54 protein-coding genes, 2 tRNA genes and 2 pseudogenes (1 of these 58 running past the window's edge) are annotated in these 57346 nt (G+C 52.9%); 31 read left to right on the forward strand and 27 right to left on the reverse strand.

What is annotated here, in order from left to right; all coding sequences use genetic code 11:
- Positions 1-199: 199 nt before the first annotated feature.
- Positions 200-487, forward strand: coding sequence for a BrnT family toxin (locus ACFK9X_RS04060; RefSeq protein WP_001131963.1), 288 nt, complete (start codon positions 200-202; stop codon positions 485-487).
- Complete coding sequence (locus ACFK9X_RS04065; RefSeq protein ID WP_000063143.1) at positions 474-776, forward strand: BrnA antitoxin family protein; 303 nt, start codon at positions 474-476, stop codon at positions 774-776. The genes ACFK9X_RS04060 and ACFK9X_RS04065 overlap by 14 nt, the downstream gene beginning before the upstream one ends.
- Positions 777-850: 74 nt before the next feature.
- Here the strand turns inward: ACFK9X_RS04065 and yjiA are convergent, their stop codons facing one another.
- The 3 genes from yjiA to btsT all read right to left on the reverse strand — a co-directional run bounded on the left by yjiA (position 851) and on the right by btsT (position 4266).
- On the reverse strand, positions 851-1807 hold the full coding sequence (gene yjiA, locus ACFK9X_RS04070) for a GTPase (RefSeq protein WP_000187838.1): 957 nt from the start codon (positions 1805-1807) through the stop codon (positions 851-853).
- A gap of 10 nt (positions 1808-1817) precedes the next feature.
- Entirely contained in the window at positions 1818-2021 is a 204-nt protein-coding gene (locus ACFK9X_RS04075; protein WP_000460616.1) for a YbdD/YjiX family protein, read from the reverse strand.
- Positions 2022-2115: 94 nt separating this feature from the next.
- Positions 2116-4266: a pyruvate/proton symporter BtsT gene (gene btsT / locus ACFK9X_RS04080; protein WP_000379929.1), complete on the reverse strand. Its 2151-nt coding sequence runs from the start codon at positions 4264-4266 to the stop codon at positions 2116-2118.
- A gap of 366 nt (positions 4267-4632) precedes the next feature.
- Between btsT and tsr the strand changes: the two genes are divergently transcribed.
- From tsr to ACFK9X_RS04120, 8 genes and pseudogenes are all read left to right on the forward strand, one after another.
- On the forward strand, positions 4633-6294 hold the full coding sequence (gene tsr / locus ACFK9X_RS04085; RefSeq protein WP_000919511.1) for a methyl-accepting chemotaxis protein: 1662 nt from the start codon (positions 4633-4635) through the stop codon (positions 6292-6294).
- Between the two features lie 323 nt (positions 6295-6617).
- Positions 6618-9383 (forward strand): annotated as a pseudogene (locus ACFK9X_RS04090) (sigma 54-interacting transcriptional regulator).
- Between the two features lie 101 nt (positions 9384-9484).
- Positions 9485-9907: a PTS sugar transporter subunit IIA gene (locus ACFK9X_RS04095; RefSeq protein WP_000820693.1), complete on the forward strand. Its 423-nt coding sequence runs from the start codon at positions 9485-9487 to the stop codon at positions 9905-9907.
- 14 nt (positions 9908-9921) lie between these two features.
- On the forward strand, positions 9922-10383 hold the full coding sequence (locus tag ACFK9X_RS04100; RefSeq protein ID WP_000634729.1) for a PTS system mannose/fructose/N-acetylgalactosamine-transporter subunit IIB: 462 nt from the start codon (positions 9922-9924) through the stop codon (positions 10381-10383).
- Positions 10384-10408: 25 nt separating this feature from the next.
- On the forward strand, positions 10409-11188 hold the full coding sequence (locus ACFK9X_RS04105) for a PTS mannose/fructose/sorbose/N-acetylgalactosamine transporter subunit IIC (RefSeq protein ID WP_151115643.1): 780 nt from the start codon (positions 10409-10411) through the stop codon (positions 11186-11188).
- Complete coding sequence (locus tag ACFK9X_RS04110) at positions 11166-12014, forward strand: PTS system mannose/fructose/sorbose family transporter subunit IID (protein WP_000178067.1); 849 nt, start codon at positions 11166-11168, stop codon at positions 12012-12014. Before ACFK9X_RS04105 ends, ACFK9X_RS04110 begins: the two co-directional genes overlap by 23 nt.
- Before the next feature lie 12 nt (positions 12015-12026).
- Positions 12027-13088, forward strand: coding sequence for an SIS domain-containing protein (locus tag ACFK9X_RS04115; RefSeq protein WP_023258543.1), 1062 nt, complete (start codon positions 12027-12029; stop codon positions 13086-13088).
- Positions 13089-13105: 17 nt separating this feature from the next.
- On the forward strand, positions 13106-14116 hold the full coding sequence (locus ACFK9X_RS04120) for an SIS domain-containing protein (RefSeq protein WP_000900307.1): 1011 nt from the start codon (positions 13106-13108) through the stop codon (positions 14114-14116).
- Positions 14117-14249: 133 nt separating this feature from the next.
- On the opposite strand, the gene opgB is transcribed toward ACFK9X_RS04120, so the two are convergent.
- From opgB to ACFK9X_RS04150, 6 genes are all read right to left on the reverse strand, one after another.
- Positions 14250-16541 (reverse strand): phosphatidylglycerol--membrane-oligosaccharide glycerophosphotransferase, encoded by a 2292-nt coding sequence (opgB, locus tag ACFK9X_RS04125; RefSeq protein WP_151115645.1) that lies wholly within the window; start codon positions 16539-16541, stop codon positions 14250-14252.
- 282 nt (positions 16542-16823) lie between these two features.
- Positions 16824-17285 (reverse strand): DUF2501 domain-containing protein, encoded by a 462-nt coding sequence (locus tag ACFK9X_RS04130; RefSeq protein ID WP_001090314.1) that lies wholly within the window; start codon positions 17283-17285, stop codon positions 16824-16826.
- A 57-nt stretch (positions 17286-17342) separates the two neighbouring features.
- Positions 17343-18080 carry a DNA replication protein DnaC gene (gene dnaC, locus ACFK9X_RS04135; RefSeq protein ID WP_000799924.1) on the reverse strand — a complete coding sequence of 246 codons (738 nt, stop codon included), beginning with the start codon at positions 18078-18080 and terminating at the stop codon, positions 17343-17345.
- Between the two features lie 2 nt (positions 18081-18082).
- Positions 18083-18622: a primosomal protein DnaT gene (gene dnaT / locus ACFK9X_RS04140; protein WP_000098578.1), complete on the reverse strand. Its 540-nt coding sequence runs from the start codon at positions 18620-18622 to the stop codon at positions 18083-18085.
- A 92-nt stretch (positions 18623-18714) separates the two neighbouring features.
- Positions 18715-19188 (reverse strand): threonine/serine exporter, encoded by a 474-nt coding sequence (locus ACFK9X_RS04145; protein WP_000511329.1) that lies wholly within the window; start codon positions 19186-19188, stop codon positions 18715-18717.
- Complete coding sequence (locus ACFK9X_RS04150) at positions 19179-19955, reverse strand: threonine/serine exporter ThrE family protein (RefSeq protein WP_001747536.1); 777 nt, start codon at positions 19953-19955, stop codon at positions 19179-19181. The genes ACFK9X_RS04145 and ACFK9X_RS04150 overlap by 10 nt, the downstream gene beginning before the upstream one ends.
- Before the next feature lie 712 nt (positions 19956-20667).
- Between ACFK9X_RS04150 and ACFK9X_RS04155 the strand changes: the two genes are divergently transcribed.
- Both ACFK9X_RS04155 and bglJ read left to right on the forward strand, forming a co-directional pair.
- Positions 20668-21393 (forward strand): response regulator transcription factor, encoded by a 726-nt coding sequence (locus ACFK9X_RS04155; protein ID WP_058671685.1) that lies wholly within the window; start codon positions 20668-20670, stop codon positions 21391-21393.
- Complete coding sequence (gene bglJ, locus ACFK9X_RS04160; protein WP_000431547.1) at positions 21354-22028, forward strand: DNA-binding transcriptional activator BglJ; 675 nt, start codon at positions 21354-21356, stop codon at positions 22026-22028. The genes ACFK9X_RS04155 and bglJ overlap by 40 nt, the downstream gene beginning before the upstream one ends.
- A 50-nt stretch (positions 22029-22078) precedes the next feature.
- Here bglJ and ACFK9X_RS04165 read toward each other — a convergent pair whose 3' ends face one another.
- The 3 genes from ACFK9X_RS04165 to ACFK9X_RS04175 all read right to left on the reverse strand — a co-directional run bounded on the left by ACFK9X_RS04165 (position 22079) and on the right by ACFK9X_RS04175 (position 24661).
- Complete coding sequence (locus tag ACFK9X_RS04165; RefSeq protein WP_000058276.1) at positions 22079-22537, reverse strand: YbaK/EbsC family protein; 459 nt, start codon at positions 22535-22537, stop codon at positions 22079-22081.
- Between the two features lie 150 nt (positions 22538-22687).
- On the reverse strand, positions 22688-23476 hold the full coding sequence (gene fhuF / locus ACFK9X_RS04170) for a siderophore-iron reductase FhuF (protein WP_151115647.1): 789 nt from the start codon (positions 23474-23476) through the stop codon (positions 22688-22690).
- 120 nt (positions 23477-23596) lie between these two features.
- Positions 23597-24661 carry a GGDEF domain-containing protein gene (locus ACFK9X_RS04175; protein ID WP_151115649.1) on the reverse strand — a complete coding sequence of 355 codons (1065 nt, stop codon included), beginning with the start codon at positions 24659-24661 and terminating at the stop codon, positions 23597-23599.
- Between the two features lie 250 nt (positions 24662-24911).
- On the opposite strand from ACFK9X_RS04175, the gene ACFK9X_RS04180 reads away from it, so the two are divergent.
- The gene (locus ACFK9X_RS04180) at positions 24912-25148 is read left to right on the forward strand and encodes a DUF1435 domain-containing protein (protein ID WP_000941877.1); all 237 of its coding nucleotides are present in this window, start codon (positions 24912-24914) and stop codon (positions 25146-25148) included.
- 31 nt (positions 25149-25179) lie between these two features.
- Here ACFK9X_RS04180 and ACFK9X_RS04185 read toward each other — a convergent pair.
- The 3 genes from ACFK9X_RS04185 to rsmC form a co-directional block, all read right to left on the reverse strand.
- Positions 25180-25266: transfer RNA gene (locus tag ACFK9X_RS04185), tRNA-Leu, on the reverse strand.
- 27 nt (positions 25267-25293) lie between these two features.
- A tRNA-Leu gene (locus ACFK9X_RS04190) sits at positions 25294-25380 on the reverse strand.
- A 190-nt stretch (positions 25381-25570) separates the two neighbouring features.
- Entirely contained in the window at positions 25571-26599 is a 1029-nt protein-coding gene (rsmC, locus tag ACFK9X_RS04195) for a 16S rRNA (guanine(1207)-N(2))-methyltransferase RsmC (protein WP_001272273.1), read from the reverse strand.
- Positions 26600-26701: 102 nt separating this feature from the next.
- Here rsmC and ACFK9X_RS04200 point away from each other — a divergent pair, with 102 nt between their 5' ends.
- The 8 genes from ACFK9X_RS04200 (at position 26702) to ACFK9X_RS04235 (ending at position 33186) form a co-directional block, all read left to right on the forward strand.
- Positions 26702-27139 carry a DNA polymerase III subunit psi gene (locus tag ACFK9X_RS04200; RefSeq protein WP_000203998.1) on the forward strand — a complete coding sequence of 146 codons (438 nt, stop codon included), beginning with the start codon at positions 26702-26704 and terminating at the stop codon, positions 27137-27139.
- The gene (gene rimI / locus ACFK9X_RS04205) at positions 27084-27530 is read left to right on the forward strand and encodes a ribosomal protein S18-alanine N-acetyltransferase (protein WP_001092435.1); all 447 of its coding nucleotides are present in this window, start codon (positions 27084-27086) and stop codon (positions 27528-27530) included. Before ACFK9X_RS04200 ends, rimI begins: the two co-directional genes overlap by 56 nt.
- A gap of 21 nt (positions 27531-27551) precedes the next feature.
- Entirely contained in the window at positions 27552-28229 is a 678-nt protein-coding gene (gene yjjG / locus ACFK9X_RS04210; RefSeq protein ID WP_000870686.1) for a pyrimidine 5'-nucleotidase, read from the forward strand.
- A gap of 91 nt (positions 28230-28320) precedes the next feature.
- On the forward strand, positions 28321-29910 hold the full coding sequence (prfC, locus tag ACFK9X_RS04215) for a peptide chain release factor 3 (protein WP_000175965.1): 1590 nt from the start codon (positions 28321-28323) through the stop codon (positions 29908-29910).
- A 401-nt stretch (positions 29911-30311) separates the two neighbouring features.
- A complete protein-coding gene (gene osmY / locus ACFK9X_RS04220) occupies positions 30312-30929 on the forward strand; it encodes a molecular chaperone OsmY (protein ID WP_000178963.1) in 618 nt (205 codons plus the stop codon).
- 128 nt (positions 30930-31057) lie between these two features.
- Positions 31058-31219 (forward strand): DUF1328 domain-containing protein, encoded by a 162-nt coding sequence (locus ACFK9X_RS04225; protein WP_000490276.1) that lies wholly within the window; start codon positions 31058-31060, stop codon positions 31217-31219.
- Between the two features lie 123 nt (positions 31220-31342).
- Positions 31343-32416 carry a patatin family protein gene (locus ACFK9X_RS04230; RefSeq protein ID WP_000531538.1) on the forward strand — a complete coding sequence of 358 codons (1074 nt, stop codon included), beginning with the start codon at positions 31343-31345 and terminating at the stop codon, positions 32414-32416.
- Complete coding sequence (locus ACFK9X_RS04235; RefSeq protein ID WP_151115651.1) at positions 32413-33186, forward strand: metal-dependent hydrolase; 774 nt, start codon at positions 32413-32415, stop codon at positions 33184-33186. Before ACFK9X_RS04230 ends, ACFK9X_RS04235 begins: the two co-directional genes overlap by 4 nt.
- Positions 33187-33218: 32 nt before the next feature.
- On the opposite strand, the gene ACFK9X_RS04240 is transcribed toward ACFK9X_RS04235, so the two are convergent.
- Both ACFK9X_RS04240 and ACFK9X_RS04245 read right to left on the reverse strand, forming a co-directional pair.
- A complete protein-coding gene (locus ACFK9X_RS04240) occupies positions 33219-34082 on the reverse strand; it encodes a YjjW family glycine radical enzyme activase (RefSeq protein ID WP_001064947.1) in 864 nt (287 codons plus the stop codon).
- A pseudogene (locus tag ACFK9X_RS04245) lies at positions 34054-35604 on the reverse strand (YjjI family glycine radical enzyme). The gene ACFK9X_RS04240 and the pseudogene ACFK9X_RS04245 overlap by 29 nt, the downstream one beginning before the upstream one ends.
- Before the next feature lie 259 nt (positions 35605-35863).
- On the opposite strand from ACFK9X_RS04245, the gene deoC reads away from it, so the two are divergent.
- The 4 genes from deoC (at position 35864) to deoD (ending at position 40292) form a co-directional block, all read left to right on the forward strand.
- A complete protein-coding gene (gene deoC / locus ACFK9X_RS04250; RefSeq protein WP_001519713.1) occupies positions 35864-36643 on the forward strand; it encodes a deoxyribose-phosphate aldolase in 780 nt (259 codons plus the stop codon).
- Positions 36644-36765: 122 nt separating this feature from the next.
- Entirely contained in the window at positions 36766-38088 is a 1323-nt protein-coding gene (gene deoA / locus ACFK9X_RS04255) for a thymidine phosphorylase (protein ID WP_000477838.1), read from the forward strand.
- A gap of 51 nt (positions 38089-38139) precedes the next feature.
- A complete protein-coding gene (deoB, locus tag ACFK9X_RS04260) occupies positions 38140-39363 on the forward strand; it encodes a phosphopentomutase (RefSeq protein ID WP_000816454.1) in 1224 nt (407 codons plus the stop codon).
- A gap of 209 nt (positions 39364-39572) precedes the next feature.
- A complete protein-coding gene (gene deoD / locus ACFK9X_RS04265; RefSeq protein WP_151115653.1) occupies positions 39573-40292 on the forward strand; it encodes a purine-nucleoside phosphorylase in 720 nt (239 codons plus the stop codon).
- A 37-nt stretch (positions 40293-40329) separates the two neighbouring features.
- Here deoD and ACFK9X_RS04270 read toward each other — a convergent pair whose 3' ends face one another.
- The 7 genes from ACFK9X_RS04270 to ACFK9X_RS04300 all read right to left on the reverse strand — a co-directional run bounded on the left by ACFK9X_RS04270 (position 40330) and on the right by ACFK9X_RS04300 (position 47539).
- Positions 40330-40902 (reverse strand): hypothetical protein, encoded by a 573-nt coding sequence (locus ACFK9X_RS04270; protein ID WP_151115655.1) that lies wholly within the window; start codon positions 40900-40902, stop codon positions 40330-40332.
- Positions 40899-43307 (reverse strand): fimbrial biogenesis outer membrane usher protein, encoded by a 2409-nt coding sequence (locus ACFK9X_RS04275; protein ID WP_151115657.1) that lies wholly within the window; start codon positions 43305-43307, stop codon positions 40899-40901. The genes ACFK9X_RS04270 and ACFK9X_RS04275 overlap by 4 nt, the downstream gene beginning before the upstream one ends.
- 13 nt (positions 43308-43320) lie before the next feature.
- On the reverse strand, positions 43321-44028 hold the full coding sequence (gene stjC, locus ACFK9X_RS04280) for a fimbrial biogenesis chaperone StjC (RefSeq protein WP_001112032.1): 708 nt from the start codon (positions 44026-44028) through the stop codon (positions 43321-43323).
- A gap of 77 nt (positions 44029-44105) precedes the next feature.
- On the reverse strand, positions 44106-44795 hold the full coding sequence (locus tag ACFK9X_RS04285; protein WP_000722276.1) for a DUF1120 domain-containing protein: 690 nt from the start codon (positions 44793-44795) through the stop codon (positions 44106-44108).
- Between the two features lie 47 nt (positions 44796-44842).
- Positions 44843-45532, reverse strand: coding sequence for a DUF1120 domain-containing protein (locus ACFK9X_RS04290; protein WP_151115659.1), 690 nt, complete (start codon positions 45530-45532; stop codon positions 44843-44845).
- Positions 45533-45844: 312 nt separating this feature from the next.
- Positions 45845-46861 (reverse strand): lipoate--protein ligase LplA, encoded by a 1017-nt coding sequence (gene lplA, locus ACFK9X_RS04295; protein ID WP_151115661.1) that lies wholly within the window; start codon positions 46859-46861, stop codon positions 45845-45847.
- Between the two features lie 33 nt (positions 46862-46894).
- The gene (locus tag ACFK9X_RS04300) at positions 46895-47539 is read right to left on the reverse strand and encodes a YtjB family periplasmic protein (RefSeq protein ID WP_000090067.1); all 645 of its coding nucleotides are present in this window, start codon (positions 47537-47539) and stop codon (positions 46895-46897) included.
- 116 nt (positions 47540-47655) lie between these two features.
- Between ACFK9X_RS04300 and serB the strand changes: the two genes are divergently transcribed.
- From serB to nadR, 3 genes are all read left to right on the forward strand, one after another.
- The gene (gene serB, locus ACFK9X_RS04305) at positions 47656-48624 is read left to right on the forward strand and encodes a phosphoserine phosphatase (protein WP_001132984.1); all 969 of its coding nucleotides are present in this window, start codon (positions 47656-47658) and stop codon (positions 48622-48624) included.
- An 83-nt stretch (positions 48625-48707) separates the two neighbouring features.
- Positions 48708-50090 (forward strand): DNA repair protein RadA, encoded by a 1383-nt coding sequence (gene radA / locus ACFK9X_RS04310; RefSeq protein WP_001029720.1) that lies wholly within the window; start codon positions 48708-48710, stop codon positions 50088-50090.
- A gap of 150 nt (positions 50091-50240) precedes the next feature.
- The gene (gene nadR, locus ACFK9X_RS04315; RefSeq protein ID WP_001519486.1) at positions 50241-51473 is read left to right on the forward strand and encodes a multifunctional transcriptional regulator/nicotinamide-nucleotide adenylyltransferase/ribosylnicotinamide kinase NadR; all 1233 of its coding nucleotides are present in this window, start codon (positions 50241-50243) and stop codon (positions 51471-51473) included.
- Between the two features lie 117 nt (positions 51474-51590).
- Here the strand turns inward: nadR and ettA are convergent, their stop codons facing one another.
- Positions 51591-53258 (reverse strand): energy-dependent translational throttle protein EttA, encoded by a 1668-nt coding sequence (gene ettA / locus ACFK9X_RS04320; protein ID WP_000046770.1) that lies wholly within the window; start codon positions 53256-53258, stop codon positions 51591-51593.
- A 175-nt stretch (positions 53259-53433) separates the two neighbouring features.
- Between ettA and sltY the strand changes: the two genes are divergently transcribed.
- Together sltY and trpR are read left to right on the forward strand one after the other, a co-directional pair.
- Positions 53434-55404 carry a murein transglycosylase gene (sltY, locus tag ACFK9X_RS04325; RefSeq protein WP_202441434.1) on the forward strand — a complete coding sequence of 657 codons (1971 nt, stop codon included), beginning with the start codon at positions 53434-53436 and terminating at the stop codon, positions 55402-55404.
- 57 nt (positions 55405-55461) lie between these two features.
- On the forward strand, positions 55462-55788 hold the full coding sequence (gene trpR, locus ACFK9X_RS04330) for a trp operon repressor (RefSeq protein WP_000192005.1): 327 nt from the start codon (positions 55462-55464) through the stop codon (positions 55786-55788).
- A 101-nt stretch (positions 55789-55889) separates the two neighbouring features.
- Here trpR and yjjX read toward each other — a convergent pair whose 3' ends face one another.
- Positions 55890-56405 (reverse strand): inosine/xanthosine triphosphatase, encoded by a 516-nt coding sequence (gene yjjX / locus ACFK9X_RS04335; RefSeq protein ID WP_000554315.1) that lies wholly within the window; start codon positions 56403-56405, stop codon positions 55890-55892.
- Positions 56406-56452: 47 nt separating this feature from the next.
- On the opposite strand from yjjX, the gene gpmB reads away from it, so the two are divergent.
- Positions 56453-57100 carry a 2,3-diphosphoglycerate-dependent phosphoglycerate mutase GpmB gene (gene gpmB, locus ACFK9X_RS04340; RefSeq protein WP_000942363.1) on the forward strand — a complete coding sequence of 216 codons (648 nt, stop codon included), beginning with the start codon at positions 56453-56455 and terminating at the stop codon, positions 57098-57100.
- Here gpmB and robA read toward each other — a convergent pair.
- Positions 57097-57346: the 3' end of an MDR efflux pump AcrAB transcriptional activator RobA gene (gene robA / locus ACFK9X_RS04345; RefSeq protein ID WP_000371685.1), read on the reverse strand. 620 nt of this gene lie beyond the right edge of the window; the window shows 250 of its 870 coding nt (coding positions 621-870); the start codon falls outside the window, past its right edge — the gene reads right to left on this strand; its stop codon occupies positions 57097-57099. The two genes, gpmB and robA, sit on opposite strands and share 4 nt — an antisense overlap.

A 57346-nucleotide genomic window follows, 5' to 3' on the forward strand; every position in this document is an offset into this window, starting at 1 on the left:
ATAAGAAATAGCCAGAAGATGCCGGATGCCGGATGCCGGATGCCGGATGCCGGATAGCGGCTGCGCCTTCTGCGGCCTACTCTTCTGGTCAATTTTCTTTTATCTCGAATACGCAAATTGTGAAGCTATTTCCAACAATCCAGGTATAATCGTAAGATAATTGTATATACATTTTTGTATATACAATTAGGGAAAACACATGCCGATGGAGTTTGAATGGGATGCGAACAAGGCTAAAAGCAACCTGAGGAAGCACGGTGTCCGCTTTGAGGATGCGGTACTGGTGTTTGACGATCCCCGACACCTGTCACGTCAGGAGCGTTATGAGAATGGAGAATATCGTTGGCAGACCCTCGGCCTTGTTCATGGCATTGTGGTCATTCTGGTTGCTCATAGCGTTCGGTTCGAAAGTGGTTTTGAAGTTATCCGTATCATCAGCGCTCGCAAGGCAGACAGAAAAGAGAGGAATCGTTATGAGCATGGTTAAACATAAACGCGGCAACGCATCCGCGCTGAGTGCTCAGCATGAGGCTGAACTGAAGGCGCTGGTGAAAAAATCAGATGATGAGATTGATTACAGCGACATTCCCGCTTCGGAGGATGGGCAGTGGTCTGAAGCAGTGCGTGGTAAGTTTTTTCGCCCGTTAAAAACTCAGGCCTCGGTGCGTATTGACGCCGATGTGATGGAGTGGCTGAAACGGCCAGGAAAAGGCTACCAGACGCGGCTCAATGCCATTCTGCGCGAGGCGATGCTGCGCGAGCAAAATAAGAAATAGCCCGAAGATGCCGGATGGCGGCTGCGCCTTATCCGGCCTACAAATTCCCGCCAGGCCGGATAAGCGCTTAATGGTTACTTCCTTAACCCCGCAAACGCCGCTCTGATCTCGTCTTCCGGCAACTGGATCCCGATAAATACCAGCGTGCTGTGCGGCGTTTCGTCGCCCCACGGTCTGTCCCAGTCGGCGCTGTAGAGGCGCTGCACGCCCTGGAACAGCAGGCGGTTGGGTTCGCCGTCGATCCACAGCATCCCTTTGTAACGCAGCAGTTTATCCGCTGATTCCAGCAGCAGGTTTTCCATCACCCGCGACACCTCGCTGATATCCACCGGGTAATCCAGTTCCACCACAATTGACGACACATCGTTCTGTTTATCGGCAATAAAGTGGAAACGCGGTTGGCTTGCCAGCACGTTCTCTTCCAGCATAAAGCCGCTGGTATTAAACAACTGACTCAGGTCAATATCGCCGTGTACCACGGTGTAAACCGGGGCGCGGGCATTGATACGCGCCAGCCGCTCGCGCAGTTTCTCGCTGTCGCCTGCCACGTCGGTTTTGGTCAACAGAATGCGGTCGGCGTAGCCTATCTGCGACTGGGCGATGGTGAACTGGTTCATCTGCTCGTTAGCGTGCACCGCGTCGACCAGCGCAATCACGCCGTCTAACAGGTAGCGTTCGCATAATACGTCATGGGAGAAAAAGGTCTGAATAATCGGGCCGGGGTCAGCCATGCCGGTGCATTCAATCACCAGGCGGTCGAAAGCAATATCGCCGCGGTCGCGGCTGTCGAGCAGGTCTAATAGCGCATCTTCCAGCTCGTTGGAGCGGGTACAGCAGATGCAGCCGTTGGTCAGGGTTTTGATCTGTGTGGCGCGATCGCCAATCAGTTGATCGTCAACGGAGACTTCGCCAAATTCGTTTTCGATAACGGCGATTTTAAAACCATGTTGTTCGTTGAGGATATGGCGTAGTAGGGTGGTTTTGCCGGCACCAAGAAAACCGGTAAGTAGGGTAACTGCAATCGGGGTCATAGTCTCTCCATTAACAACAGCGCATACCGCCTTTGCCATCGCCGCCGTAACGTGCTTGTTGACGTTCGCGGAAGAACTCTTCATAGGTCATGTACGGCTTGTCGGGATGATTAGTTTTCATGTGCTCGACATAGTTGTCGTAGTCCGGAATACCAATCAACATTTTTGCCGCCTGGCCGAGATATTTTTTTGCCTGACCTAAAGTATCAAACATTCTGCCGTCCTGTTAATGAATAAAGCCGGATGGCGGCTTGCGCCTTATCCGGCTTACACTAGCCGGGATCGCTGTGCGCTACCCGGCATCAGTTTTAGTGGTGTGAAGAGATCTTCACGCCGCCTTCCGGCACGGGCACATACGGGGTTTCTTTGTCGGTACGTTTATCGCTGTTGCGTACCTTCATCCAGGTGGTGAAACCGTAGAAGATAATACTGTACACCACCACCAGGAACAGAATACTCAAACCAGCGTTAGTGTAGTTGTTCACCACGATATGGTTCATGTTGGCAATCTGCTGCTCGGTCAGGTTGGTGCCGTTGGCAATCTTCTCTTTATACAGGTTTGCCATGTAGAAGAAACCTTCCATCTGTGGGTTGGCGCTGAACAGTTTCAGGCCCAGTGCCCAGGTGGTGCAGATCAGCAGCCATACCGCCGGGATCACCGTCACCCAGATGTACTTGGTGCGCTGCATTTTGATCAGTACCACGGTGCTCAACACCAGCGCCACGGCGGCCAGCATCTGGTTAGAGATACCGAACAACGGCCACAGGCTCTTCACGCCGCCCAGCGGGTCGACCACGCCCTGATACAGCAGATAGCCCCACAAACCGACGCAGCCTGCGGTACCGATGATACCCGCGACCAGAGAATCGGTTTTTTTCAGGAACGGGACGAAGTTACCCAGCAAATCCTGCAACATAAAGCGGCCGGAACGGGTACCCGCATCCAGTGCGGTCAGGATAAACAGTGCTTCGAACAGAATACCGAAGTGATACCAGAAGCCCATATCCGCCATCGGCAGGACTTTGTGGAACACGTGCGCGATACCTACTGCCAGCGTTGGCGCGCCGCCTGCGCGGTTCAATACTGACGGTTCACCGATATCTTTCGCAGTTTGCAGGATTTGTTCCGGGGAAATCACAAAGCCCCAGGAGCTGACGGTCGCCGCTGCATGTGCGGTAACGTCTTTCAACTGCGCCATAATCAGCGGCGCGTTCTCGCCGCCCATCTCGTGCAGGTTTGGCATGGTAATGCCCAGACCTGCCGGCGGGGTGTTCATCGCGAAGTAGAGACCCGGTTCAATGATCGAGGCCGCCACCAGCGCCATCACCGCAACAAAGGACTCCATCAGCATCGCGCCGTAGCCGATAAAACGCGCATCGGTCTCACAGGCCAGCAGTTTCGGCGTGGTACCGGAAGAGATGAGCGCGTGGAAGCCAGAGACGGCGCCACAGGCGATGGTGATGAACAGGAACGGGAACAGAGCGCCTTTCCACAGCGGGCCGGTACCGTCGACGTACTGCGTCAACGCCGGCATTTTCAGTTCCGGGTTGAGGATCACAATCCCCAGCGCCAGACCGACGATCACGCCGATTTTCAGGAAGGTAGCGAGATAGTCGCGCGGGGCGAGGATCAGCCATACCGGCAGCAGCGCGGAAACAAAGGCGTAGCCGATCAGCGCGAAGGTAATGGTGGTGTCTTTAAAGGTCAGCGCCGGGCCCCAGTACGGGTCGTGGGCAATTACGCCGCCGAAGTAAATAGACGCCACCAGCAGCACGATACCAATAACTGAGACTTCGCCTACGCGTCCCGGACGCAGGAAGCGCATGTAGATGCCCATAAACAGCGCAATCGGCACCGTTGAGCAGACGGTGAAGACGCCCCACGGGCTTTCGGCCAGCGCTTTCACCACGATTAATGCCAGCACCGCGAGGATGATGATCATGATTAAGAAGCAGCCGAACAGCGCGATGGTGCCTGGAACGGTACCCATCTCTTCTTTGATCATCTCGCCAAGAGAGGCGCCGTTACGGCGGGAAGAGATGAACAGCACCATAAAGTCCTGCACTGCGCCCGCGAGCACCACGCCCGCCAGCAACCACAGTGTCCCCGGCAGATAGCCCATCTGCGCGGCCAATACCGGCCCGACCAGCGGACCTGCGCCGGCGATGGCGGCGAAGTGGTGACCAAACAGCACGTAGCGGTTAGTCGGCACGTAGTTCAGGCCGTCGTTATTGATAACCGCCGGCGTCGCGCGCGTCGGGTCGAGTTTCATGACCTTCTGGGCGATGTACAGGCTGTAGTAGCGGTAAGCCACCAGATAGACGGAAACGGAAGCGACCACGATCCACAGGGCGCTCACGTGTTCACCCCGACGTAGGGCAACGACCGAGAGGCAGAAAGCACCGATGATTCCGAGAATCACCCAGGGTATGTGCTTGAATATCTTTTTCGTATCCATAGTAAAACCTGGTTGTAAGTTTAATTATCAGCCGAAGCTGGGTGGACATTGAGTTCGTGTTTGAGGAGGTAGATTGACTGCTATGCTGAGAGGATCTTGCCAGATCATCGCGCGCGTAAAGTTAGGTAAATCAGTGAGTGGTTGTATGGCGGTTTAAGCGGTCGGACGTACCGGTAAGCGGTTTCGCGGAGGAGGGCGTGGGCTATTTTATGTGATTGAGATCACGATATAAAATGGGACGATCCTTGTTGCGCGGGGCGTCATAACGACTTCACTGAGCTAATCGTGATATTAATGGCGCGCATCCCATAAAGTTTTCCCTTTCCAGGCCGAAAATTCTGTATCTGTCTAGCGGAAAGAGAAAACATGTTAAAGCGAATTAAAATTGTTACCAGCTTACTGCTGGTATTGGCGCTATTTGGCCTTTTACAACTGACATCCGGCGGGCTGTTCTTCAACTCGCTGAAGAATGACAAAGAAAACTTCACCGTATTGCAAACCATTCGTCAGCAGCAGTCTGCCCTGAATGCAACCTGGGTGGAGCTGTTGCAAACGCGTAATACCCTGAATCGCGCGGGTATCCGCTGGATGATGGACCAGAGCAATATTGGCAGCGGCGCAACTGTCGCTGAACTGATGCAGGGGGCGACCAATACGCTGAAGCTGACCGAAAAAAACTGGGCGCAGTATGAGGCGTTACCGCGCGATCCACGTCAGAGTGAAGCGGCTTTCCTTGAGATCAAACGAACCTATGATATCTACCACGGTGCGTTGGCGGAGCTTATTCAGCTTCTTGGCGCGGGTAAGATTAACGAGTTTTTTGATCAACCGACTCAAAGCTATCAGGACGCTTTTGAGAAGCAGTACATGGCCTATATGCAGCAAAACGATCGTCTGTACGATATTGCTGTTGAGGATAACAACAGTTCCTACAACCAGGCGATGTGGGTACTGGTCAGTGTGCTGATTGCCGTTCTGGTGGTCATTATCGCCGTCTGGTTCGGCATCAAACTGTCGCTTATCGCCCCGATGAATCGTCTGATTGAAAGCATTCGTCATATCGCCAGCGGCGATCTGGTGAAGCGTATCGACGTGGAAGGCTCCAACGAAATGGGGCAGTTGGCTGAAAACCTGCGTCATATGCAAAGTGAACTGATGCGTACCGTTGGCGATGTACGTAACGGCGCGAATGCGATCTATAGCGGCGCCAGCGAGATTGCGATGGGCAACAATGATCTCTCTTCCCGTACTGAGCAGCAGGCAGCGTCTCTGGAAGAGACCGCCGCCAGTATGGAACAACTGACCGCCACCGTGAAACAGAACGCCGAAAACGCCCGTCAGGCCAGTCACCTGGCATTGAGCGCCTCTGAAACAGCGCAAAAAGGCGGCAAAGTGGTGGATAACGTCGTACAAACAATGCGCGATATCGCCTCCAGTTCGCAGAAAATCGCCGATATTATCAGCGTAATCGACGGTATTGCTTTCCAGACCAATATCCTGGCGCTGAATGCGGCGGTAGAAGCGGCGCGCGCAGGCGAGCAGGGACGCGGGTTCGCGGTGGTAGCCGGTGAAGTCCGTAATCTGGCCCAGCGTAGCGCGCAGGCGGCACGAGAGATCAAGAGTCTGATTGAGGATTCCGTGAGCCGTGTTGATGTGGGGTCGACGCTGGTCGAAAGCGCCGGTGAAACCATGGATGAGATCGTCAATGCAGTGACCCGCGTGACCGATATCATGGGCGAGATTGCCTCGGCGTCCGACGAGCAAAGCCGTGGTATCGACCAGGTGGGCCTGGCGGTAGCGGAGATGGATCGCGTAACGCAGCAGAACGCCTCGCTGGTGGAAGAGTCCGCCGCCGCGGCTGCGGCGCTGGAAGAGCAAGCCAGCCGTCTGACCCAGGCCGTCGCGGTGTTCCGTATTCACCAGCAACAGCAGCGTGCGCGTGAAGTGGCTGCGGTAAAAACCCCGGCAGCCGTGTCGTCACCAAAGGCCGCTGTGGCCGACGGCAGCGATAATTGGGAAACGTTTTAAGGGCGTAGTGGTGAACAGTCGGCCTACAGACGACCGTAGGCCGGATGAGATGTTCACACTTTTGCCTGATGGCGTAGCGCTTACCAGGCCTGGCAGTCCGCGCAGGCCGATTTTAAACCAGCATCAGGCGCATGGTGCAGCGTGATTCATACGCCAGGCCGTGCGCCGCTTCCTTCTCTCTTTTCTGATATCGCGCGCTAATCCAACGTTGAGTGAAGGTGTGCGGTGATCCACAAAAAATGAATAAAGCGAGAGAACGCACGGCAGGAGAGCCTTGTTTCGCGGCATCATAATTGCTGATGTGGTAATCGTGAGAGGATACGATGCGCAAAGATGCCCTGCTTGCTTTCCTGATGAACCAAACGGATTTTTTTGATCCGGAAAATGTCAGTGAGGTGTTTACCGCGCGCTATCTGGCGCAGCGTTTTAATATGCAGCGTAATACCGCCAGCCATTATCTGAACCAACTGGTGGCGCAGGGCGTGCTCTGCAAAATCAATACCCGTCCCGTCTATTTCCTGCATAAGCAGGCATTTAGCCAACAGTTTTTTACCCTTTCGCGTAATGAATACGCCAGCGTCGCGGAGCTGTTAGCGCACGGGGAACAGGAGTGCGCGCCGGACGATCACTTTTCTCTGTTGATTGGTCATAACGAAAGCCTGAAGCGGCCGATTGAGCAACTGAAAACCGCGCTGTTTTATCCCGACGGCGGACTGCCGCTACTGATGACCGGCGAAAGCGGCACCGGGAAAAGTTATCTGGCGCAGCTCATGCACGAATATGCCATCGCCCAGGCGCTTCTGTCGCCGGATGCGCCATTTATCAGTTTTAATTGCGCCCAGTATGCGAGCAATCCCGAACTGCTGGCGGCGAATCTTTTTGGCTATGTGAAGGGCGCGTTTACCGGCGCGCAGAGCGACAGACCGGGCGCGTTCGAGGCGGCTGACGGCGGCATGTTATTTCTGGATGAAGTCCACCGGCTGAGCGCCGAAGGGCAGGAGAAGCTCTTTACCTGGCTCGATCGTGGTGAAATTTATCGGGTAGGCGACACCGCGCAGGGGCATCCGGTTTCGGTACGTCTGGTATTTGCGACGACCGAAGAGATACACAGTACCTTTCTGACGACATTTTTGCGACGCATCCCGATTCAGGTCAACCTGCCGGATCTCCAGCACCGTAGCCGCCAGGAAAAAGAGGCGCTGATCTTACTGTTTTTCTGGACGGAGGCGAAAAAACTTTCGGCCACGCTTATCCTCAAACCGCGTTTGTTGCAGATCCTCAATCAATATGTTTATCGCGGCAACGTCGGCGAGCTGAAAAATGTGGTGAAGTATGCGGTGGCGACGGCATGGGCGAAAAAGCCTGGGCAGGAAACCGTTACCGTGTCGCTGCACGATCTGCCGGATGCCATGCTGTCGGCATTGCCGTCACTGAATGAACCGCTGGCGGACGACACGCCGGTGAGCATCTCGCCCGACACGAACCTTACCTGGCTGCTGCGCGCCCGCGACGAGATGCAGGGCATGATCCATGATACGCAGTGTCATGTGCTGGCGCTGTACGAGCTGGTACGTAGCGGGAAAGAGGGGTGGGAGACGGTACAAAAAAGAATGGGCGATGAAATTGAGACCCTCTTCGATCGCCTGATTTTTACCGGCGACGATAATGTGCACTCACAGCGGTTGCTGTTAATTACAAGCTAGGTGCGGGAAGAGTTTTATCGTCTGGAGAAGCGCTTCAATATGCAGCTTAACGGCAACTGTATTTACGCGCTTAGCCACTATTTAATCCATCGTACCGCACTGGCGCCTTCTCGTCTCAACAGCGAGCAGATCCGCCAACTGGACGCCTTCCTCGCCCAGAAATATCCACTGCTGTACAGCTTCTGTTTACAAATTCTGGAGACGCTGGGCCAGAAGCTGGATCTGGAGCCGAGACGCATTGATATGCTGCTGCTGGCGCTTTGGCTGCATAAACAGGGGGCTAACAACCAAAAACAGGTGACGCATGCGGTGATTCTGGCGCATGGCTATGCCACCGCCAGCAGTATCGCCAACGTCGCCAACCGGTTACTGAAAAATACGATTTTTGAATCGTTCGATATGCCGCTGGACGTCACGCCGGAGGCGATAGCGCAGCAGGTGATGCGCTATCTGGAAGAGCATCCGCTCGCCTCCGGCCTGATGATTCTGGTGGATATGGGATCGCTCAAGGCCATTCATCGTCATTTTGATCGCGCGCTTTCCACGCCGGTGACGATTATCAACAACGTCTCGACCAGCATGGCCCTGTATGTAGGGGAGCGTATTTTACAGGGGCATTTTATTGAAGAGATCGCCCGCGATATCGCCCGGGATGTGCCGGTCGAGTATCAGCTCTACTGGCCGAAAAGCAACAAACCGCGCGCCATACTGACCACCTGCGCGACCGGTATCGGTGTGGCGACGAATCTTTGCGCATTACTGAGCGCCAGTATTCCGCAGGCGCTGGAGATTGACGTCGTCGCCTGCGATTATGCGATGCTGGCGAGCAATAAAACCCAAGAGCCGGTATTTATGCGCTACGACGTACTGGCGATAGTCGGCACGCTGGACCCGCACATCGCCAGCGTGCCGTGGATTTCGCTCGACTCGCTGATCTCCGGCGAGGGGAATCACTATCTGATGCGGCTGTTTGGTTCGCTGACCACGCCGGAGCAGGTGGCGGAGATCAACAACCTGCTGCTGAAAAACTTCTCGCTCCGACGAGTGATTGAATCCGTCACCATCCTCGACACCAGCAAAGTCATCAACCACGTTGAGCAGTTTCTGCTGCGCTATGAGCATCTGGCGGGCGTTACCGTCTCGAATGAAAGAAAGGTGGCGCTCTATGTGCATATTAGTTGCCTGATTGAGCGTCTGATCCGTCATGCGGGCATTACTGCTTATAGTGGACAACAGTGTCCGGAACAGGAACTGAATCGGCTACGGGAAGCGTTTAGTGTCATTGAGAGTAACTACAGTGTCAAAATCCCCACCGCCGAGCTTGGCTATATCCATAATATCCTGACCTTCGAAACAGAACTTATCGAGCAAGATCAACAGTTTTAACTATTTCCCTCTGTTAACCCGCATCTTTTTTCGGCGCGCCACTTTTTCTGGCACGCCGCTTGCTCTCTTTTATCACCGTGGAATGTGTTTTAGAGGTCAGGATGAAGAGACATTATATTTTCGCCAGCCACGGCACGCTGGCCAGCGGAGTTTTAAACTCCGTGGAGCTGATTTTAGGCAAACGGTCAAATGTCTGGACGCTGTGCGCTTACGTTGAAGAGAGCGTGGATTTAAGCCAGCAGGTAGATACGCTAATTGCCCGGATCCCGCCGGAAGATGAAATTATTGCGCTGACCGATATTTTTGCCGGCAGCGTGAATAACGAATTTGTCCGTTATTTATCACGAGAAAATTTTCATCTGCTGGCAGGGATTAACCTGCCGCTGGTTATCGATCTCTTTATGTCGGAAAACGATGGCAATACCACGCATACCATAATGACGGCGTTAGCGGATTCAAAAGAAAATATTCAGTACTGCAATCAAACTATCACCAGCGCCATGCAAAGCGATAAAGATTTTTAAGGGGAGGAAGCGTCATGATTGTTTTTTTACGGGTGGATCATCGTTTATTACATGGACAGGTCGCCTTTTCCTGGACGCAGTACGTTGGCGCAGACTGTATTTTAATTGCCAACGACAGCGTACCTAATGATGACCTGCGTAAAACCACCATTAAAATGGCGAAGCCGCCCGCGGTGAAGCTGGTTATTAAAAATATTGCCGATTCAATTGAAGCGATAAAAAGCGGCGTTACCGATAAATATAAACTTTTTATTGTTGTTGAATCCGTGGCGGATGCGTACCGGCTGGCGCGCGAATTACCCGACATTAAAAGCATTAATTTAGGCGGCACGAAGGTACGTGAAGGGAGCCAGAATATTGCTAAAGCCATCAATCTGTTAGCGGATGAAATGACTCAACTTCGGGAGCTGGCGGCTGGCGGAGTAGAGATAGAAATTCGGCTGGTGCCTAACGATCGTAAACAACTTTTTGCCTGAGCGGATTAACGCCTGAGGATATTTTATGATAGAGGCACTTTTACTGGGACTGGTGGCGTTTATCGCCCAGTCTGAATATGCATTAGGGACGTCGCTGATTTCCAGACCTATCGTGACCGGACTGTTAACCGGACTGGTGCTGGGCGACATGGAAACCGGAATTGTGATGGGCGCGACGCTGGAGTTGGCGTTTATCGGTTCCTTTTCGGTGGGCGCGTCGCTGCCGCCGGATGTGGTCACTGGCGGTATTTTAGGTGTGGCCTTTGCGATTAATTCCGGCGCCGGGGCGGAAACCGCGCTGTTATTAGGTTTGCCAATCGCGACACTGGCGTTAATTGTGAAAAATATCTATAACGGAATGTTTATTCCGTTGCTCTGTCATAAAGCCGATGCTTACGCTGAGGTGGGGGATACCCGGGGCATTGAGCGTATGCATTTAATCTCCGGCATTGGGCTGTCGCTGACGCTGGGGATTATCGTCACGGTCTCTTATTTAGCGGGCGTGAATATGGTTAAAGGTTTTCTGGATGCCATTCCAGAATTTATTAAACATGGATTAAGCGTTGCCACCGGTATTATTCCCGCTCTGGGTTTTGCCATGCTGGCGCGCTTATTAATTAATAAAAAGGTCACCCCCTATTTTTTCCTCGGTTTTGTTTTAATGGCGTATTTAAAAATTCCGGTGACGGGTATTGCGATTCTCGGCGCGATCGTCGCCGTCGTGATGGTCAATATGCCGAAATTTGCGGCCTCGCAACCGACACCTGCGCAAGGAGCGTCTCATGACGATGAAGATGATTTCTGATAAAGACCGCCAGCAGGCGGAAACCACTGGTCTGGTCACCGCGCGTGATTTACGCCGCGTCTTCTGGCGGTCATTCCAGATGGAGTTTTCCTGGAACTATGAACGACAAATGAACCTGGCGTTCGTCTATACGCTCATTCCGGTATTAAAGAAACTGTATAGCCGAAAAGAAGATCTTTCCGAAGCGCTAAAACGCCATCTGGCTTTCTTTAATACCACGCCGCACATTGTGACGTTGATCCTCGGTATTACCGTGGCGATGGAGGAGAAAAATAGCCAGCAGAAAGAGATGGATGCCAGTTCTATCGATAACGTCAAAGCGTCGTTAATGGGGCCGCTGGCGGGTATTGGCGACTCTTTTTTCTGGGGAACATTGCGCCTTATCGCCACTGGCATCGGTACCAGCCTGGCGCTGAAAGGCAATATTCTGGGGCCGATTTTATTTCTGCTGGTGTTTAACGTACCGCATATTCTGGCCCGCTGGTTCTTTACCCGCTGGGGCTATGTGCTGGGAACCGGCGTACTGCAACGTATTCAGCAAAGCGGAATGATGGAAAGCCTAACCTATGGCGCCTCGATTATCGGTCTGATGGTGGTTGGCGCGATGACGGCCTCCATGATTGATATCACCATTCCCATTACGTTTGGTACGGGAGAAGCGAAAACCCATGTTCAGGACATTATTAACGACATCATGCCTTGTCTGCTGCCGTTAATTAGCTTCGCCATTGTGTACTGGCTGTTAGGGAAAAAAGTGAAACCGTTAACCATCATTGGCGGTATTGCTCTGGTGGGAATTTTCGGTTCCTGGATAGGGTTATTTTAAGAGGGATACACAATGTCACCAACCATGCTGACCTATATTAACGAAGAGTCTGACGTCCTGGCGAATATTATTCGACGCCATCGCCAGTCTCTGGAAGAAGTATCGCGGTTCGCCAGCCAAAAAACGTTACGACGAATCCTGATATTAGCCACCGGATCGTCATCGAATGCCGCCTTTTGCGCCCGTTATTTCTTTGAGCGCTGCGGTATCTCTATCGATATTAAAGAGCCGTACACCTTTAGCCAGTATGAGAATAGCGATCCGCAAGCCGATATGGTTATTGCTATTTCCCAGAGCGGGAAAAGCGCTTCTACCCTGGAGGCGATGCGTAAAGTTCAGGCGCAGGGACGTCCGGTATTCGCTCTGACCGCCGATCCGCAAAGCCCTCTTGGCAAGGCCAGTGATTATCCACTGGATATTCTGACCGGGATTGAGTCCGTCGGCTTTGTTACCCGTGGATTTAGCGCGACGGTATTGAATCTGTTGCTTATCGCGTTGTTAATTGCCCGTCAGCAGCAGCGACTGACGGAATCGCAGGTCGAGGAGTATGTGGCGCAGCTTCAACGTATCGCGGCAACCCTGCCGTTGGTTATCGTGCGTACGGAAGCGTTTATTCACCAGCACCAGGCCGTTTTACGAAACGGGACGCGTTTTGTGGCGACAGGCTACGGCGCGCTGGTTGGGGTGGCAAAAGAGTTGGAAACTAAATTTACCGAGACGGTGCGTGTTCCCTCAAGCGGGTTTGAGCTGGAAGCCTATATGCACGGCCCGTATCTGGAAGCCAATGCGGAACACGTGATGTTCTTCTTTGAGGACCGGCCCGACGCGCGCTCCAGGGCGCTACGGGAGTATATGACGCCTGCGGTCGCCAAAACCTTTACTCTCACGCTGGCGAAGGCGGCGCAGGATGACCAGACGCTTGCGCTGGATGTAGCGGTTGATCACCATTTCTCGCCATTACTGTTGATTGTGCCGGTACAACTCATGGCGTTTCATATCGCCTCACTGAAAGGCATCGACCTTTCGGTACGCATTTTTGACGATTTCGATCGCGTTTTAAAAAGTAAAATCTGAACAATCAGGAGAAAAATATGTTGGGTTTTAATCAGGACGAGTACCTGACGAGTGCTCGTGAGATCATCGCTGCGCGCCAGAAGGCAGAACAGGTTGCTGACGAGATTTATCAGGCCGGGTTCAGTTCTTTATTTTTCGCCTCTGTTGGCGGTTCACTGGCGCCAATGATGGCAATTAATGAATTTGCCAAAGAATTAACAACGTTGCCGGTTTATGTTGAGCAGGCGGCAGAATTAATTCATAAAGGAAATAAGCGGCTGAATAAAGACTCTGTGGTTATTACGCTGTCTAAATCCGGCGATACCAAAGAATCGGTGGCGATCGCCGAGTGGTGTAAAGCGCAGGGAATACGCGTAGTCGCTATTACCAAAAATGCGGACTCTCCGCTGGCGCAGGCGGCGACATGGCATATTCCGATGCGTCACAAAAATGGCGTGGAATATGAATATATGCTGCTGTACTGGCTGTTTTTCCGCGTGCTGTCGCGCAATAACGAATTCGCCAGTTACGATCGCTTCGCCAGCCAACTGGAAATTCTGCCGGCGAATCTGCTGAAAGCGAAACAAAAATTTGATCCGCAGGCGGACGCTATCGCCAGCCGTTATCATAACAGCGATTATATGATGTGGGTCGGCGGCGCGGAGATGTGGGGCGAGGTCTATCTGTTCTCCATGTGTATCCTGGAAGAGATGCAGTGGAAGCGCACGCGCCCCGTCAGCTCTGCGGAATTTTTCCACGGCGCTCTGGAGCTGCTGGAAAAAGACGTTCCGCTCATTCTGGTGAAAGGGGAAGGGAAATGCCGCGCGCTGGATGAACGCGTTGAGCGTTTTGCCAGTAAAATTACCGATAACCTGGTGGTGATTGATCCGAAAGCGTATGCGCTGGACGGTATTGATGATGAGTTCCGCTGGATCATGGCGCCGTGTGTTGTTTCGACATTGTTAGTTGACCGACTGGCGGCGCACTTTGAGAAATATACCGGCCACAGTCTGGATATTCGTCGTTACTACCGTCAGTTCGATTATTAACAGAAAGGGGCGTGTAATATATACAGTGCCTGATGGCGCTTCGCTTATCAGGCCTGTGCGCCAGTTTATTGATAAAGATGATGTGTAGGCCGGGTAAGGCGCAGCCGCCACCCGGCATATATGACATTCTCTTTTAACTCTCAACATTCACCACTTTGATCTCCACCATGCCAATCCCCAATTTGCGCGGCGAATGGCCCAAAATATTACCTTCGTTGGTGGAGACGGGAGTGGGCGGCGCAATGACTAAGGTATTCGCGTCCGTCGGGTTGTTGAAATGCAGCGTGATAGTGGACACATCGTGACCCAGCACCAGCGTCTGTTCTTCGTTGCCTACGCGTACCGGAATCGGCCGATTCGCGTTGTCGCCGAAGGCTTTGGCGGTGATCACCAGATCAAACTTTTTCGGCAGCGGCGCTTTATATTCGATTTTAACCTCATCGCCCAACTGCGCATTTGACCAGCGCCCCCAGGACTCCGGCCGGGAAATGCCGCTAAACTGCTTCACCTCCTCCGGGGCGCCCGCCACGTTAAAGATAAAGCTATCGGCTTTATAACGAATATCGTTATCGACAATCTTTAAGGTATCAACATTGCCTTTGTAGCGTTCCATATCGATCATCGTGTCTTTAAACGCCGTCTTACCCTGCCACTGCGCTTTATCGACATGCTGTACGGTTTGCTGCCCGCCAAGCTGCCCCTGCGAGACGCACCAGTCGGTGGAGAGCGCCAGCGCCGGTGCCCATAGCTGCGCCATTTTGTAGCAGCGATCGATCCAAACGAAATTATCGCGCGGGGCGAAGTCGGCCAACTGGAACCGTAGCGGAGCGGAGTATTCACTTTCCGGTAACGGCTCGACGCGCTTATCCGATACGCGCAGTAGTAACGGCAGGCGGAAGTGGCTCCCGGAAAACGCGATCATGTTTTTGTCCCGATCGACGGTAAAATCTTTTATCTCTTTCGGGAAATTCCACAGGCGAATGATATCCGGCTTCATCGCCAGCACTTTCTCTTTTACATTCAGGAACACTTCCGACAGCGACTGCCCGGAAAGGCTGCTACGTCCCAGACCGATAAAATTATCGCCGCCGAGAATATCCAGCACCGTTGCGCCGTTGTCCATCGTGTTGCGTTTGACCGCCAGCGTCTCCTGCTGTGGTTTATCGCCGCGCAGAATGAAAAACAGATTGTTGCGATCTTGCTTATTCAGGTATTTCCAGGCCGTATTATTCATCGCCAGATGGTCGGAAGAGACGACGATAACGGTATCTTTAAACCACGGTGACGCTTTGATTTTGTTGATAAACTCGGCGATGTTTTCCTGGCTGCAACTTACGGCGCTAAAGGACTGGTTGGGCTTACCGTCGTAATCGTAGCGTTTGCGGTTGCAGGTCCGCGAGATAAAACCGTCCGGGTGATGGGTATCCACCGTCAGCGTAAACAGCGAGAAACGCTGGCCGGAGCGGGAGAGTTCGGCAAATTTCTTCCATGCGGCATCCAGCACGGTGTCATCGTAAAAGCCCCAGTCGTTACGATAGCTGGGATCGTCCACTTCGCTTTTCAGTTCTTCGGAACCATACAGGTGGTCGAAACCGTGGGATTTGAGGAACACATCTTTTCCGGCAAAGCGCAGATTCGCCCCCTGCACAAAATAGTTCTGGTAGCCGGAGTTTTTCAGAATGTCGCCGAGGCAGATATTCTGCGGGAAGAAGCTGGAAACCGACGCGGACGCATTGCCTTCAAACGGCGCGAACAGCGGGATGCCGCACTGTGAGGCGACCATTCCTGCGATGGTATAATCCGTGCCCGGTAGCTGCATGGTATGGCTGAAGTCCATCCTTTCGTTTTTCAGTGTGCCCAGCTCTGGCGTGAGATTGGGGAACGCGTCATTATCAAAATAGGTCCGTTCCAGGCTCTCGCCGTAGATATAGACCAGATTGAGCTTCGGATGAGGAATGGTTTTTGCTGGTTCTTTATAATAAACGGCAAAATCCGGATCGCCATCGCGCATTTGTGATTTTACCAGTTCGGTAATCTGGCGAAACGCCGGGCTGGCGTCGACCGAACCCAACGCCAGCAGTAACGCCAGCAGGCTGTAACCGACATGATGAGGATGGTGACGGCGGCGGCGTAGTACCCATCCCAGCGCGCCGAATACCGCCACTAACGCCAGGGCAATGCCGATTCCCGGCAGAATATATTTGCCGACTCCCGCTCCCGTCAGACTATTCGTGAGCGTATAAAGCACTGCGTCGTTGATCCCGTCGCCGGTAAAATAGTCGCTGGCATACAGGGTAATATTCAGAATGACAAAAAGTCCCAGCACCGTGAGAGTGGCGGCAAACCACCAGGTGTTACGACCCGCCTTCCAGGCATATATCAGCACAGAGGCGAGAAACAGAGCGACAGAGAGCAACTCGGACAACTGACGATCCTCAATAAACCAGGCTTATCGCTGGCAGGAAAAAATTTCTAACAATGTAATAGCGATGTCACATTGCTGCAATTCTAATAACTTTACACGGCGCTGTTATTTAGAATGAGTTTAGAAAGTTGGTTTTTTGATCGGCATCACTTCCTGCCATAGCGGTTAATAACAGGAAAAGACGAAGAGAAAAATCGGGTTAATGCCGTGTTGGCGGGTAAAAGGCCAAAACACGGCTTTTAACAGGGCGTCCCGGCGTGGCGCACGGTCAGAAAAACGCAGTCAGGAGAGGAAATTCAGCCCTTGCTGCAACACCAGATCGCAAGCTTTGGTTTTCACCTTTTCCGCCAGCGGCGTACTGCCGATATTATTGAGGTTCAACTGCTGGCCGTCCTTCGTCTTGAGCAACCCTTGCAGGCCGTTCAGGTAGTTAGTGTCCTGCTCCTGCTGTGTGGTATCCAACCCCAACTTGTTCAGAATCTGATTTTTAACGTTTTCCACGTTGGTAGCGGACGCCAGTTTCTGTTTGGCGCAGTACTGCAAAATACCGGCGGCATTATTCATATTATCGGCGCTGAGTGACTGGGCACCTCTGCTGAGCAGACCGGTTAGCGCAGAAAGCGACATCCCGCCCTGCTGTGCGTTCGCGCCCTGAGCGCTTAACTGACTGGCGGCAATACCGCTGGTGGAAATCAGTACGCTGGCGATCGCCGCGCAGCACAGAACATGTTTCGCTGTATTCATGGTAATCACCTGTGTTATGCCAGCCAGGCGTTGTATCGCCCTGGCGCACGTTGCAATTTAATACTCTTTACCCGTCACCCGGCTGCGGTAACTGTCCCAGGTAAAATTAACCCATAAACTGTTGCCGAGACGCATACGGTCCATGACGCGTTCGCCAAGCATTTTCGTCATCTCTTCCATATTGCTGTTCGTTAACATGCCGGTGGGACGTTTTGACGAGGAACGACGATCGACAATTTGATTGATGATCACTTTTTCATAGCGGGATTCGGTCTGCACGCCGATCTCGTCGATCACCAACAGATCAACGTTACTCAGATCGTTAAGCAACTGCTCTTCGCTGGTTTCCCGATTGCTGAACGTGTCTTTCATCGCTGACATAATATCCGCTACGGTGATAATCAGTACCGACTTTCCGCGCAGCAGCAGCTCGTTACAAATAGCCGCGGCGAGATGGTTTTTACCGGTTCCCGGCTTGCCGGAAAAGACAAAGCTGGCGATATTGCCGTCAAACTCATCAACGTACTGTCGGGCTTTGCTTAACGCGTTCATTTGTCCGTCGCACTCAACCCGATAGTTATCAAACGAGCAGTTCTGATGCAGCGGTCGAATGCCGGAACGGTTAAAGGTGCGCTGCATTTTCATCGCCCGATTTTCCCGCGCCAGCGCTGCCGCCCGGATCTCGCCCTGCTCTTTCTGCCAGGCCAGCAGTTCTTCGCCCGTTTTAAACGCCGGCGTAATATGCGCAGGCATCATTTTTTGTAGACGCTGCATCAGATCGCCAACATTTTTCATCGTTACCCCCTAAAACCTGGTGGAATATGATTGTCAGGTTCGCTGACGCTATTGATGTCACGCTGCGGCATTCCGCCATTGCTGGAACGGCTGATTTGCACGCTGCGCGCCAGCTTTTGCTGCCACTGGATATGGTGAAAAACCTTACCTTCTGCCTGCCAGTAGGCGATAAACGCCGCCAGCTCTTCTGCGGTGACCGGCTCCCGAAGCGCCACGCCCCAAAGGGCGGCCTGACGCTGAAAATCCGCATCCGGTTGCCAGGCGGGATACATGGCGAATTTTCCGCAGGGAATCGCAACGGGGGCGGCTTCGGGTTCTTCGTAAAATTGCGCGTCTAACGCCACATCGCTTCCCGGACGTGATAACTTTTCTTCAAGCGCCAGCAGTTCAGCCATGCGTGCAGGCGTCACGGCATAAAAGGCAGGCGCATTATTAGCGAATACCGCCACTGCGCCGCCCGTTGACTTCGCCAGCACAGCATGATGATCGTGTAAAAGGACGTCAATACCGATGACGTCCGACGTTAAAATTCTGGAAGACATAATGTTTCTCAATATGGAACAACAACCGAGAAGGGCGACTGTTTTTATAGTACCACACAGACCTGTAAGAACAGCAGGAGGCGTTCCACCAATCACACGCGGGGGCGTTTGCGGTACAGCCATAATCCCGGTACAGAGAGGCCAATTGAGAGTGCGCCAACAATGGAAGAGGCTTTCAGAAAATTGGTCAGCAGCGTGATCATCATCGGTTCGCTATAGCCCAGATGGCTAATTTTTACTGCGGAAATCATCGCGGTATAGGCGGAAATCCCCGGAAACATCGGGATCACGGCCGCGACGGTAAACACTTTAGGGTGAGCGAGATACCAGCGTGACCACTGAATACCAATACTGCCGACCAGCAGCGAAGCCATAAACGTCGACCATTCGATATTAAAGCCTGCGCTCATCATCAGCATACGCGAGCCATGACCCAGCGCCCCCAGTAGCGCGCACCACGGAAGCGCCCGGTGGGGAACATTAAAGACCATCGCAAACCCGACGGCGGGGATCGCAGACAAGATCATGTCCTGCATTAGCGCCAGTAAAAAGTCGATTATACCCATCCTCGTAGCCCCCATATTGTCATTGACATCACTACGCCCACACAGGTGGCCAGTGTCAACAGGCTGGCGATAGCCCAGCGCGCCAGCCCGGTATTAATATGTCCTTTAAACATATCTGCGACGGAATTAATCAGCGGAAAGCCCGGCACCAGTAGCAGTACGCTCGCCGCCATGGCGATAGTGGGCGTCTGGCTAAAGGCGGGAAGGGTGAGCATCAGCCCGGAAATCGTGGTAGCGACAAAGGCGGTAATGCAAAAATTGATCTGCGGATGTAAATGCCGCTGCGCCAGCATCTGGCGGATATACATGGCTATCATACTGGCGAAAAAGGTGATAACCGCGCCATCCCAGCCGCCATTATTCAGCTTACAAAAGCAGGAGCAGGAAAGACCGACCATAAACGCCACCAGCCAGCGCGGATAACGCAGCGGGCGGAGCTGGCTAAAGCGTTTTTCCACGCCTTTGTAATCCAGCAGACGATGTTCCGCGAGGATAACGATATGCTGAACCTCCGTGACGACGTGCATATTAATGCCGCGATCCTGGTTTTTACGTGTCGATGTCAGACATTGTCCGTCTTTAATGGTCGTCAGGACAATGGCGTTAGAGGAGATCGCGCTTTCGACGCTATCCATACCGAGCGCCAAACCGAGGCGGGTGGAAAGCTCATCAACCAGTGCGCTTTCCGCCCCGTGCTGCAATAAAAGCAGCCCGCATTGAATACATAACCGTGTTACTGCTCGTTGAATTGATTGCTCTTCTTGCATGACTCGTCCTGTCCGAAAAGACATTCTATGCGCCGCCACTATGACAGAGGCTTTCTTTTTAACACGAAGCGCAGGCATGATGGCGTTGGTTAAGATCAATTTCTTGTTGATAAAAACGTCAACCACCAGACGCAACGCATAAGCTTCCTGAGACGTGCGCTTCGTCACAGGCAGGATATCCTTATGGGCGACGGTTCTCGTATGTCCGTTTCCAGAATAGAGGCATTATGCCAGCCTGGCCGCTCATTTTTGAATCAATGATGTGGTGAATTTTATCAACGATATGCATTGATCGTTTAACAACAATGGTATGAGCAGCAGGCGTAAAAATAGGCATGACTTAGTGTAATTCGCAGATATTACATGGGTTTTATGGATGGTAGACAGTATTGTTGGGCTTTTGTTTTAGGACTCAGCAATATGAATGAAGGGCGAACTCATATTTTAAATTTATTAATATGATGCGTTTTTGTTAGAATTGCTAATGTGCAAATTTAGTTAATTTAATTGTCTTGCTTCTGGTTTTATGAGTAACTATGCGATAGTGATTTCATGTTTTTGTGCTATGTGGATTGTAGCGCAATCAATGTTATATTTTTAAAAATAAAACAAGGATAATTAATCCACTCGGCTTATATTTCTTTGCGCTCATTGTTAATAGTGTTTTTATTAATGGGGCAATGAAAAGTGGCGGCGTGGGTGCGGAGGAATTATGCTGCCAGGATGCTGCAAAAATGGACTTATTATCAGTAAAACCCCTCTTATACAGGAAGGCCTTAAAGGGGCTATAACAGGTAATTTCCCCGATTATAAACTGGCGTATTGTTGTACGATAGAAGAGCTAACGCTGCTACAGCTACGCCGGAGTAATTTAGTTATTGCTGATTTAGCAGTTAACAATGCCTCTCCCCGCGCTATCTGCGAATATTTTTATAGCTTAATCTCGCAATATCGCGACATACATTGGGTATTTCTGGTTCCTAAATCCTGCTATCCACATGCGGTTGATCTCCTGATGGGCCCCGTCAGCACCTTGCTTTCAGACGAAGAGCCAATCGAGAATCTTATTAGCGTTATCCATGCGGGAAACGCTCGCTCAGAAAGAATAAGTAAAACGTTATTATCGCCTCAGGTACCGTCTGAAATTCAGCAGTCCCACGACAGGCCGATTGTCCTTACGCTGTCTGAACGAAAAGTATTACGCCTTTTAGGAAAAGGGTGGGGCATTAACCAAATTGCGGCGTTACTTAAAAAAAGTAATAAAACAATTAGCGCCCAAAAAAATAGCGCCATGCGACGCTTATCAATACACAGTAATGCAGAGATGTATGCATGGATAAACAGTTCTCAGGGAGCCAGAGAATTGAACCTACCTTCGGTATATGGAGAAACCATGGAATGGAAAACAGAATCAGCAAGAGAAATGTTGCGCTCGTAGAAAAATGCGTGATGAGCACCATTGGTATTAAAGGGCTATTTGATGCAATGCCGGATTGCCGACATACGCTTCATATTTTTTCAAAACCATCCGCGTTTTATAAGGCTGCGCTAAAGACGCCGTTTTCTGCCGTTATTTTTTCTCTTTCTGCGTTAAGAACTGAACGCCGGACAGGATTATCCAGCCTGACGGAACTGGCGATAAATTATCCCCATATGCGGCGTCTGGTGATTGCCGATGATGATGCTGAAGCCCGCTTAATCAGCGCATTATCCCCGCTGCCGCTGGATGGGGTCATCAGCAAAGCGTCGCCGTTGGATGTTTTACAGGATGCCTTATTTACATCGCTTAATAGCGCCCGACGGACAACGGAGCGTACAGACAATCTTTGGGAGCTTCACCAGAATTGTATGCTTAGTCCAACCGAGCGGGAGATTCTGCGTTTCATGTCGAACGGCTACTCAATGCCGCAAATTGCCGTCCAGCTAGAACGTAACATTAAGACTATCCGGGCGCATAAGTTTAATGTGATGTCCAAGCTGGGCGTGAGTTCTGATGCCGGGTTACTCGATGCGGCGGATATTCTGTTATATCTGCGCGCCGGAGATGGTACCGCGCTCCAGCATCGGGTATAGCCCGCGCCGGATGCGCCGTGCTTGTTCGGGGAATCCGGGTGTCAGGCACGTTATTGGCACACGTCTACCCAGGTCGCCGATGTCAGTTCAGCCATTCTTTCCGGCGTGATGCGTACCGCGCTGTGCGTGGCGCCTGCGGCAGGCAATACTTCGTTATACCCCTTCAGAGAGATGTCGCAATAAACGGGCAGCGGGTGCTCCAGCCCGAAAGGACATACGCCGCCGACAGGATGTCCGGTTGCATTGACCACTTCATCGCTGCTCAACATACGGGCTTTTGCGCCGAAAGTGGTTTTAAGCTTCTTATTATCCAGGCGGGCATCGCCTTTCGCGACCACCAGGATAATGGTGTCTTTTACTTTAAGCGAGAGCGTCTTAGCTATCTGCCCTGGCTCTACATTGTGCGCTTTGGCTGCCAGCTCGACAGTCGCTGTACTTTGATTTAATTCGATAATTTCAATATCGGGAGCATGATCGGCCAGAAATTGCCGTACAGATTGCAGACTCATTCTTCTCTCCTGAGACCTTACCAATAGCCACGGTAGACCCAAAAATGGCAAAACGTAATTTGGCATACGGAGAGCGCCGCTGTAAATATAATAATGTGACAGGCCAGCAGCAGTAAGCCGTGACGATAACTGAAGGCAACGTAACGCGGTTTACTTTAACGTGCAGTCGCCGCACTGCTGTACGTCAGGTAAGCGGTAACGTTGGCAGCAGGTTCTGCGTACCAGAAAACCGTCGCGCATTACGACGGTCCGCCACAGCGGGTTATCCTGACCGTCGGATAGCTGCTTTTCAAAAAAACAGCGCTGGCGTAGCGTTGCCAGCAGGGCTTCGCCAAGCAGCGGTTTCATCTCAGTCAGATACCAGTTGATTAAATAACCGGTATTGCTCCAGATAAGTTTCGCGTTGATGTCGCCAGTCGCCTCCAGCGCCTGAATGACCGGCTGTAGTGCGGAGACTACCAGCGTTTCCATTCGTTCTTCCGGGGAACGCCCCGTTGCCAGGTTATCCTGATGCACGTCAAGCCAGAAACACGCGGCGCGCCCGGTTTCATGAAATTCAACGTGAATATGTTCTGCCGAGACATTGATAGCGCGCGCTTGCGTCAGTAATGCCAGCATCAGTGGCGGCACCATCAGCCCGATATACCATTGCGCCCACAGGGAGAGTAACGGCTTATTTTCACGTGGCAGGCCTGGCGTGTGCCGATAGATGTGATCGGAATAGGTGGCCAGCAATGAACGAAACGTCGCGGGGCGCGTCCACTGGGCAAGAGTCATCGCCGTAGGCGGCGGCGTTTCATCCAGCCGGATGAAGTCCAACAGGTGCTCACGGGTAGAGGCGATCGTCTCGCGTACTGCGTCCGCCAGCGAGGCGTCTTCCGGCTGGGGAGCGGCTCGCCAGATAATATCGTCAGCAATCGGTGCGGAACGGTAGGCCATAGCGCAGTTTAATAATGTTAATCTAAATGATAATGATTGCTAATCCTATAGATAGCGATAAACGATGGCAAGCGGTTTATGGTTAACGCTGTTGGCGTAGCACGATTACGCCTGCAGGATTCATAGGGCGCGCATGTCGTCGCTGACCAGAATGTGGTTACGTCCAAGATGCTTGGCTTCGTAGAGCGCTTTATCCGCTTTTTCGATAGCGTCTCCGATATTGCTATCCGTCAGGGGCGCAATGCCGATACTGACAGTGACATTGGTGGCGACGCTTTCGTTAAACATATGCGGGATTTTAAGATCGTATACCTCCTGTCGTATACGTTCTGCGGTAGCGCGGGCTTGCTGTGGTTCGGCGGTGGTCAGCAACACCAGAAATTCTTCCCCGCCAAAACGGCAGACAACATCGCGCGATCGCACGGCGTCCCGAATTGCCGCTGAGACGCGGATTAACGCCTGATCGCCCATCATATGACCGTAGTGATCGTTGTACGCTTTGAAATGATCGATATCCAATAGCAGAACGTAGTGTTCATGGCTGCCCGGCGCCTGTAACGTATCCAGCCGATTTTGCAGGCCACGGCGGTTATATAAGCCGGTTAATGGATCAAGCATACTCAGGCCATTGAGGGGTTCCCGCTCGGCCAGCAGCTTAAACATGAGCTGTTGGGCAAAGTTATCGTAGCGTTTCTGGATAACATGTTGAATAGCGATTCCCACCATTGGCAGGGCCAGTAAATAGAGAATTCGCAAACCTTGTTCATTACCGTTCAGCCACAGGCAGACCGCGACTGGCGGTAGCGAATAGAGCGTAAACGCGACGATATTCGCGGCAAAGGCTATCGAGCCGATAAACAGAACGCTAAGCAGGGAAATCAGTAAAAAAGAAAAATCATAATGGCCTAACGCCGGATACTTTAACGCAATATGCGCCGCCCATATTCCCCCAAAGAGTAGGGAGATAAAGGGGAGATTAATTCTTTTTTGCCCATATTTCCCATGCCATATCAACAGTAATACGCTCAGGACTACTATCCCGATCATTGGCATGCAAAATACATTGATCTGATAAAGGGGGAAAACGAGAGTAAATAGCGCCGACACAGCGTTGAGAAACAAGAAAAGACGTAAAGAAAACTGATACTTCTTAATACGAAGCGACCGCCAGGATGGTGTTGTCATGGGTAATTGTCGTTATTTATCGGTGATATACACGGAATCGGGCGCCAACATGAAAATAACGTATGAGAAAAGGTCGCTTAAAGCGAGGTGTTGTTGTTTTTACGTTAACAGTCGGACAATTTATCACCTTACTGAATACGTGTCATCAACCGTTAAGTAAAACTCATCTCTTTAGCTTTCTCCCTGGCTGACAAATGAGAAAATATATCATATGATATTGGTTATCATTATCAATTCCAGAGGTGAAACCATGTTGCAGCGGACGTTAGGCAGCGGATGGGGCGTATTATTGCCTGGAGTGATTATCGTTGGACTGGCGTTTATCGGCCTGTCAGCTGATGCGCTGAAGCTGTTGATTGTATCAGGATTGCTACTGTCTGCGCTGATGTTGTATCACAAACAATTACGGCATTTTGTACTGCTGCCATCGTGTATGGCGCTTATTGGCGGCATGATGTTGGCAATGATGAACTGGAATCAGGGATGAAAATGAAGAGACAAAGGAAGGATAAGATAATTGGTGCGAGGGGGGGGACTTGAACCCCCACGTCCGTAAGGACACTAACACCTGAAGCTAGCGCGTCTACCAATTCCGCCACCTTCGCCCAGTGCGAGCAATATCAACGTGGTTTTGGTGCGAGGGGGGGGACTTGAACCCCCACGTCCGTAAGGACACTAACACCTGAAGCTAGCGCGTCTACCAATTCCGCCACCTTCGCATACCATCGATTCTTGAAAAGAATCACTACCACGGAGGCGCATTCTAGTGGTTTTCAGCTATTCGTCAATAGTTAATTGCATGGGATAGATTGATTGCTGCAAAAATGGGCGCGAGACGTAGGTTGGATAAGACGCTTTGCGTCGCCATCCGGCACATGCAACCAGATGGCGCTGCGCTTATCAGGCCAACTATTTCTTCGCCTGACGGGTCATCACGGTACGATAAACCTTAAAGCGCCCGGTTTGCGCGATGACTTCATGGAAGCCAAAAGTCTCATCCAGAATCTTAGGATAGGGCAGAAAGGCGTTCGCCACGATGCGTAACTCCCCGCCGCTGTTGAGATGACGTACCGCGCCGCGAATGAGCGTTTGCGCCGCATCGAGGCTGGTTTGCATTCCGTCGTGGAACGGCGGGTTGGAGATGATCATGTCAAAACGTCCTTTGACTTCCGAAAAGACGTTGCTGGCGAATACCTCGCCTTCAAGACCATTAGCGGCAAGCGTAGCGCGGCTGGCTTCCACCGCCGGAGCGCTGACGTCACACAGCGTCAGGCGCACTTTCGGCGAATGGCTGGCCAGCGCGGCGGAAAGCACGCCAGCGCCGCAGCCGACATCCAGCACTTTACCTTTGGTGTGCGGCGTCAGCGTAGACAGCAGCAGTTGGCTACCAACATCCAGTCCGTCGCGGCTGAATACGCCCGGCAATGTTTTGATGGTCAGCCCGTCGATGTTGTACTCGGCCCACCAGGATTCGAGACTAAACTGCGGCTGCTTTTCCAGACGACCATGGTAAAGGCCGCAACGTCGCGCGCTATCTACTTTGTTCAGCGGCGCATAGTCCGCCAGCATCTGTTCGGCGCTACGCACGCCGCTGCGGTTTTCCCCCACGACGAAAACATCGCTGCCCGACGGCATCAGCGACAAAATATTCATCAACTGGAACTGCGCTTCGGGTTTATTTTTCGGCCAGTAGTAGATCAGCGTATCGCAGTCGGCGACATCGCTGGCTTGCGCGACCAGGCTAAAACGGACGTTATCGCCCATCTGGCGGCTTAATACCTGCCAGTGGTGAAACTGTTGCGTATGCGCGCGGCTGGCGGCGCATTCAAAGCGCGCGGGCAGGTCATCCTGCAAATCTCCGGCAAAAAGAATACGGCTTTGTTCGAAATCATCACTGTGGCGCAGCAAGACTTCACTTGCCGGGGTAAAAGCAGACATGGAATGCTCCTTAATTCAGACTGGCGGCGATTATAGTAGTTTGATGGCGCAGATTCGACAGATTTGCTATATTTGCGCCCCTGATTACAGGAGCGTTTCGCTATGACATCCCGACGAGACTGGCAGTTACAGCAACTGGGTATTACGCAGTGGGCGCTGCGACGTCCTGGCGCGCTACAGGGCGAGATTGCGATTTCCCTTCCCGCGCACGTTCGTCTGATCGTGGTTGCAGAGGAATTACCCGCGCTGAACGAGCCGCTAATGCGCGATATCTTACGCGCGTTGACCGTGAGTCCCGATCAGGTTTTACCGCTGACGCCTGAGCGCGTCGCCATGCTGCCGCAGGGCAGCCGTTGTAATAGCTGGCGGTTAGGAACTGACGCGCCGCTCCAACTCGAAGGCGCTCAGGTCACGACGCCGGCGTTTAATGAGCTCCGGGCAAACCCGGCGGCACGCGCCGCACTATGGCAACAAATCTGCGAACATGAACACGATTTCTATCCTCAGCACGACCGATCTCCCCGCAGCCTGGCAGATTGAGCAACGCGCTCATGCGTTTCCGTGGAGCGAAAAAACGTTTTTCGGCAACCAGGGCGAACGGTATCTCAACCTTAAGCTGACCGCTGATGACAGAATGGCCGCGTTTGCCATTACACAGGTGGTGCTGGACGAAGCGACGCTGTTCAATATCGCCGTCGATCCGGATTTTCAGCGTCGGGGGCTGGGGCGTATGCTGCTTGAGCATCTGATTGATGAACTGGAAAAACGCGGTGTTGTAACGTTATGGCTGGAGGTACGCGCCTCTAACGCTGCCGCCATCGCGCTGTATGAAAGTCTGGGGTTTAACGAGGCGACGATTCGCCGCAATTACTATCCTACGGCACAAGGGCATGAGGACGCCATCATCATGGCGTTACCGATAAGCATGTAATAAAAGAGGCAAGGTGTAATGATGAAGTGGGACTGGATTTTCTTTGATGCCGATGAAACGCTGTTTACGTTTGATTCTTTCACCGGCTTACAGCGGATGTTCCTTGACTATAGCGTCACCTTTACCGCTGAGGATTTCCAGGATTACCAGGCCGTGAATAAGCCGCTATGGGTGGATTATCAGAACGGCGCGATTACCTCATTACAATTGCAGCACGCGCGCTTTCAAAGTTGGGCTGAACGGCTAAACGTTGCGCCGGGGCTGCTGAATGACGCTTTTATTAGTGCGATGGCGGAGATCTGTTCTCCTTTGCCGGGCGCCGTTTCGCTACTTAATGCGATTCGCGGGCAGGCTAAAATCGGTATTATTACTAATGGTTTTACCGCGCTACAACAAACTCGTCTGGAGCGCACCGGGCTGCGCGAGTATTTCGATCTGCTGGTGATTTCCGAGCAGGTTGGCGTCGCGAAGCCCGATCCGAAAATCTTTAACTACGCCCTGGAGCAGGCAGGGAATCCTGACCGCTCGCGCGTATTAATGGTTGGCGATACCGCGGAATCCGATATTCTTGGCGGCATTAACGCCGGACTGTCGACCTGCTGGCTTAACGCGCATCATCGCGAGCAGCCCGCGGGTATCCATCCAACCTGGACTGTGGCGTCATTAAGCGAACTGGAGCAGCTCCTGTGTAAACACTGATTGCCTCCCCCAGGTTGATGGGTAAAATAGCCGCATTTTTCGTATTCAACATGCGTGGTCAAACGCCGCGCTTACTCAAGAAGATTTGACTATGACGTTGTCTCCTTATTTGCAAGAGGTGGCCAAACGCCGCACTTTTGCCATTATTTCTCACCCGGACGCCGGTAAAACCACCATTACCGAAAAAGTGTTGCTGTTCGGACAGGCGATTCAGACCGCCGGTACGGTAAAAGGCCGTGGCTCCAGCCAACATGCAAAATCTGACTGGATGGAGATGGAAAAACAGCGTGGTATCTCCATCACCACCTCGGTGATGCAGTTCCCGTATCACGACTGTCTGGTGAACCTGCTGGACACCCCGGGGCACGAAGACTTCTCCGAAGATACCTACCGTACCCTGACGGCGGTGGACTGCTGTCTGATGGTGATCGACGCCGCAAAAGGTGTTGAAGACAGGACTCGTAAGCTGATGGAAGTTACCCGTCTGCGCGATACGCCGATCCTGACCTTTATGAACAAACTCGACCGTGACATCCGCGACCCGATGGAGCTGCTGGATGAAGTGGAAAATGAGCTGAAAATCGGCTGCGCGCCGATCACCTGGCCGATTGGCTGCGGCAAGCTGTTTAAGGGCGTTTATCACCTTTATAAAGATGAAACTTATCTGTATCAGACCGGTAAGGGCCACACCATTCAGGAAGTGCGCATCGTTAAAGGGCTGAATAACCCGGATCTGGACGCCGCCGTGGGTGAAGACCTGGCGCAACAGCTGCGCGACGAGCTGGAACTGGTGCAGGGCGCGTCTAACGAGTTTGATGAAGAGCTGTTCCTGGCAGGGGAAATTACCCCGGTATTTTTCGGTACCGCGCTGGGTAACTTTGGCGTTGACCATATGCTGGATGGTTTAGTGGCGTGGGCGCCCGCGCCGATGCCGCGTCAAACCGATACCCGCACAGTGGAAGCCTCGGAAGAGAAATTCACCGGTTTTGTCTTTAAAATTCAGGCCAATATGGACCCGAAACACCGCGACCGCGTGGCGTTTATGCGCGTGGTTTCCGGTAAGTATGAGAAGGGCATGAAGCTACGCCAGGTCCGTACCGGCAAAGATGTGGTGATTTCCGACGCGTTAACTTTTATGGCGGGCGACCGTTCGCACGTCGAAGAAGCGTACCCGGGCGATATTTTGGGTCTGCATAACCACGGCACCATTCAGATCGGCGATACCTTCACCCAGGGCGAGATGATGAAGTTTACCGGTATCCCGAACTTTGCGCCGGAACTGTTCCGTCGTATTCGCCTGAAAGATCCGCTCAAGCAGAAGCAGCTACTGAAAGGGCTGGTGCAGCTTTCTGAAGAGGGGGCGGTGCAGGTATTCCGTCCCATCTCCAACAACGATCTGATTGTCGGCGCCGTGGGCGTTTTGCAGTTTGACGTGGTTGTCGCGCGCCTGAAAAGCGAATACAACGTTGAGGCGATTTATGAATCCGTCAACGTGGCGACGGCGCGCTGGGTGGAAAGCGCCGATGCGAAGAAATTCGAAGAGTTTAAGCGTAAGAATGAAACGCAGCTGGCGCTGGATGGCGGCGACAATCTCACCTATATCGCCCCCACGATGGTTAACCTGAACCTGACCCAGGAACGTTACCCTGACGTTCAGTTCCGTAAAACGCGCGAACACTGATCCCTTTCCGGGCGCGGCATCCGCCGCGCCTTCGTACTTTCCCTGCCTTTTTAACCGCTTACGGAATGTTCTTAAATCCCGCGTTTTTTCTTCGATCTGCCTGTTTTTTATACGCACTGACAAGCGATTTTAAAATTGTGATCTATATTTAACAAAGTGATGACATAAATGTCGGCTTTAATGCCTGTTCAATGCGTGAATATGAGAGCTTAAAGCTGAGATTTGTTTCAGTCACGATATTAATAACTGAAACGGAAGGGTGGCAGGCGACGCGTCGTTACAAATTCACGAATGTGATGCCAGTCATTGACTTCAGAAACCGGTGAGTTTCACCGCATTCAGCAATGCAACCTCGTGTTGCCTGAGCTCAAATTACGAGCAAACTATACAGGACAAAATCGATGACTATGACAAGACTGAAGATTTCTAAAACTCTGCTGGCCGTAATGTTGACCTCTGCTGTTGCGACAGGTTCTGCCTTTGCAGAAAACGCAACAACGGACAAGGCGCAAAGCGGAACCGAAACCGCAGGGCAAAAAGTCGATAGCTCTATGAATAAAGTCGGTAACTTCATGGATGACAGCGCCATCACTGCGAAAGTAAAAGCTGCGCTGGTAGACCATGACAATATTAAAAGCACCGATATTTCTGTCGAAACCAATCAGAAAGTTGTCACCCTGAGCGGCTTTGTAGAAAGCCAGGCGCAGGCTGAAGCCGCCGTGAAAGTGGCGAAAGGCGTAGAAGGCGTGACCTCCGTTAGCGACAAACTTCACGTTCGCGACAATAAAGAAGGTTCCGTGAAAGGTTATGCCGGCGATACGGCCACGACCAGTGAAGTCAAAGCCAAGTTGCTGGCGGACGATCTCGTCCCTTCCCGTAAAGTGAAAGTGGAAACGACCGATGGCGTCGTACAGCTCTCCGGTACCGTTGAAACTCAGGAACAAAGCGACCGCGCTGAAAGCATCGCGAAAGCCGTTGATGGCGTAAAAAGTGTTAAAAACGATCTGAAAGTTCAGTAATTCGTCGTAATTCGTCCTCCCGACGTTTGTCGGGAGGCGTAATGTGCACCACACTAAAAATATCGCGAATGAGTAGCCTGAGCGCTCATATTTAGCGGTCGACATTAACTATGGTAAAGGAGAGGCTTATGTTTCGTTGGGGCATTATATTTCTGGTTATCGCGTTAATTGCCGCCGCATTGGGTTTTGGTGGACTGGCTGGTACGGCTGCCGGCGCGGCGAAAATCGTCTTCGTCGTCGGGATCGTGCTCTTCCTGGTCAGCCTGTTCATGGGCCGTAAACGACCCTAGCAGGCATCTGTAAAGATATATTGCTATCAAGCCAGTCCAGCGGACTGGCTTTTACGGTTTTAGCCGTTAACGTTTTGCGTTACCTTGTCAGCCTGGAAAAAAATGAAAAACAGGAAGGCAGAGGTGGGCCAGCGAATACCGGTTACGCTCGGCAATATTGCGCCGTTATCATTAACACCGTTCCGGCCAGGCCGTATGGCGCTGGTCTGTGAGGGCGGGGGGCAGCGGGGCATCTTTACCGCAGGCGTGCTGGATGAGTTTATGCGTGCGCAGTTTAATCCTTTCCATCTCTACTTCGGCACATCCGCCGGTGCGCAAAATCTCTCGGCGTATCTCTGCAACCAGCCCGGCTACGGGCGTAAAGTCATTATGCGCTATACCACCAGGCGCGAATTTTTTGATCCGCTACGATTTGTACGCGGAGGAAACCTTATTGACCTCGACTGGCTGGTGGAATCCACCGCCGCCCGGATGCCGCTGCAAATGGATACTGCAGCGCGCCTGTTCGACAGCGGAAAATCCTTTTATATGTGCGCCTGCCGGGGGGATGATTATACGCCGGGCTATTTCTCGCCGACAAAACAAAACTGGCTTGATATCATTCGCGCCTCCAGCGCCATACCGGGTTTCTACCGTACCGGCGTTACGTTAGAGGGCATCAACTATCTGGACGGTGGCATTAGCGACGCCATTCCGGTTCAGGAGGCGGCAAAGCGGGGGGCGAAAACCATTGTGGTGATCCGCACCGTACCCTCGCAAATGTATTACACGCCGCAGTGGTTTAAGCGTATGGAGCGCTGGCTGGGAGAGAGCAGTCTACAGCCGTTGGTCAACCTGGTGCAGCATCATGAAACGTCCTACAGCGCGATCCAACAATTTATTGAAAAGCCGCCGGGTAAGCTGCGGATCATTGAAATTTATCCGCCGAAACCGCTGCACAGCATGGCGCTGGGCAGCCGTATCCCGGCGCTGCGTGAGGATTACAAAACCGGGCAATTATGCGGGCGTTATTTCCTTGCCACCGTTGGTAAATTGCTCGCCGCAACGCCGCCTCTCTTGCGCCATTCGTCGCGGATTGCCGTGCCGGAAACGGTGGTCGTGCCTCCGGCGCCGGTGGCCAATGATACGCATGTGGCGGAGGTCATTAGCGCGCCGCAGGCAAACGACACCACATTTACCGACGAGGATCTGGCGTGAGCTGGCGCTTTATCGATACGCATTGCCATTTTGATTTCCCGCCCTTTACGGGCGATGAGCGCGCCAGTATTCAGCGTGCCTGTGAGGCGGGCGTTGAAAAAATCATCGTGCCGGCGACCGAGGCGGCTCACTTTCCCCGCGTGCTGGCGCTGGCGGCGCGTTTCCCGTCGCTTTATGCTGCGCTGGGATTACACCCCATTGTGATTGAGCGTCATGCCGATGACGATCCTGATAAGCTGCAACAAGCGCTGGCGCAACAACAGAACGTCGTGGCGGTAGGCGAGATCGGGCTCGATCTTTATCGCGACGATCCGCAGTTTGCCAGGCAAGAGCGATTTTTAGACGCGCAACTGCAACTGGCAAAACGCTACGATCTGCCGGTGATCCTGCACTCGCGGCGCACGCATGACAAACTGGCGATGCACTTAAAGCTCCAGGATCTACCGCGAACCGGTGTGGTGCATGGTTTTGCCGGCAGTCTGCAACAGGCCGAACGCTTTGTGCGACTGGGCTATAAAATCGGCGTCGGCGGCACCATCACCTACCCGCGCGCCAGTAAAACCCGTGATGTTATGGCGCGGTTGCCGCTGGACGCGCTGTTGCTGGAGACCGATGCGCCGGATATGCCGCTAAAGGGGTTTCAGGGGCAGCCGAACCGCCCGGAGCAGGCGGCGCGCGTATTTGATGCGCTCTGCGAATTACGTCCGGAGCCCGCAGAGGTGATAGCCGATACGCTGTATCGCAATACCATTACCTTGTTTCGGCTCTGATGGCATCGCAGCCGCCGTCCGGCAGGCGACGCTTACAAATATAGCGCCGGCAAAATCAGCTTCGCCACCCCACGCGCGCGCAATCCGTCAGCCAGCCGTTCCACCTCTTGCGGCGTCGCGCCTGGCCAGGCCTTCGCTTCGCCATAGACGCCATGCGCATGAAAGGCATTCAAACGCACCGGAACCTCGCCCAGCGAAGTAATAAACGCCGCCAGTGAATCAATATGCGCCGCATAGTCCACCTGATTCGGGATAACCAGCAACCGCAGCTCCGCCAGTTTTCCCCGCGCAGCAAGAAAGCGGATACTGTGCTTAATATGCGTGTTATCACGTCCGGTCAGACGGTGATGACACTCGCTCTTCCAGGCTTTCAGATCGAGCATTACGCCGTCGCAAACCGGCAGTAGTTTTTGCCAGCCGGTCTCGCTTAACTGACCATTACTGTCCACCAGACAGGTCAGCCGTTGTAACTGCGGATCGGCTTTGATCGCCGTAAATAGCGCCACAATAAACGGTAATTGCGTGGTCGCCTCTCCGCCGCTGACGGTAATACCTTCAATAAACAGCGATGCTTTACGAATATGACGCAGCACATCGTCAACGCTCATGGTCTGCGCCATTGGCGTTGCCTGCTGTGGGCACATTTTCAGGCAGGTATCGCACTGCTCGCAGACGTCCGACCGCCATACCACTTTCCCGCCATCAACGCTGAGGGCGTGATGCGGACACTGCGATACGCATTCCCCGCAGTCGTTACAGCGTCCCATCGTCCACGGGTTATGGCAATTCTTGCAGCGCAAATTGCAGCCCTGTAAGAATAATGCCAGGCGGCTGCCTGGCCCATCGACGCAGGAAAACGCAATGATCTTACTGACTAAAGCGCATCTGTTGTTCATGGCTGACTACGCGTGGCTGTCGTTCCAGGATGCGGGTATTACGTGCGGCTTCTTCTCCCAGCCAGGTGGTATTCGTGCGCGAGCCTTCGGCGCGAAATTTCGCCAGATCCGACAGGCGCACCATATAACCGGTGACGCGCACCAGATCGTTGCCGCTGACATTGGCAGTAAATTCCCGCATCCCGGCTTTGAACGCGCCAAGACAAAGCTGAACCAGCGCCTGCGGATTACGCTTGATGGTTTCGTCCAGCGTCAGAATGTCGCTGATCCCGGCATGGTAAAAGGCATGGTGCGGTGCGACGGTTTGCAAATGGGTGATAGGGTCCGGTTCATCGCCATACGGCAGACGCGCGCCCGGCGTAGTGCCGATATCGGAACTGATGCCAGACTGAGCATGGAGCAGCGCCCGTTGCTTCCAGCCATACTTCACTGGCGTATTTTCGACGAAATCCGCCAGTTGGGCGCTGATACGGTAGCCCAGCTCGTTCGCCGTTTCATTCTTGCCGTAACGGGCGTTCAGGCCCGCGTTTTCGCACAGCAGGTTCACGGCTTCCGCCAGCCCGTACATACCGAACATCGGCGCAAAACGTTCGGGATCGATCAAACCTTCCTGTACAAGAAAGCTATTCTCAAAGAAATGTGACTTTTCATAGAGGAATTCACATCGTGAATTAATGATGGCGATCTGCTGTCGGCAGTAGTGCGGTAGCGTGCGTGAAAAGAAGTCATCGACAGACGTACTGCGTTCTGCCACGGCTTTCAGGTTGAGACGTACCAGCGTACTGCCGCCGCCGCCAAGCGGTAGCGAGTTATAACAACTGACGATGCCATAATGGCCTTTTGTGAAAATTTTATCATTTACAGGGCCATTGGAAATGTGTGGCTTACTGCATTCACAAATGTTTTTGGCGACCTCCAGCAGTAGATCGTCCGGCGTAATTTCCGCATCGTAGATAAACGTCAGGTTAGGCGCCACCTGCTTTAGCTAGGCATCAGCGCGCAAAATCGCTCGTGTGACAGGCGTATCGGCAGGGCCAATATTGGCATGCATAAAGGCGTCTGGCAGCGTTCTGTCGAGATAACGCCAGAAACGTTTTATTCGAATATCGATCGCATCTTGTGTTAGAATTCTAACATACGGTTGCAGCAACGCATCAAGCTGGCCGAGATAAACCGGCATGGACGTCACGGAAGGAACGTGATGATACAGAATGGTGAGTAGGGATAACGCATCATCCAGATCTTTCGCGCCTTCCAGTTCCAGCCACTGTGAACCGTTAGCCAGAAATCGGGCGTAATCGGGCAACACGTAGCGCGGTTTGAAGGGGGCGTGCCCCTCAAACATATCGCAAATGACGCCTTCATCCAGCGCCTGGCGGGCATCTTCCGGCAGGGGGGGATAAGGCAGGGCGTTTTCAGCTTCCAGCGCCAGAAAATGGCGTTTTTGTTCAGGCGTGAGCACTGGGCTGGTCACAATTTGCTGGCAACGCTGCTGGAGCGCAGTTTCGCATGAGGCAGGCATCTTCGTTTCCTCTTTATGCCGGGACGATGCGCTATTGTAGAAAATGGCGGCAAACCGACTTTGATCCTGATGCGCTTATCGCTCGAAGAACAGACGGTGACGGCGGGATAATTTGATTCAGATCTCATTACAGTAATGCAAATTTGTACGTAGTTTTCATTAACTGTGATGTATATCGAAGTGTAATCGCGAGTGAATGTTAGAATATTAACAGACTCGCAAGGTGAAATTTTATACGGCAATGCCGTTGGAGAATGTCATGACTGATTTAAAAGCAAGCAGCCTGCGTGCGCTCAAACTGATGGATCTGACCACTCTGAACGATGACGACACCAATGAAAAAGTGATCGCGTTGTGTCATCAGGCAAAAACCCCGGTCGGGAATACGGCGGCGATTTGCATTTACCCGCGTTTTATCCCGATTGCGCGTAAAACTCTGAAAGAACAAGGTACCCCGGACATCCGCATTGCAACGGTGACTAACTTCCCGCATGGCAATGATGACATCGATATTGCGCTGGCGGAAACCCGTGCGGCGATCGCCTACGGCGCTGACGAAGTGGACGTGGTATTCCCGTACCGCGCGTTGATCGCCGGTAACGAGCAGGTGGGTTTTGATCTGGTAAAAGCCTGTAAAGACGCTTGTGCCGCAGCGAACGTATTGCTGAAAGTGATTATCGAAACCGGCGAGCTGAAAGAAGAGGCGCTGATTCGTAAAGCCTCTGAAATCTCCATTAAAGCCGGTGCGGATTTCATCAAAACCTCTACCGGTAAAGTGCCGGTAAACGCTACGCCGGAAAGCGCGCGCATCATGATGGAAGTGATCCGCGACATGGGCGTTTCCAAAACCGTTGGCTTCAAACCGGCGGGCGGCGTACGTACGGCGGAAGACGCGCAGAAATTCCTCGCGATTGCAGACGAACTGTTTGGCGCTGACTGGGCAGATTCTCGTCACTACCGCTTTGGCGCATCCAGCCTGCTGGCAAGCCTGCTGAAAGCGCTGGGTCACGGCGACGGTAAGAGCGCCAGCAGCTACTAAGCTCTGATTTGCCGGATGGCGCTGCGCTTTCCGGCCTACAAATCCAGGCCTGTAGGCCGGATAAGGCGTTAGCCTCCATCCGGCGATGTAAGCCTTCTACTCTTTTCCCTCAGGAGGGTACCGTGTTTCTCGCACAAGAAATTATTCGTAAAAAGCGTGATGGTCATGCGTTGAGTGACGAAGAAATTCGTTTCTTTATCAATGGTATTCGTGACAATACTATCTCTGAAGGGCAGATTGCCGCCCTGGCGATGACCATCTTCTTCCACGATATGACCATGCCGGAGCGTGTTTCGCTGACCATGGCGATGCGGGATTCCGGTACTGTCCTTGACTGGAAAAGCCTGAATCTCAATGGCCCGATTGTCGATAAGCATTCGACCGGCGGCGTAGGGGACGTGACGTCTCTGATGTTGGGGCCAATGGTAGCGGCCTGCGGCGGTTATGTGCCGATGATCTCCGGTCGCGGCCTCGGACATACCGGCGGTACGCTCGACAAACTGGAAGCGATCCCGGGCTTCGATATCTTCCCGGACGACAACCGTTTCCGCGAAATTATTCAAGACGTGGGTGTGGCGATTATTGGGCAAACCAGCTCGCTTGCACCGGCGGACAAACGTTTTTACGCCACCCGCGATATTACCGCGACGGTGGACTCTATTCCGCTGATCACCGGCTCCATCCTCGCCAAGAAACTGGCCGAAGGGCTGGATGCGCTGGTAATGGACGTAAAAGTTGGCAGCGGCGCGTTTATGCCAACCTATGAACTTTCTGAAGCCCTTGCTGAAGCGATTGTCGGCGTGGCAAATGGCGCGGGAGTTCGCACTACGGCGTTGTTAACCGATATGAACCAGGTGCTGGCTTCAAGCGCCGGTAACGCGGTGGAAGTGCGTGAAGCCGTGCAGTTCCTGACCGGTGAATACCGCAATCCGCGCTTGTTTGACGTCACTATGGCGCTATGCGTGGAGATGCTGATCTCCGGCCAGCTGGCGAAAGACGACGCCGAAGCGCGTGCGAAATTACAGGCGGTGCTGGATAACGGTAAAGCGGCAGAAGTCTTTGGTCGTATGGTGGCCGCGCAGAAAGGGCCAAGCGATTTCGTTGAGAACTACGATAAATACTTGCCGACCGCCATGTTGAGCAAAGCGGTATATGCTGATACCGAAGGGTTTATCAGCGCAATGGATACGCGTGCGCTGGGGATGGCGGTCGTCTCGATGGGCGGCGGCCGTCGTCAGGCGTCAGATACCATTGATTACAGCGTTGGCTTTACCGACATGGCCCGTCTGGGCGACAGCATCGACGGGCAGCGCCCGCTGGCGGTGATTCATGCCAAAGACGAAGCCAGTTGGCAGGAAGCGGCGAAGGCCGTCAAAGCGGCAATTATCCTTGACGATAAAGCGCCAGCAAGCACACCTTCGGTCTATCGTCGAATTACTGAATAGTTGTATACTGATCTGATCAATTATTTTTGAAGCACTAAGTACGGAGAAGATATGAAACGTGCATTTATTATGGTGCTGGACTCATTCGGCATCGGCGCTACTGAAGACGCGGATCGTTTTGGCGACGTAGGTTCCGACACTCTGGGCCACATCGCAGAAGCTTGCGCCAAAGGCGAAGCTGACAATGGCCGTAAAGGCCCGTTGAATCTGCCTAACCTGACTCGTCTGGGGCTGGTGAAAGCGCATGAAGGCTCTACCGGTAAAATTGCCGCCGGCATGGACGGCAACGCGGACGTTATTGGCGCATACGCATGGGCGCACGAACTGTCCTCCGGCAAAGATACGCCGTCCGGCCACTGGGAAATCGCCGGTGTGCCGGTACTGTTCGACTGGGGCTATTTTAGCGATCACGAAAACAGCTTCCCGCAGGAACTGCTGGATAAGCTGGTGAAACGCGCCAACCTGCCGGGCTATCTCGGTAACTGCCACTCTTCCGGTACGGTCATTCTGGACCAGCTCGGCGAAGAGCATATGAAAACCGGCAAGCCGATTTTCTACACCTCCGCTGACTCCGTGTTCCAGATTGCCTGCCACGAAGAAACCTTTGGCCTGGATAAACTCTACGAGCTGTGCGAAATCGCCCGTGAAGAGCTGACCGAAGGCGGCTACAACATTGGCCGCGTGATCGCGCGTCCGTTTATCGGCGACAAGGCCGGTAACTTCCAGCGTACCGGTAACCGTCACGACCTGGCCGTTGAACCGCCAGCGCCGACCGTGTTGCAGAAACTGGTCGATGAAAAACAGGGACACGTGGTGTCCGTCGGTAAGATTGCCGACATCTACGCCAACTGCGGCATCACTAAGAAAGTGAAAGCGACCGGTCTGGACGCGCTGTTCGACGCGACCCTCAAAGAGATGAAAGAAGCGGGCGATAAAACCATCGTCTTCACTAACTTCGTCGACTTCGACTCTTCCTGGGGCCACCGTCGCGACATCGCGGGCTACGCCGCAGGCCTGGAGCTGTTTGACCGCCGTCTGCCGGAGCTGATGGAGCTGGTGGGTGAAGATGACATTCTGATCCTGACCGCTGACCACGGCTGTGACCCGAGCTGGACCGGTACTGACCATACCCGTGAGCACATTCCGGTGCTGATCTACGGTCCGAAAGTCAAACCGGGCTCTTTAGGTCACCGTGAAACCTTCGCGGATATCGGCCAGACGCTGGCGACCTACTTTGGCACATCGCCGATGGACTACGGTAAAAACATGCTGTGATACCTGTTGTCTTTCGCGCTGTAGATGCGTTGACTTCATTCGCTCACCCCGGTCACATAGTTAATCTATGCTCCCGGGGATTCACGAATTCGTCGCCTTCCTACAACGCGAAATACTTAGGGTATTTCACTGTTTTGACACACGTTTTGTAGGCCTGATAAGGCGTAGCCGCCATCAGGCAATAACAACAAATTTAAAGGGAACTGAAGATGGCAACTCCACATATTAATGCAGAAATGGGTGATTTCGCTGACGTCGTATTGATGCCGGGCGACCCGCTGCGCGCGAAGCACATTGCTGAGACTTTCCTCGAAGATGTTCGCGAAGTGAACAACGTTCGCGGCATGTTAGGTTTCACCGGGACTTACAAAGGCCGTAAGATCTCCGTGATGGGCCACGGTATGGGTATCCCGTCCTGCTCCATCTACACCAAAGAGCTGATCACCGATTTCGGCGTGAAGAAAATCATTCGCGTCGGCTCTTGCGGCGCTGTGCGCATGGACGTCAAACTGCGCGACGTGGTGATCGGTATGGGTGCTTGCACCGACTCCAAAGTGAACCGTATCCGTTTTAAAGATCATGACTTCGCGGCTATCGCTGACTTCGACATGGTGCGTAACGCAGTTGATGCGGCAAAAGCGCTGGGCGTTGACGCGCGCGTAGGCAACCTGTTCTCCGCTGACCTGTTCTACTCTCCGGACGGCGAAATGTTAGACGTGATGGAAAAATACGGCGTACTGGGCGTAGAGATGGAAGCGGCGGGTATCTACGGCGTTGCGGCTGAATTTGGCGCGAAAGCGCTGACCATCTGCACCGTATCTGACCATATCCGTACCCACGAGCAGACCACTGCCGCTGAACGTCAGACGACCTTCAACGACATGATCAAAATCGCACTGGAATCCGTACTGCTGGGCGATAAAGAGTAAGATTGTGAAGGGGGCCAGAGCAGGCCCCCTTCATCGTTTATTTCGTCAGCACTTCCCACTGTAAATTGCTTTCTAGCATGACCGTATCGGTAGCATGCGTAAATTGATTATCGTTCAAGACAGGTGTTAATGTCAGCGTGACGTTCATCATTTTCCCACTGACCTGCTGGTTATTATCCATCGCGATGATACCGTTGTTATTATGTAGCAACAGACTATCCAGGGCACTGTCATTGGGAGCAAAGCTCACTCTATCAAGGGTGCTGGCAATAGGATAACTTTTACCATCTACTATCATCTGACTAACACGTACGGCGAGACCACCGTTATTTCCAAAATAAAATCGTCCCTTTTCCCCCGCTGAGGCCTGCACAAAAAGAGCAATGTTCTGGCTTTCTGGGCAACTCACACTAACGTGAACCTCCTGTGAAGACATTTGATTCCAGCCTTGCTGAGAATTGACGATATCATCTTGCTTAAGCCAGCCAAAGCTGACGTTTGGCGAAGAAAACGTTATTTGGCAGTCATCGTCGGCCCGGGCTGATGGGGGGAGTAGTGCGGTGAAGATACAACATATAGCAATCCCCAACCATTTTCTGTTGGATTTCATTGACAGACTCCCTTTGCCGTTTCATAAAATGCCTCTTTATCCTGGGTTTTCTGCAGCGTGTAGTGGATGCGACACAGACGATTCATATCATCATTAGCGGCATATAACGCAGGATTATCCCCAACATCGGTGATAAATACGCGTCCGCTGTCGACAGCACTGACCAAATAGTTATTTTTTTCATCTACAATGCTGGTGCCTTTAGGTAGCCATGAGCCATCCGGATGCTTTACTGCCAGCATCACACGGCGTGTATTCAGCACGTTGAAATCCAGTACCCGAAAAGCGCTGTGCGCGACGGTAATATTCTTAATACCGTTTGCCAGTTCCATACTCTTTGGTAGCGTATTCGCATTAACCTCTACGCGGGATTTCCGCCATTCAGTTAGCCCCGGAATGACGGCTTGCCCCCAGTGGTCAGTCCAGATTCGCCCCTGTGGCGTGGCGATTTCAATGCCGCTTTCTGGTTCACTTAGGCGTGCGATAGCAAAGGTATTTTTGATTGTATAAGGCGAGAACGTTATGCCATGTTCGTGTGCAGCGATGCCTCCGCTGAAGGTTGCGTTATAGTTGCGGTAATTATCGCCATCAGTGCCGCCGCCCACGCTGAGTTGAGTGTAATGAAGATTGCTATTGAGATTACCGTTGAAGCTATTTTGCTGGTTTTTTGCATCACGATCCGCAGAAATATAGTAATGGGTATCTTTACTCAGCGAACCATTATTTTGTAGCCCGTAGGTTGTTTTATCACCTTGATTACGCATATAAGCGCCGACGCGCTGCTCACCGAGTGGAATGCTGATGTTGATGTAAAACATATCATCATCATTACTGTCGTTATGATTCTCATCATCCTGATTAACAGCGTGCTGCCAGTTAGCGGTAATTGAGGCATATTTAAACGTTTTGCCCCAGGAAGCCATTATGCTGCGAGAGTCGTTGTCATTATCCGTAGCCTGATAAGTGTAATAACCCAGAGAGAAGGTACCTAACAGATTATGGTTCCAGGCAATATTAGCACTGGAGCTACTTTGATATTCGTAAGCATCTTTATTGAGCGCATCCGTTAACTCACGATATCCGTCGCTGTAGCGGGCGGTACTGACGTCAAGTCTAATTTCCCCGGGCAGCGCCATGCTGGCGCGTAGTTCACTTTTCGCACCCTGCAGAGATTCGCCAAAGGACGCTTTACTGCCCAGCATTGAGCCGGAAAACGTCCATTTGTTGGTTGGAAGCCATTGCAGCATCCCTCCTGCCGCTTGATAGTCTTGTGCCAGTACGCCAGACGCCTGCGCCAGCCAGTTTTCACTCAGTTTCCAACCATCGCTGATGTTATAGATCCAGGGGAGCGAATAGTCGCTGGTGGTATCACGTATGCGCCCTATGGACATTGTTAAGCCTGCGGGCGTGAGTTCGCGTAAATTAAAGGATACTGCCGGCACCGTGAAGGTTGTCGTTGAGCCATCGGTTTCAACGACGCTGACGTTAAGGTCGGTATTGCTGCGTATGATGGGGACATTTTCAAGGGTAAATGCCCTAGCGTTCACTGGTGCGGTATAAATAATCTGTCCGGACTGACGAACTTCAACGCGAGCCTGGTGGGTTCGGGCAATACCGTTAATGGTTACGCCTTGTGTATCCTGTGCCAGCCCTTGTTCAGGGATAAGCTGTACGCCGTTGATCGGCGCGCCACTGAATAGACTGGAGTTGACGTTGATCTGCCCAACTTGCGCACGCATTTTTTGTGCCTGAAATACGTGCTCCGCATAGGTATATAGACTATCGGTACGGTATTCTCCATCATTATTCGTCAGCATGTAGCGGCTGCGCAGCGTCCATTCCGCGAAGTTTAAGCCAGCTTCAAGGTTTGCCTGGGCATAGTTTCGGCTATCGCTACCGGATGACTCGCTGCGACTGGCGTACAGGTTATAGTTAAATAACCCGGCGGTGCCGCCTTTAATCACGTTGTTTAGCGATAGTAAGTTATTATCCAGAGCCTGTGCCGGAACAAAAAGCTCCAGCGATTCACTGTTTGGCAGTGGGGTAATAATCGCTGAGGGATAATCTTCTTGTAGGCTATGGCAGGTTTCTTTGGCGCTGATATTAAGCGGTACGAGCCCGCTGGCGCTGAGGAAATCGTCATCCACGCAAAGCTGGCCTTCTGTGTCGAAACGCGCGACCAACGACCCTCTATTTACGCCATTGATCTTTACCATGACGGTGTGGCTGCCTGGTAGAAAGCGCGGCGCGCGGGAAAAATATTGTGCGACGTTGGGGCTAATGCCTCTGGAGGTGAGAATACCCATGTCAAAATTCAGCTCCTCCGCCAGAGCTGAAAACGTCGTGGTTGCCAGTGAGCAATAAAGCGCAGTTTTGATGTATAGCGGCAGTTTTAAATACTTCACGTGCTAGCTCTCATTACGGCACCAGCGGTGAGGTAAAGCTGGGGACTTCAATGCCGTAACGGCTGGCAGGATAAAAACGTACGGATGTATCAGCAGCAAAGGGCGTTTTTATACTGACGTTCAATGTTTCGCCGGGCAGAATATAGGTTTTTTTAATCGTGCCTTCGCCCCCTGAAGGTAAGAAGGTAATATTTTGGGCTAAACGTACAACGTAGGGAGACGGATTTTTGACGTTGATTGTTTGTCCGTTTCTGGACCAGGTTAATAATTTCCAGGCATCAGTAACGACCGGTAGATTTTTAGGACGAATTAATACCGGCAAATCCTGGCGTAGATTAAAACCTATTTTCATTCCTTTATCGGTAGATTTCGGAGGAATACCTTCAAACGTGACGCGCTTATAGTGCTCGACGGTGAGCGGTTCCGTACTTTCCATAATAAAGCGTAGTTGCTGCTGCTGGCCTGCTTCAACGCGAACAACTGGTTGAGTGACATCCAGTTTCACACCATTGTCGTCAGGTAAATCAACGACGGTGGTATATAACAAAGCCGGATTGCTGTCGGTGTTTTTAACATTCATTACGCCGCTGTGTGTGGATTCTTCAATCACCAGTAGCGTAGTTTCCGGTACCATGCCGGCAGCGTTAGCCTGTGAAAAGAGTGTTGAAAAAACAAAGGGGACGCTGAGTAATAATAATGGAAGTTTAGTCACTGCTGGCATCAGAATTAGTCCTTTAATTTTAATCTGTCTCCCCATAATAAGGGAGACAGATCAATAACCTTTTTACACGGTCTGGATCAGAGATATTTAAGCGTGATGGTTGCCTGACCATCCAGATCAGTATCATCAGTAATGGCCAGCGTTGCAGTATTCTGAATAGCCAGTGAGGTTTTCAGCGGGAAAATGGCGAGGGTATACGGAACCGGTTCGGTGGTGCCTTTTGTAGCAACGGTAAACATTTCCATATTGCCGTTTTTGATAATCCCGGTGGAAGACTTCTGCCAGACTGGGCTATCAACGGTTCCTGAGATAGCGTCAGATTTTACACCATCAGCGGTAACGTTCGCGGTATCGGTATAAATAGAGAACGCGCCGATTTTTACACCTTCGGTTGTTTTGCCAACGCCGTAGGACATTGTGGTATCAGATACTATACTATTAGTCATATCGCCATTGGCTATGGAGATAACGGATGCGCCTGGGTGGGTGTCCGCACGGTCATCGGTAATAGTCCATGCTGCTTTGGTTGCAGACGGACAAGAGATACTCAGAGAGACATCTTTAGTACCCAGTTGGTTTACATCGGTTGCGGAAAGTGTGGCGAGGCGGATAGTACCGTAATCAACCACGCCACCGCCGCTGAGTTCTGGGGTACAACCACCAACAACCAGTTGACCGGTGACTTTTAATACGGCAGTGGTGTCAGCATTCACGCTGGTTGTAGCAAAGGAAGCTGCAATTGCAGTAATAAGCAAAATTTTTTTCATTATAGTTCCATTAAAGAGGTGTTGAATATTCCATGTGAATGCTGGAGTTACAGATATACGAGTGTAAAGGTCGCCTGACCATCAAGCGTGGTGTTATCGGTAATAGCCAGTGTGTCCGTTCCCTGTATAGCGGCAGCTACGCGTATAGGAAATGTTGCGGTGGTAAAAGCAACGGGGCCATTTTCATCACCGACACTATATGTATTGGGAAATGGAAATGTATTTGTAAGCGCAACGAATTCGTTCATTGCTAAATCCCAGACACCAGGATTCGAATCATTTGACGCTACCATCTTCGTCTTAACTCCATCGGCGGTCGCATTATTCACGTCTATGGAGAGGCCGTATGCACCAATCTTGATACCACCTGCTGTTGTACCCAGACCTAGCTGATAGTTTGGTATTCTATTGTTCTGACCGCCAAATGTTGCGTTATCGATAGTCAGCGTTGTCGCCGAATCGCCATGATTATCGGCAGCGGTCCAGCCAACTTTTGCCGGTGCAAGGCACTGAATCGTGAGTGTTATATCTTTGTATCCCAGTTGATTCGTTTCAGTTGGCAGCAGATCGCTAACGGCCTTAGTACCGAAATCTACAACGCCACCATCACTTAACTCTGGTATACATGCGCCGTTGGTTAAAACGCCAGTCAGTTTTAATACAGCAGTGGATTCAACCGCTTGCGCTGAAGTTGATAATCCTATTATGACAGAGGTCGCTATTAATAATTTTTTCATCAGTAATCCCTAACGATTAAGTATATTTCCAAATGACATGTAATGCGCGGGTCGGGATTCTATGAAGATAATGATATGTTGTAAATTTAATAAAATTAAATCTTGGTTAAGAAAAACTTTAATCATCATTGGTGATGATAAATGGTTTATAATTCGCTGGGTTTATGAAGTGCGGGGAAATAATATTAATTTTAAAGAATATAGTAGTTAGTGAGTGTGTTTTAACTATTTGTGCTATTCACTCATTTTTCAGAATATGTTGTTATGTTTAAATAATATCAGAGACACATTCGTCTCTCTGATATTATTCATTTAGCGCACAGCTTCTGCAATCCACGCCGACAGTTCCCGCAGTTCTTTTTCCTGCTTCGGGAAATCAACCAGTAGCGCCTCGCACGTTTCCTGTAGTTTATCCGCGCGGTACAAACACCCTTGCAGCCGCTCGGCCAGCGCTTCCAGCGGTGCCGGGTTCAGGCTATCGGTAAACGCCTGTGCGCGGGTAATCACACCTTTCTCGACGTCAAAATGCAGCTCGACGCCGCCCCAGGTGAAACGCTCGTCCAGCAGATGGCTGAACGCCGGTGCCTGGCCGAAATTCCACTCCCAACTGCTCTGGCGCGCAAAGGTTTCGGCAAAATTCGGCAGATCCGGCGTTTTATCCGGTGAAATCACTTCCGCGTCGACGCGTTCGCCGTAATGGGCGAAAAAGGCTTCCGTGACCGCCTGGCAGACCTGTTCATGAGTGATACCCGGTAATAGCTCGGTAAGATTGGCCACGCGGGAGCGAACGGAGGTAATCCCTTTCGCCGCAAGTTTCTTTTTATCGGGATTCAGATAGTTCGCCAGACGGCTGAGGTCTGCATTCAACAGCAGCGTGCCGTGATGGAAGCCGCGATCTTTGGTTTCGCGATAGGCTGAACCGGAGACTTTGCGATCGCCGTCCGGCGTTTTTACGACCAGATCGTTGCGTCCCGAAGCATCGGCCATGACCCCCAGCGAATTCAGCGCCGCGAGCACAATATGGGTGGAGATGGTTTTATCGTATTCCGGTTTACCAGCCATAAAGGTAAAGCAGGTATTACCGAGGTCATGGAATACCGCGCCGCCGCCGCTGCTACGGCGGGCCAGACGGACATTATCTTCTTCCATACGCCGCGTATTACACTCTTTCCACGGGTTTTGCGCGCGTCCAATGACCACCGTATCCGCGTTGCGCCACAGGAACAGCACGCGCTGGGTGGCGGGCATCTGGCGGAAAATGCACTCCTCGACCGCCAGGTTAAACCAGGGATCGTAAGAGTCAGAAATAAGCAGGCGTAATGTTGTCATAGTGGTTTTCCTTACCTTTATTAAGCCGTCATTTTACTCTTTTTCCTCACGTTCTTCCTCTTCCGGAACAGGCTTGCTGGCCGTTAGCAGGAAGGGCGACTGCTGCCAGCGGGTGCGTTTACCTTGTAGCAAGGTGCGCGTCAGCACCACGCCTATCGCCAGCGAGAGTAGCAGCATCAGACGTAGAATGTTGGTGGTGTTATCGACCTGCTTTGCTTCGGTGGCCAGCGTGTGGGTATCCAGCGTCAGACGCAGGTAGCCCAATGGGCCGTTTTTCCCCTGGATAGGCTCGACAATTTGTTGGTTAAAATAGCTGCCCGCTTTTTTGCCATCCAGCGCCAGCCTGTCGCGCACGTTGACGCTTTCGCCAGCGCGAGTAATAAGATCGCCCTGTTCATCATAGACGCCGGCATCCAGAATACGGCTCTCTTGCGTGAGCTGACGCAGCACGGCGTTGATGCGATTTTCATCCGGTGTTTCGCTGCGCATCAGCGGGGCGATGTTGAGCGTCACCTGGCGCGCCAGCGTGCGGGCCAGCTCTTCCAGCTGCGGATTGCGCTGTCGCTGGTGGTTTTGACTAAACCAGGACGCGCCCTGCATAAGCGCGACGAGCAGTGTGAGACAGAACAATACAATGACTGCACGATGCAGCCGAAATTTCAGTTTTGCGCGAGCCATATTCCACCTGCTGAAAATTTGAGGCTTAATGTTGCCAGAAGCGATGGTTACAAGGTAGCCTCATGCGTTATTTTCCGCGGGGCGGTTACCGGCCTGAACGATTTACAGGAGCTTTAATGCCTAACATTACCTGGTGCGATCTGCCTGAAGATGTCTCTTTATGGCCTGGTTTGCCTCTTTCTTTAAGCGGCGACGAGGTGATGCCTCTGGATTACCATGCAGGCCGCAGCGGTTGGCTGCTGTATGGGCGCGGGCTGGATAAGCAGCGTTTAACTCAATATCAGACCAAACTGGGCGCCGCAATGGTGATTGTCGCCGCCTGGTGCGTGGAGGATTATCAGGTCATTCGTCTGGCGGGGTCGCTGACGCCGCGTGCGACGCGGCTGGCGCATGAGGCGCAGCTGGATGTTGCGCCGCTGGGTAAAATTCCGCATCTGCGCACGCCGGGGCTGCTGGTCATGGATATGGATTCCACGGCGATCCAGATTGAGTGTATCGATGAAATCGCGAAGCTGGCCGGTACCGGTGAGAAGGTGGCTGAAGTGACGGAGCGCGCGATGCGCGGCGAGCTTGATTTTACCGCCAGCCTGCGTAGCCGCGTGGCGACGCTGAAAGGCGCGGATGCCGATATTTTGCGCCAGGTGCGCGGGAATCTGCCGCTAATGCCAGGATTAACGCAGTTGGTGCTAAAACTGGAAGCGCTTGGCTGGAAAATCGCTATCGCCTCCGGCGGCTTCACTTTCTTCGCCGACTATCTGCGTGACCAGCTACGCCTGACGGCGGCGGTCGCCAATGAGCTGGAGATCATGGACGGTAAATTTACCGGTCACGTTATCGGCGATATTGTGGATGCTGAGTATAAAGCCAATACCTTGCTTCGTCTGGCGCAAGAGCATGACATCCCGCTGGCGCAGACGGTGGCGATTGGCGACGGCGCTAACGATCTGCCAATGATCAAATCGGCAGGGTTAGGTATTGCCTTCCATGCCAAGCCAAAAGTAAACGAAAAGACGGAGATTACGATCCGCCACGCTGACCTGATGGGCGTGTTTTGCATTCTCTCCGGCAGCATGAACCAGAAATGATTAACCTGCCCAATGGCAAGGCGACCGTAGGCCGGATAAGCATCAGCGCCATCCGGCAACAGCGTTAACGAAAGAGGTAAAACGTGGCAAAAGCTCCAAAACGCGCCTTTGTTTGTAATGAATGTGGTGCCGATTACCCACGCTGGCAGGGGCAGTGCAGCGCCTGCCAGGCCTGGAACACCATTACTGAGGTGCGCCTTGCCGCGTCGCCGACGGTGGCGCGTAACGAACGTCTGAGCGGATACGCCGGCAGTGCGGGCGTATCAAAAGTGCAGAAACTGTCTGACATCAGTCTTGAGGAACTGCCGCGCTTTTCTACCGGTTTTAAAGAGTTTGACCGTGTGTTGGGCGGCGGGGTGGTACCCGGCAGCGCCATTTTGATTGGCGGTAACCCCGGCGCGGGCAAATCAACGTTGCTGCTGCAAACGCTGTGCAAGCTCGCCGAGCAGATGAAAACGCTGTACGTCACCGGCGAAGAGTCGCTACAGCAGGTGGCGATGCGCGCGCATCGGCTTGGCCTGCCGACGGCGAATCTGAATATGTTGTCGGAAACCAGCATCGAACAAATTTGCCTGATTGCCGAAGAAGAACAGCCGAAACTGATGGTGATCGACTCCATACAGGTGATGCATATGGCGGACATCCAGTCGTCGCCGGGCAGTGTCGCCCAGGTCCGCGAAACGGCAGCCTACCTGACGCGCTTCGCCAAAACGCGCGGCGTGGCGATCGTGATGGTCGGCCACGTCACCAAAGACGGGTCGCTGGCCGGGCCGAAAGTGCTGGAACACTGTATCGATTGCTCAGTATTGCTCGACGGCGACGCCGATTCTCGTTTTCGCACGCTGCGCAGCCACAAAAACCGCTTTGGCGCAGTCAATGAGCTGGGCGTCTTCGCCATGACCGAACAGGGGTTGCGCGAAGTGAGCAATCCGTCCGCCATCTTTTTAAGCCGCGGCGATGAGGTCACTTCCGGCAGTTCAGTGATGGTCGTCTGGGAAGGCACGCGACCGTTGCTGGTGGAGATTCAGGCGCTGGTCGATCACTCGATGATGGCGAACCCCAGACGCGTGGCGGTCGGTCTGGAGCAAAACCGTCTGGCTATCCTGCTGGCGGTGCTGCACCGACACGGCGGTCTGCAAATGTCGGATCAGGACGTCTTCGTCAACGTGGTCGGCGGCGTGAAAGTCACCGAAACCAGCGCGGATCTGGCTTTACTGCTGGCGATGGTCTCCAGCCTGCGTGACAGGCCGTTGCCGCAGGATCTGGTGGTGTTTGGCGAAGTGGGGCTGGCAGGCGAGATTCGTCCGGTGCCGAGCGGGCAGGAGCGTATTTCCGAGGCGGCGAAACACGGTTTTCGTCGGGCGATTGTGCCTGCCGCCAACGTACCGAAAAAGCCGCCGGAAGGAATGCAGGTGTTCGGTGTTAAAAAGCTCGCAGATGCGTTAAGCGTGTTTGACGACTTATAATTCTCTGTATGTAGTGATGTTGTATAATTTGCCGGATGGCGACGCAATGCGTCTTATCCGGCCTACGGATTGATACGGATTGATGTTGTAGGCCTGATAAGCGAAGCGCCGTCAGGCAGTGTTATGCGATTTTTCCAGCAGGAGGCTCTTGTGTCATCGTTCGACTATCTCAAAACCGCGATTAAGCAGCAAGGTTGCACTCTGCAACAGGTGGCTGACGCCAGCGGTATGACCAAGGGGTATCTGAGTCAGTTACTTAACGCCAAAATCAAAAGCCCCAGCGCGCAAAAACTGGAGGCGCTACACCGTTTTCTCGGGCTGGAGTTCCCGCGCCGACAGAAAAACATTGGCGTGGTGTTCGGTAAATTTTATCCATTGCATACCGGACACATTTACTTGATCCAGCGCGCCTGTAGCCAGGTGGATGAGTTGCACATCATTATGGGATATGACGATACGCGCGACCGCGGGCTGTTTGAGGATAGCGCCATGTCGCAGCAGCCCACCGTGTCGGATCGCCTGCGCTGGTTGCTGCAAACCTTCAAATACCAAAAAAATATTCGCATCCACGCCTTTAATGAAGAGGGGATGGAGCCTTATCCGCATGGCTGGGACGTCTGGAGCAACGGCATTAAAGCGTTTATGGCAGAGAAGGGAATACAGCCGAGCTGGATCTACACTTCCGAAGAGGCTGATGCGCCGCAGTACCTTGAGCATTTAGGGATTGAGACGGTGCTGGTCGATCCTGAACGCACGTTTATGAATATCAGCGGGGCGCAAATCCGCGAAAATCCGTTTCGTTACTGGGAATATATTCCTACCGAAGTGAAGCCGTTTTTCGTGCGTACCGTCGCGATTCTGGGCGGGGAATCAAGCGGCAAGTCTACGCTGGTCAATAAGCTCGCCAATATTTTTAATACCACCAGCGCCTGGGAATATGGCCGCGACTATGTCTTTTCGCATCTGGGCGGCGATGAGATGGCGTTACAGTATTCCGACTACGATAAAATTGCGCTGGGTCATGCGCAATATATTGATTTTGCAGTGAAATATGCGAATAAAGTGGCGTTTATCGATACCGATTTCGTCACCACCCAGGCATTTTGCAAAAAATACGAAGGGCGCGAGCATCCCTTTGTCCAGGCGCTGATCGACGAGTATCGCTTCGACCTGGTGATTTTGCTGGAGAATAATACGCCGTGGGTAGCTGACGGACTGCGAAGCCTGGGCAGTTCAGTGGATCGTAAAGCGTTCCAGAGCCTGTTGGTCGAGATGCTGAAAGAGAACAACATTGAGTTCGTTCACGTTAAAGAGGCTGACTACGATGGCCGCTTTTTGCGCTGTGTGGAACTGGTGAAAGAGATGATGGGCGAGCAGGGATAAGAACCAATGCCTGATGCGACGCTTACCGCGTCTTATCAGGCCTACAGTTTCACAACGTATTGGAATCGCTGGGTTTGTAGGCCGGGTAAGCGCAAGCGCCACCCGGCATTCAGACATTTATTTGGCAATACGCTTGTACTTGATACGCTTCGGCTCCAGCGCCTCGGCGCCCAGCGTGCGTTTCTTGTACTCTTCGTATTCGGTAAAGTTGCCTTCGAAGAATTCCACCTTACCTTCATCCTGATAATCCAGGATGTGGGTGGCGATACGGTCAAGGAACCAACGGTCGTGCGAGATAACCATCGCGCAACCAGGGAACTCCAGCAGGGCGTTTTCCAGCGCGCGCAGAGTTTCGATATCCAGGTCGTTCGTCGGTTCGTCGAGCAGCAGGACGTTGCCGCCCACCTGCAGCAGTTTCGCCAGGTGCAAACGACCGCGCTCACCGCCGGACAGTTCGCCAACGCGTTTGCCCTGATCGACGCCTTTGAAGTTGAAGCGGCCTACATAGGCGCGGCTTGGCATTTCAGTGTTGCCGATCTTCATGATATCCAGCCCGCCGGACACTTCTTCCCAGACGGTTTTGCTGTTGTCCATCGCGTCGCGGAACTGATCGACCGAGGCCAGCTTGACGGTTTCACCCAGCGTAATGGTGCCGCTATCGGGCTGCTCCTGACCGGACATCATGCGGAACAGGGTCGATTTACCCGCGCCGTTTGGCCCGATGATCCCGACGATAGCGCCTTTCGGCACCGAGAAGCTCAGGTCGTCGATCAGTACGCGGTCGCCGTAGGATTTACGCAGGTTGCTGACTTCAATGACTTTGTCGCCCAGACGCGGTCCTGGTGGAATAAACAGTTCGTTGGTTTCGTTACGTTTCTGATACTCAACGCTGTTCAGTTCTTCAAAGCGAGCCAGACGCGCCTTACCTTTCGACTGACGGCCTTTCGCGCCCTGACGCACCCACTCCAGCTCTTTCTCAATGGATTTACGGCGCGCCGCTTCGGCAGACGCTTCCTGCGCCAGACGCTGATCTTTCTGCTCCAGCCAGGAGGAGTAGTTGCCTTCCCACGGAATACCTTCGCCGCGGTCAAGTTCCAGAATCCAACCGGCGACGTTATCGAGGAAGTAACGGTCGTGGGTAATCGCCACGACGGTGCCTTCGAAGTCGTGCAGGAAACGTTCCAGCCACGCAACAGATTCGGCATCCAGGTGGTTGGTGGGTTCGTCGAGCAGCAGCATGTCCGGCTTTTCCAGCAACAGACGGCACAGCGCCACGCGACGGCGCTCGCCGCCGGACAGTTTTTCGACTTTGGCATCCCAGTCCGGCAGACGCAGAGCGTCAGCAGCGCGCTCAAGCTGCACGTTCAGATTATGACCGTCGTGCGCCTGGATAATCTCTTCAAGTCGGCCCTGCTCTGCGGCCAGCTTGTCGAAGTCGGCATCCGGATCGGCGTACAGCGCATACACTTCATCCAGACGTTTGAGGGCGTTAACCACTTCCGAAACGGCCTCTTCAATCGACTCGCGTACCGTGTGTTCCGGGTTTAGCTGAGGTTCCTGCGGCAGGTAGCCAATCTTAATGCCGGGCTGCGGGCGCGCTTCGCCCTCGATATCTTTATCGAGACCCGCCATGATGCGCAGCAGGGTAGACTTACCGGCGCCGTTAAGGCCCAGCACGCCGATTTTGGCGCCAGGGAAGAAGCTCAGCGAGATGTTTTTCAGAATATGACGTTTCGGCGGAACCACTTTGCCGACACGATGCATGGTATAAACGAATTGAGCCACGTTGGACTTCGCCTCTATGTTTATCGTGATGGTGAATAGATTTCAAAGGCGAAGTGTAGCCTTTTTCCCTGCCTAAGCCCAGCCAGCAGATCGCACTCGCAATAAAAGTAAAAAAGTGTCCGTAACGTGGCGCAAATGGCTATGACTGGTTAGCATAAATTCATTACGCGGCATGATGCTGCATTGGATAACAATTGAGGAAGAGCTTGTGGATAGAGCCAAACCATTTGTCTGGCGTCTCGTCGCCGCCAGCGTATGCCTGCTGACCTTTTGTCACCTCGCGCGGGCCGACTCACTGGAAGAGCAGCGTAACCGCTATGCGCAGATTAAGCAGGCCTGGGACAACCGCCAGATGGATGTGGTAGAGCAGATGATGCCGGGTCTGAAAGATTATCCGCTCTACCCGTATCTGGAATACCGTAAGATCACCGACGATTTGATGAACCAACCGGCGATTGCTGTCACGCAGTTTGTGCGCGCCAATCCTACGCTTCCGCCTGCGCGTACGCTGCAATCACGCTTCGTCAATGAGCTGGCGCGTCGTGAAGACTGGCGCGGCTTGCTGGCGTTTAGCCCGGAGAAACCCGGCACCACGGAAGCGCAATGTAACTATTACTACGCGAAATGGAGTACCGGGCAAACGGAAGCGGCCTGGCAGGGCGCGAAAGACCTTTGGCTGACCGGCAAAAGTCAGCCGAATGCCTGCGATAAACTGTTCAGCGTCTGGCGGGCCTCCGGCAAGCAAGACCCGCTGGCGTACCTGGAACGTATTCGGCTGGCGATGAAAGCCGGAAATACGGGTCTGGTTACGGTGCTGGCCGGACAGATGCCGGCGGAATATCAAACGATCGCCTCAGCGATCATTACCCTGGCTAATGACCCTAATAACGTGTTGACCTTCGCACGCACCACCGGCGCCACCGATTTTACCCGCCAGATGGCGGAAGTCGCGTTTGCCAGCGTCGCCCGCCAGGACGCGGAAAATGCGCGTCTGATGATCCCCTCGCTGGTACAGGCGCAGAAACTTAATGAGGAACAAACGCAGGCGCTGCGCGATATCGTTGCCTGGCGACTGATGGGCAACGATGTGACCGATGCGCAGGCGAAATGGCGCGATGACGCGATTATGCGCTCGCAATCGACGCCGCTTATCGAGCGGCGCGTGCGTATGGCGCTGGGGATGGGCGATCGTCGCGGTCTCAATACCTGGCTTGCCCGACTGCCGATGGAGGCGAAAGAGAAAGACGAGTGGCGTTACTGGCAGGCGGATTTATTGCTGGAGCGCGGTCGTGACGCCGAAGCGAAAGAGATCCTTCATGCTTTAATGCAGAAGCGCGGTTTTTATCCGATGGTCGCGGCGCAGCGTTTAGGCGAAGAGTACACGCTTAAAATCGATAAAGCGCCCGCCAACGTAAACAGCGCGTTGACGCAGGGGCCGGAGATGGCGCGTGTACGGGAGCTGATGTACTGGAACCTGGATAACACGGCGCGCAGCGAATGGGCGAATCTGGTAAAAAGCCGTAGTAAATCTGAACAGGCGCAGCTGGCGCGCTATGCGTTTAACCAGCACTGGTGGGATCTGAGCGTACAGGCGACGATCGCCGGAAAACTGTGGGATCATCTGGAGGAGCGTTTCCCGCTGGCGTATAACGATCTTTTTACCCGCTATACCCGCGGAAAAGATATCTCACAAAGCTATGCCATGGCGATTGCCCGCCAGGAGAGCGCCTGGAACCCGAAAGTAAAATCGCCGGTAGGGGCCAGCGGCTTAATGCAGATTATGCCGGGAACGGCCACCCATACGGTGAAAATGTTTTCGATTCCGGACTACCGCGGCCCCGGTCAACTGCTGGAGCCGGAGACCAACATCAACATTGGCACCAGCTATTTGCAGTATGTCTATCAGCAGTTTGGCAATAACCGTATTTTCGCCTCGGCGGCGTATAACGCCGGGCCGGGGCGCGTGCGCACCTGGCTTGGCAATAGCGCCGGGCGTATCGATGCCGTAGCGTTTGTCGAAAGCATTCCCTTTTCGGAAACGCGCGGCTACGTGAAAAACGTTCTGGCCTATGACGCTTACTATCGCCACTTTATGGGGCAGAAAGAGGCCTTAATGAGCGACTCTGAGTGGCAGCGACGGTATTAATGCAGACGGGTTATGTTATCATTTGTACTCGTGTAACAGTACAAACGGCGGTATAACATGACCCAGCATTCCCCTTATTCATCGGCTATCGCCGAACAACGTAATCAGGAGTGGCTTCGTTTTGTGGAGTTACTCCGTCAGGCATATGCAGAGGATCTGCATCTGCCTTTATTACAACTGATGCTTACGCCGGACGAGCGTGAAGCGCTGGGAACGCGCGTGCGCATTATTGAGGAGTTGCTGCGTGGCGAAATGAGTCAGCGCGAGTTGAAAACCGAGCTGGGGGCGGGCATCGCCACCATCACGCGCGGGTCAAACAGTCTGAAATCCGCGCCGGTTGAACTGCGTCATTGGCTTGAGCAGATACTGCTGAAAAGCGCCTGATTTGCTTGTAGGCCGGATAAGGCGAAGCGGCCATCCGGCAACATCGCTGCGAAATGCCTGATGGCGCTGTGCTTATCAGGCCTACAACATAGCGTAAATAATTATCGATACACCGCGTTATGAAACGGGCTGAGCGCCAGGATCACCGCCTGGTAGTAAACGCTGGAGCGCGTTAATTTTCCGGCGGTAAATACGCCAATGGCGCCCTCTTTGCGACCAATCTCGTCAATACCTGTGTACTGCGACATCACTGGGCCAAGCGCTTCCCCCTGGCGGACTCTGTCGAGAATGACGGCGGGCAGCGGCAGCGTGGCCGATCGCGCTTCACCGCGCTGAACGCCGTTATCAATCACCACCCAACTGAAGGTGGCGTCATCGTCAATTCCGGCTTCAATGGCTACCCAGAAATCAGCTTGTGGATGCAGGCGTCGCGCATTACCCACGCGATTTCGTGCGCCAGCACGCGTTTCCTCGCTTCCGAAGGGCTGCTCCGGTACGCCGCTCTCGACGGCGACGGGCGTAATATGGCACGATCCTTCGCCGAAAATCTCTTCAAATGCCTGTAGAATTGCCTGAATTTTGGCAGGATTGGTGGTCGCAGAGATAACCTGGTGCATAATTAAGCTCAGTTTTAAAAATTTATCGCAGTATAACGGAAAAAAACATGTTACAGGTATACCTTGTTCGCCACGGTGAAACGCAGTGGAACGCCGAGCGACGTATTCAGGGCCAATCGGACAGTCCCCTGACAGCAAAAGGCGAGCAGCAGGCCATGCAGGTAGGAGAACGCGCCCGCAGCCTCGGCATCACCCATATCATCAGCAGCGATTTAGGCCGCACAAAACGCACGGCGGAGATTATCGCCCAGGCGTGCGGGTGTGATATCACCTTTGACTCCCGCCTGCGCGAGCTGGATATGGGCGTGCTGGAAAAGCGCCAGATCGATTCGCTGACGGAAGAAGAAGAGGGCTGGCGTCGTCAGTTAGTCAACGGCACGCAGGATGGCCGCATTCCCGGCGGAGAATCGATGCAGGAGTTGAGCGATCGCGTTCATGCCGCGCTGGCGTCCTGTCTGGAGCTACCGCAGGGCAGCCGACCTTTATTAGTCAGTCACGGTATCGCGTTGGGCTGTCTGGTCAGTACTATACTGGGACTACCCGCCTGGGCGGAACGCCGGTTACGTTTGCGCAACTGCTCTATTTCCCGCATCGATTACCAGGAAAGCCAGTGGCTGGCGTCTGGGTGGGTGGTAGAAACCGCAGGGGACGTTTCGCATCTGGACGCCCCTGCATTGGATGAGCTACAGCGTTAACGACGAATCGGGATCAGAAATTCGCAGCGCAGGTTGATAGGGCGATCGCCGGTTTTGGTATCTTCTGACGGGTAGTATCGCTCTATATCCTGCCCTTTACGACGGGTCAGATTCAGCATTGGCATACAGGTGCCGTAAACGGTCAGGATAAAATCCTGCACGCCGGTTCCTAACCCTTCATAGGTGAACATGACGTATTCACCGCCCTGCAACAGCACGGGATGCGCCGACTGAACATAGCCATCG

The sequence above is a fragment of the Salmonella sp. WC3 genome, assembly GCF_042932255.1.
Lineage (GTDB): Bacteria > Pseudomonadota > Gammaproteobacteria > Enterobacterales > Enterobacteriaceae > Salmonella > Salmonella enterica.

What these genes read in the sequence shown, in the direction of transcription:
- prfC (WP_000175965.1), top strand. Translation starts at nt 28,321, where the DNA reads ATGACGTTGTCTCCTTATTTGCAAGAGGTGGCCAAACGCCGCACTTTT.
- ACFK9X_RS04110 (WP_000178067.1), top strand. Translation starts at nt 11,166, where the DNA reads ATGACGATGAAGATGATTTCTGATAAAGACCGCCAGCAGGCGGAAACC.
- ACFK9X_RS04290 (WP_151115659.1), bottom strand. Translation starts at nt 45,532, where the DNA reads ATGAAAAAATTATTAATAGCGACCTCTGTCATAATAGGATTATCAACT.
- rsmC (WP_001272273.1), bottom strand. Translation starts at nt 26,599, where the DNA reads ATGTCTGCTTTTACCCCGGCAAGTGAAGTCTTGCTGCGCCACAGTGAT.
- ACFK9X_RS04065 (WP_000063143.1), top strand. Translation starts at nt 474, where the DNA reads ATGAGCATGGTTAAACATAAACGCGGCAACGCATCCGCGCTGAGTGCT.
- ACFK9X_RS04060 (WP_001131963.1), top strand. Translation starts at nt 200, where the DNA reads ATGCCGATGGAGTTTGAATGGGATGCGAACAAGGCTAAAAGCAACCTG.
- ACFK9X_RS04115 (WP_023258543.1), top strand. Translation starts at nt 12,027, where the DNA reads ATGTCACCAACCATGCTGACCTATATTAACGAAGAGTCTGACGTCCTG.
- ACFK9X_RS04200 (WP_000203998.1), top strand. Translation starts at nt 26,702, where the DNA reads ATGACATCCCGACGAGACTGGCAGTTACAGCAACTGGGTATTACGCAG.
- trpR (WP_000192005.1), top strand. Translation starts at nt 55,462, where the DNA reads ATGACCCAGCATTCCCCTTATTCATCGGCTATCGCCGAACAACGTAAT.
- btsT (WP_000379929.1), bottom strand. Translation starts at nt 4,266, where the DNA reads ATGGATACGAAAAAGATATTCAAGCACATACCCTGGGTGATTCTCGGA.
- stjC (WP_001112032.1), bottom strand. Translation starts at nt 44,028, where the DNA reads ATGCCAGCAGTGACTAAACTTCCATTATTATTACTCAGCGTCCCCTTT.
- deoC (WP_001519713.1), top strand. Translation starts at nt 35,864, where the DNA reads ATGACTGATTTAAAAGCAAGCAGCCTGCGTGCGCTCAAACTGATGGAT.
- ACFK9X_RS04240 (WP_001064947.1), bottom strand. Translation starts at nt 34,082, where the DNA reads ATGAACAACAGATGCGCTTTAGTCAGTAAGATCATTGCGTTTTCCTGC.
- sltY (WP_202441434.1), top strand. Translation starts at nt 53,434, where the DNA reads ATGCTGCATTGGATAACAATTGAGGAAGAGCTTGTGGATAGAGCCAAA.
- bglJ (WP_000431547.1), top strand. Translation starts at nt 21,354, where the DNA reads ATGGAAAACAGAATCAGCAAGAGAAATGTTGCGCTCGTAGAAAAATGC.
- rimI (WP_001092435.1), top strand. Translation starts at nt 27,084, where the DNA reads ATGAACACGATTTCTATCCTCAGCACGACCGATCTCCCCGCAGCCTGG.
- tsr (WP_000919511.1), top strand. Translation starts at nt 4,633, where the DNA reads ATGTTAAAGCGAATTAAAATTGTTACCAGCTTACTGCTGGTATTGGCG.
- fhuF (WP_151115647.1), bottom strand. Translation starts at nt 23,476, where the DNA reads ATGGCCTACCGTTCCGCACCGATTGCTGACGATATTATCTGGCGAGCC.
- yjjG (WP_000870686.1), top strand. Translation starts at nt 27,552, where the DNA reads ATGAAGTGGGACTGGATTTTCTTTGATGCCGATGAAACGCTGTTTACG.
- ACFK9X_RS04175 (WP_151115649.1), bottom strand. Translation starts at nt 24,661, where the DNA reads ATGACAACACCATCCTGGCGGTCGCTTCGTATTAAGAAGTATCAGTTT.
- ACFK9X_RS04270 (WP_151115655.1), bottom strand. Translation starts at nt 40,902, where the DNA reads ATGAAATCCAACAGAAAATGGTTGGGGATTGCTATATGTTGTATCTTC.
- ACFK9X_RS04300 (WP_000090067.1), bottom strand. Translation starts at nt 47,539, where the DNA reads ATGGCTCGCGCAAAACTGAAATTTCGGCTGCATCGTGCAGTCATTGTA.
- ACFK9X_RS04285 (WP_000722276.1), bottom strand. Translation starts at nt 44,795, where the DNA reads ATGAAAAAAATTTTGCTTATTACTGCAATTGCAGCTTCCTTTGCTACA.
- ACFK9X_RS04120 (WP_000900307.1), top strand. Translation starts at nt 13,106, where the DNA reads ATGTTGGGTTTTAATCAGGACGAGTACCTGACGAGTGCTCGTGAGATC.
- deoD (WP_151115653.1), top strand. Translation starts at nt 39,573, where the DNA reads ATGGCAACTCCACATATTAATGCAGAAATGGGTGATTTCGCTGACGTC.
- dnaT (WP_000098578.1), bottom strand. Translation starts at nt 18,622, where the DNA reads ATGTCTTCCAGAATTTTAACGTCGGACGTCATCGGTATTGACGTCCTT.
- ACFK9X_RS04095 (WP_000820693.1), top strand. Translation starts at nt 9,485, where the DNA reads ATGAAGAGACATTATATTTTCGCCAGCCACGGCACGCTGGCCAGCGGA.
- ACFK9X_RS04150 (WP_001747536.1), bottom strand. Translation starts at nt 19,955, where the DNA reads ATGCAAGAAGAGCAATCAATTCAACGAGCAGTAACACGGTTATGTATT.
- ACFK9X_RS04155 (WP_058671685.1), top strand. Translation starts at nt 20,668, where the DNA reads ATGCTGCCAGGATGCTGCAAAAATGGACTTATTATCAGTAAAACCCCT.
- ACFK9X_RS04075 (WP_000460616.1), bottom strand. Translation starts at nt 2,021, where the DNA reads ATGTTTGATACTTTAGGTCAGGCAAAAAAATATCTCGGCCAGGCGGCA.
- ACFK9X_RS04180 (WP_000941877.1), top strand. Translation starts at nt 24,912, where the DNA reads ATGTTGCAGCGGACGTTAGGCAGCGGATGGGGCGTATTATTGCCTGGA.
- yjiA (WP_000187838.1), bottom strand. Translation starts at nt 1,807, where the DNA reads ATGACCCCGATTGCAGTTACCCTACTTACCGGTTTTCTTGGTGCCGGC.
- yjjX (WP_000554315.1), bottom strand. Translation starts at nt 56,405, where the DNA reads ATGCACCAGGTTATCTCTGCGACCACCAATCCTGCCAAAATTCAGGCA.
- ACFK9X_RS04130 (WP_001090314.1), bottom strand. Translation starts at nt 17,285, where the DNA reads ATGAATACAGCGAAACATGTTCTGTGCTGCGCGGCGATCGCCAGCGTA.
- deoB (WP_000816454.1), top strand. Translation starts at nt 38,140, where the DNA reads ATGAAACGTGCATTTATTATGGTGCTGGACTCATTCGGCATCGGCGCT.
- ACFK9X_RS04100 (WP_000634729.1), top strand. Translation starts at nt 9,922, where the DNA reads ATGATTGTTTTTTTACGGGTGGATCATCGTTTATTACATGGACAGGTC.
- lplA (WP_151115661.1), bottom strand. Translation starts at nt 46,861, where the DNA reads ATGACAACATTACGCCTGCTTATTTCTGACTCTTACGATCCCTGGTTT.
- ACFK9X_RS04225 (WP_000490276.1), top strand. Translation starts at nt 31,058, where the DNA reads ATGTTTCGTTGGGGCATTATATTTCTGGTTATCGCGTTAATTGCCGCC.
- osmY (WP_000178963.1), top strand. Translation starts at nt 30,312, where the DNA reads ATGACTATGACAAGACTGAAGATTTCTAAAACTCTGCTGGCCGTAATG.
- serB (WP_001132984.1), top strand. Translation starts at nt 47,656, where the DNA reads ATGCCTAACATTACCTGGTGCGATCTGCCTGAAGATGTCTCTTTATGG.
- gpmB (WP_000942363.1), top strand. Translation starts at nt 56,453, where the DNA reads ATGTTACAGGTATACCTTGTTCGCCACGGTGAAACGCAGTGGAACGCC.
- dnaC (WP_000799924.1), bottom strand. Translation starts at nt 18,080, where the DNA reads ATGAAAAATGTTGGCGATCTGATGCAGCGTCTACAAAAAATGATGCCT.
- ACFK9X_RS04105 (WP_151115643.1), top strand. Translation starts at nt 10,409, where the DNA reads ATGATAGAGGCACTTTTACTGGGACTGGTGGCGTTTATCGCCCAGTCT.
- ACFK9X_RS04165 (WP_000058276.1), bottom strand. Translation starts at nt 22,537, where the DNA reads ATGAGTCTGCAATCTGTACGGCAATTTCTGGCCGATCATGCTCCCGAT.
- ACFK9X_RS04145 (WP_000511329.1), bottom strand. Translation starts at nt 19,188, where the DNA reads ATGGGTATAATCGACTTTTTACTGGCGCTAATGCAGGACATGATCTTG.